At 67.8% G+C, this 56,974-nt stretch carries 55 protein-coding genes (1 of these 55 cut by a window edge); 41 read left to right on the top strand and 14 right to left on the bottom strand.

Features of this window, described 5'->3' with window-relative positions:
• Together ACQY7V_RS09825 and ACQY7V_RS09820 are read left to right on the top strand one after the other, a co-directional pair.
• Window positions 1-332, top strand: partial view of a beta-galactosidase gene (locus ACQY7V_RS09825; RefSeq protein ID WP_320835775.1) — the end only. 1,783 nt of this gene lie to the left of the window's left edge; only the last 332 of its 2,115 coding nucleotides appear in the window; the start codon falls outside the window, past its left edge; its stop codon occupies window positions 330-332.
• 56 nt (window positions 333-388) lie between these two features.
• Window positions 389-1,801, top strand: coding sequence for a glycoside hydrolase family 30 protein (locus ACQY7V_RS09820; RefSeq protein ID WP_154477219.1), 1,413 nt, complete (start codon window positions 389-391; stop codon window positions 1,799-1,801).
• 84 nt (window positions 1,802-1,885) lie between these two features.
• On the opposite strand, the gene ACQY7V_RS09815 is transcribed toward ACQY7V_RS09820, so the two are convergent.
• Both ACQY7V_RS09815 and ACQY7V_RS09810 read right to left on the bottom strand, forming a co-directional pair.
• Entirely contained in the window at window positions 1,886-2,530 is a 645-nt protein-coding gene (locus ACQY7V_RS09815; RefSeq protein WP_428640061.1) for a TetR/AcrR family transcriptional regulator, read from the bottom strand.
• A 45-nt stretch (window positions 2,531-2,575) separates the two neighbouring features.
• Window positions 2,576-3,892, bottom strand: coding sequence for an MFS transporter (locus tag ACQY7V_RS09810; RefSeq protein ID WP_320835777.1), 1,317 nt, complete (start codon window positions 3,890-3,892; stop codon window positions 2,576-2,578).
• 222 nt (window positions 3,893-4,114) lie between these two features.
• Here ACQY7V_RS09810 and holA point away from each other — a divergent pair, with 222 nt between their 5' ends.
• Complete coding sequence (holA, locus tag ACQY7V_RS09805) at window positions 4,115-5,095, top strand: DNA polymerase III subunit delta (protein ID WP_320835778.1); 981 nt, start codon at window positions 4,115-4,117, stop codon at window positions 5,093-5,095.
• 135 nt (window positions 5,096-5,230) lie between these two features.
• Here holA and rpsT read toward each other — a convergent pair whose 3' ends face one another.
• Together rpsT and ACQY7V_RS09795 are read right to left on the bottom strand one after the other, a co-directional pair.
• Window positions 5,231-5,494, bottom strand: coding sequence for a 30S ribosomal protein S20 (rpsT, locus tag ACQY7V_RS09800; protein WP_235361136.1), 264 nt, complete (start codon window positions 5,492-5,494; stop codon window positions 5,231-5,233).
• Between the two features lie 216 nt (window positions 5,495-5,710).
• Window positions 5,711-6,277, bottom strand: a complete 567-nt coding sequence (locus tag ACQY7V_RS09795) for a type II toxin-antitoxin system PemK/MazF family toxin (protein ID WP_428640058.1) — start codon at window positions 6,275-6,277, stop codon at window positions 5,711-5,713.
• Between the two features lie 301 nt (window positions 6,278-6,578).
• On the opposite strand from ACQY7V_RS09795, the gene ACQY7V_RS09790 reads away from it, so the two are divergent.
• The 10 genes from ACQY7V_RS09790 (at window position 6,579) to ACQY7V_RS09745 (ending at window position 18,276) form a co-directional block, all read left to right on the top strand.
• The gene (locus tag ACQY7V_RS09790) at window positions 6,579-7,499 is read left to right on the top strand and encodes a hypothetical protein (protein WP_428640056.1); all 921 of its coding nucleotides are present in this window, start codon (window positions 6,579-6,581) and stop codon (window positions 7,497-7,499) included.
• Window positions 7,500-7,593: 94 nt separating this feature from the next.
• Window positions 7,594-9,450 (top strand): translation elongation factor 4, encoded by a 1,857-nt coding sequence (lepA, locus tag ACQY7V_RS09785; RefSeq protein WP_428640054.1) that lies wholly within the window; start codon window positions 7,594-7,596, stop codon window positions 9,448-9,450.
• Entirely contained in the window at window positions 9,447-10,298 is an 852-nt protein-coding gene (gene trmB / locus ACQY7V_RS09780; protein WP_320835781.1) for a tRNA (guanosine(46)-N7)-methyltransferase TrmB, read from the top strand. Before lepA ends, trmB begins: the two co-directional genes overlap by 4 nt.
• Complete coding sequence (hemW, locus tag ACQY7V_RS09775; protein ID WP_320835782.1) at window positions 10,295-11,548, top strand: radical SAM family heme chaperone HemW; 1,254 nt, start codon at window positions 10,295-10,297, stop codon at window positions 11,546-11,548. Before trmB ends, hemW begins: the two co-directional genes overlap by 4 nt.
• A gap of 157 nt (window positions 11,549-11,705) precedes the next feature.
• Window positions 11,706-12,122: a cupin domain-containing protein gene (locus ACQY7V_RS09770; RefSeq protein WP_154477237.1), complete on the top strand. Its 417-nt coding sequence runs from the start codon at window positions 11,706-11,708 to the stop codon at window positions 12,120-12,122.
• Window positions 12,123-12,283: 161 nt separating this feature from the next.
• Complete coding sequence (locus ACQY7V_RS09765) at window positions 12,284-14,251, top strand: OPT family oligopeptide transporter (protein WP_428640051.1); 1,968 nt, start codon at window positions 12,284-12,286, stop codon at window positions 14,249-14,251.
• 85 nt (window positions 14,252-14,336) lie between these two features.
• On the top strand, window positions 14,337-15,245 hold the full coding sequence (locus ACQY7V_RS09760) for a DUF3097 family protein (protein WP_235361132.1): 909 nt from the start codon (window positions 14,337-14,339) through the stop codon (window positions 15,243-15,245).
• An 85-nt stretch (window positions 15,246-15,330) separates the two neighbouring features.
• Complete coding sequence (gene hrcA, locus ACQY7V_RS09755) at window positions 15,331-16,350, top strand: heat-inducible transcriptional repressor HrcA (protein ID WP_303772751.1); 1,020 nt, start codon at window positions 15,331-15,333, stop codon at window positions 16,348-16,350.
• A gap of 40 nt (window positions 16,351-16,390) precedes the next feature.
• Window positions 16,391-17,506 (top strand): molecular chaperone DnaJ, encoded by a 1,116-nt coding sequence (dnaJ, locus tag ACQY7V_RS09750; protein ID WP_303772750.1) that lies wholly within the window; start codon window positions 16,391-16,393, stop codon window positions 17,504-17,506.
• Complete coding sequence (locus tag ACQY7V_RS09745) at window positions 17,503-18,276, top strand: 16S rRNA (uracil(1498)-N(3))-methyltransferase (protein ID WP_235361129.1); 774 nt, start codon at window positions 17,503-17,505, stop codon at window positions 18,274-18,276. Before dnaJ ends, ACQY7V_RS09745 begins: the two co-directional genes overlap by 4 nt.
• Before the next feature lie 32 nt (window positions 18,277-18,308).
• Here ACQY7V_RS09745 and ACQY7V_RS09740 read toward each other — a convergent pair whose 3' ends face one another.
• The gene (locus ACQY7V_RS09740) at window positions 18,309-19,208 is read right to left on the bottom strand and encodes an aldose-1-epimerase (RefSeq protein ID WP_154477240.1); all 900 of its coding nucleotides are present in this window, start codon (window positions 19,206-19,208) and stop codon (window positions 18,309-18,311) included.
• A gap of 133 nt (window positions 19,209-19,341) precedes the next feature.
• Here ACQY7V_RS09740 and ACQY7V_RS09735 point away from each other — a divergent pair, with 133 nt between their 5' ends.
• Together ACQY7V_RS09735 and ACQY7V_RS09730 are read left to right on the top strand one after the other, a co-directional pair.
• Complete coding sequence (locus tag ACQY7V_RS09735; protein ID WP_428640048.1) at window positions 19,342-20,688, top strand: aminopeptidase C; 1,347 nt, start codon at window positions 19,342-19,344, stop codon at window positions 20,686-20,688.
• A gap of 94 nt (window positions 20,689-20,782) precedes the next feature.
• Entirely contained in the window at window positions 20,783-21,394 is a 612-nt protein-coding gene (locus ACQY7V_RS09730) for a peptide deformylase (RefSeq protein ID WP_321057025.1), read from the top strand.
• 83 nt (window positions 21,395-21,477) lie between these two features.
• Here the strand turns inward: ACQY7V_RS09730 and ACQY7V_RS09725 are convergent, their stop codons facing one another.
• The 9 genes from ACQY7V_RS09725 to pflB form a co-directional block, all read right to left on the bottom strand.
• Window positions 21,478-23,715: a bifunctional metallophosphatase/5'-nucleotidase gene (locus ACQY7V_RS09725; protein ID WP_428640046.1), complete on the bottom strand. Its 2,238-nt coding sequence runs from the start codon at window positions 23,713-23,715 to the stop codon at window positions 21,478-21,480.
• Window positions 23,716-23,947: 232 nt separating this feature from the next.
• Window positions 23,948-24,133, bottom strand: coding sequence for a hypothetical protein (locus ACQY7V_RS09720; protein WP_154477245.1), 186 nt, complete (start codon window positions 24,131-24,133; stop codon window positions 23,948-23,950).
• 17 nt (window positions 24,134-24,150) lie between these two features.
• Entirely contained in the window at window positions 24,151-25,608 is a 1,458-nt protein-coding gene (locus ACQY7V_RS09715; protein WP_154477247.1) for an NAD(P)/FAD-dependent oxidoreductase, read from the bottom strand.
• A 392-nt stretch (window positions 25,609-26,000) separates the two neighbouring features.
• Window positions 26,001-27,314, bottom strand: coding sequence for a hypothetical protein (locus tag ACQY7V_RS09710; protein WP_428640043.1), 1,314 nt, complete (start codon window positions 27,312-27,314; stop codon window positions 26,001-26,003).
• A gap of 10 nt (window positions 27,315-27,324) precedes the next feature.
• Complete coding sequence (locus ACQY7V_RS09705) at window positions 27,325-28,116, bottom strand: hypothetical protein (protein WP_428640041.1); 792 nt, start codon at window positions 28,114-28,116, stop codon at window positions 27,325-27,327.
• 123 nt (window positions 28,117-28,239) lie between these two features.
• Complete coding sequence (locus tag ACQY7V_RS09700) at window positions 28,240-28,626, bottom strand: hypothetical protein (RefSeq protein ID WP_428640039.1); 387 nt, start codon at window positions 28,624-28,626, stop codon at window positions 28,240-28,242.
• Between the two features lie 128 nt (window positions 28,627-28,754).
• On the bottom strand, window positions 28,755-29,684 hold the full coding sequence (gene pflA / locus ACQY7V_RS09695; RefSeq protein WP_428640037.1) for a pyruvate formate-lyase-activating protein: 930 nt from the start codon (window positions 29,682-29,684) through the stop codon (window positions 28,755-28,757).
• A 100-nt stretch (window positions 29,685-29,784) separates the two neighbouring features.
• Window positions 29,785-30,036, bottom strand: coding sequence for an autonomous glycyl radical cofactor GrcA2 (grcA2, locus tag ACQY7V_RS09690; protein ID WP_154477258.1), 252 nt, complete (start codon window positions 30,034-30,036; stop codon window positions 29,785-29,787).
• A 73-nt stretch (window positions 30,037-30,109) separates the two neighbouring features.
• Window positions 30,110-32,230, bottom strand: coding sequence for a formate C-acetyltransferase (gene pflB, locus ACQY7V_RS09685; protein WP_154477260.1), 2,121 nt, complete (start codon window positions 32,228-32,230; stop codon window positions 30,110-30,112).
• A 354-nt stretch (window positions 32,231-32,584) separates the two neighbouring features.
• On the opposite strand from pflB, the gene ACQY7V_RS09680 reads away from it, so the two are divergent.
• The 26 genes from ACQY7V_RS09680 to ACQY7V_RS09555 all read left to right on the top strand — a co-directional run bounded on the left by ACQY7V_RS09680 (window position 32,585) and on the right by ACQY7V_RS09555 (window position 56,916).
• Complete coding sequence (locus ACQY7V_RS09680) at window positions 32,585-33,892, top strand: homoserine dehydrogenase (protein WP_235361123.1); 1,308 nt, start codon at window positions 32,585-32,587, stop codon at window positions 33,890-33,892.
• 4 nt (window positions 33,893-33,896) lie between these two features.
• Entirely contained in the window at window positions 33,897-34,844 is a 948-nt protein-coding gene (gene thrB / locus ACQY7V_RS09675) for a homoserine kinase (protein WP_303773318.1), read from the top strand.
• 285 nt (window positions 34,845-35,129) lie between these two features.
• The gene (rho, locus tag ACQY7V_RS09670; RefSeq protein WP_428640034.1) at window positions 35,130-36,875 is read left to right on the top strand and encodes a transcription termination factor Rho; all 1,746 of its coding nucleotides are present in this window, start codon (window positions 35,130-35,132) and stop codon (window positions 36,873-36,875) included.
• Window positions 36,876-36,912: 37 nt separating this feature from the next.
• The gene (locus ACQY7V_RS09665; protein WP_154477264.1) at window positions 36,913-37,782 is read left to right on the top strand and encodes an inositol monophosphatase family protein; all 870 of its coding nucleotides are present in this window, start codon (window positions 36,913-36,915) and stop codon (window positions 37,780-37,782) included.
• Between the two features lie 263 nt (window positions 37,783-38,045).
• Entirely contained in the window at window positions 38,046-38,267 is a 222-nt protein-coding gene (gene rpmE / locus ACQY7V_RS09660; RefSeq protein ID WP_154477266.1) for a 50S ribosomal protein L31, read from the top strand.
• A gap of 86 nt (window positions 38,268-38,353) precedes the next feature.
• A complete protein-coding gene (gene prfA / locus ACQY7V_RS09655; RefSeq protein ID WP_154477268.1) occupies window positions 38,354-39,460 on the top strand; it encodes a peptide chain release factor 1 in 1,107 nt (368 codons plus the stop codon).
• Entirely contained in the window at window positions 39,457-40,362 is a 906-nt protein-coding gene (gene prmC / locus ACQY7V_RS09650) for a peptide chain release factor N(5)-glutamine methyltransferase (protein ID WP_428640032.1), read from the top strand. Before prfA ends, prmC begins: the two co-directional genes overlap by 4 nt.
• The gene (locus tag ACQY7V_RS09645) at window positions 40,359-41,006 is read left to right on the top strand and encodes an L-threonylcarbamoyladenylate synthase (RefSeq protein ID WP_428640030.1); all 648 of its coding nucleotides are present in this window, start codon (window positions 40,359-40,361) and stop codon (window positions 41,004-41,006) included. The genes prmC and ACQY7V_RS09645 overlap by 4 nt, the downstream gene beginning before the upstream one ends.
• 24 nt (window positions 41,007-41,030) lie before the next feature.
• Window positions 41,031-42,158 carry an MraY family glycosyltransferase gene (locus ACQY7V_RS09640; RefSeq protein ID WP_320785483.1) on the top strand — a complete coding sequence of 376 codons (1,128 nt, stop codon included), beginning with the start codon at window positions 41,031-41,033 and terminating at the stop codon, window positions 42,156-42,158.
• Window positions 42,151-42,576 (top strand): hypothetical protein, encoded by a 426-nt coding sequence (locus tag ACQY7V_RS09635; protein ID WP_428640028.1) that lies wholly within the window; start codon window positions 42,151-42,153, stop codon window positions 42,574-42,576. The genes ACQY7V_RS09640 and ACQY7V_RS09635 overlap by 8 nt, the downstream gene beginning before the upstream one ends.
• A gap of 138 nt (window positions 42,577-42,714) precedes the next feature.
• Entirely contained in the window at window positions 42,715-43,572 is an 858-nt protein-coding gene (gene atpB / locus ACQY7V_RS09630; protein ID WP_235361115.1) for a F0F1 ATP synthase subunit A, read from the top strand.
• Between the two features lie 54 nt (window positions 43,573-43,626).
• Window positions 43,627-43,836, top strand: coding sequence for an ATP synthase F0 subunit C (gene atpE, locus ACQY7V_RS09625; RefSeq protein WP_154477276.1), 210 nt, complete (start codon window positions 43,627-43,629; stop codon window positions 43,834-43,836).
• Between the two features lie 5 nt (window positions 43,837-43,841).
• Complete coding sequence (gene atpF / locus ACQY7V_RS09620; protein ID WP_277298213.1) at window positions 43,842-44,405, top strand: F0F1 ATP synthase subunit B; 564 nt, start codon at window positions 43,842-43,844, stop codon at window positions 44,403-44,405.
• Window positions 44,402-45,220: a F0F1 ATP synthase subunit delta gene (locus ACQY7V_RS09615; RefSeq protein ID WP_277298151.1), complete on the top strand. Its 819-nt coding sequence runs from the start codon at window positions 44,402-44,404 to the stop codon at window positions 45,218-45,220. Before atpF ends, ACQY7V_RS09615 begins: the two co-directional genes overlap by 4 nt.
• 42 nt (window positions 45,221-45,262) lie before the next feature.
• Window positions 45,263-46,900, top strand: coding sequence for a F0F1 ATP synthase subunit alpha (gene atpA / locus ACQY7V_RS09610; protein WP_277298150.1), 1,638 nt, complete (start codon window positions 45,263-45,265; stop codon window positions 46,898-46,900).
• Window positions 46,901-46,903: 3 nt separating this feature from the next.
• Entirely contained in the window at window positions 46,904-47,833 is a 930-nt protein-coding gene (locus tag ACQY7V_RS09605; RefSeq protein ID WP_235361113.1) for a F0F1 ATP synthase subunit gamma, read from the top strand.
• 23 nt (window positions 47,834-47,856) lie between these two features.
• Window positions 47,857-49,305 (top strand): F0F1 ATP synthase subunit beta, encoded by a 1,449-nt coding sequence (gene atpD / locus ACQY7V_RS09600; protein ID WP_184453009.1) that lies wholly within the window; start codon window positions 47,857-47,859, stop codon window positions 49,303-49,305.
• Complete coding sequence (locus ACQY7V_RS09595; RefSeq protein WP_303774705.1) at window positions 49,305-49,568, top strand: F0F1 ATP synthase subunit epsilon; 264 nt, start codon at window positions 49,305-49,307, stop codon at window positions 49,566-49,568. Before atpD ends, ACQY7V_RS09595 begins: the two co-directional genes overlap by 1 nt.
• Before the next feature lie 78 nt (window positions 49,569-49,646).
• Window positions 49,647-50,057, top strand: coding sequence for a DUF2550 family protein (locus tag ACQY7V_RS09590; protein ID WP_184453005.1), 411 nt, complete (start codon window positions 49,647-49,649; stop codon window positions 50,055-50,057).
• A 21-nt stretch (window positions 50,058-50,078) separates the two neighbouring features.
• A complete protein-coding gene (gene nucS, locus ACQY7V_RS09585) occupies window positions 50,079-50,777 on the top strand; it encodes an endonuclease NucS (protein ID WP_277298149.1) in 699 nt (232 codons plus the stop codon).
• Window positions 50,777-51,991 (top strand): DNA glycosylase AlkZ-like family protein, encoded by a 1,215-nt coding sequence (locus tag ACQY7V_RS09580; protein ID WP_277298148.1) that lies wholly within the window; start codon window positions 50,777-50,779, stop codon window positions 51,989-51,991. Before nucS ends, ACQY7V_RS09580 begins: the two co-directional genes overlap by 1 nt.
• A gap of 34 nt (window positions 51,992-52,025) precedes the next feature.
• Window positions 52,026-53,237 (top strand): N-acetylglucosamine-6-phosphate deacetylase, encoded by a 1,212-nt coding sequence (locus ACQY7V_RS09575; protein WP_277298147.1) that lies wholly within the window; start codon window positions 52,026-52,028, stop codon window positions 53,235-53,237.
• Complete coding sequence (locus ACQY7V_RS09570; protein WP_277298146.1) at window positions 53,234-53,533, top strand: hypothetical protein; 300 nt, start codon at window positions 53,234-53,236, stop codon at window positions 53,531-53,533. Before ACQY7V_RS09575 ends, ACQY7V_RS09570 begins: the two co-directional genes overlap by 4 nt.
• A gap of 136 nt (window positions 53,534-53,669) precedes the next feature.
• Window positions 53,670-54,998 (top strand): hypothetical protein, encoded by a 1,329-nt coding sequence (locus ACQY7V_RS09565; RefSeq protein WP_428640022.1) that lies wholly within the window; start codon window positions 53,670-53,672, stop codon window positions 54,996-54,998.
• Entirely contained in the window at window positions 54,995-55,999 is a 1,005-nt protein-coding gene (locus tag ACQY7V_RS09560) for a hypothetical protein (protein WP_428640020.1), read from the top strand. The genes ACQY7V_RS09565 and ACQY7V_RS09560 overlap by 4 nt, the downstream gene beginning before the upstream one ends.
• A 56-nt stretch (window positions 56,000-56,055) precedes the next feature.
• A complete protein-coding gene (locus tag ACQY7V_RS09555; RefSeq protein WP_303775676.1) occupies window positions 56,056-56,916 on the top strand; it encodes a tetratricopeptide repeat protein in 861 nt (286 codons plus the stop codon).
• The last annotated feature ends 58 nt before the right edge of the window (window positions 56,917-56,974 follow it).

Here is a 56,974-nt window from a genome sequence, read left to right as displayed (position 1 = left end):
TCGGCGAAGGCTCGATCACGCACATCGGAGCCTGGGCCTCGCCCGAAGTGCTCCGTCAGGTCCTGCTCCTCGTCGCCCGACGGGCGGGCGTCACCGACTGGGCCCAGGATCTCGCCGGCGCCGTCACGGTCAAGCGGGGGGTCAACGGGGCCGGACGGGGGCTCACCTACTTCCTGCGCTATGCCAAGGACCCGGTCGAGATCGTCTCGCCCGTCGCGGGAAGGGACGTCCTGGGAGTCCTCGGCGCCCCCGGCGAGCGCATCGCCGAAGGGGAGACGATCCGCATCCCCGCCTGGGGCGTCCTCGTCCTCGAGGGCGACGCCCCCGCCTGATCCGCCCGAATCTCATTCGTCCACCGACCACGACACCCAATGAGGAGCACCCGACGATGAGTGACATCCGCTTCTGCGCAACGACCCGGGACGAGCACTGGTTCACTCCCGAACAGGCCCCCGTCCTCGAGGACATGACGGCCTTCCCCGGGGCCTTCCTGCGCCTGGATCAGCCCCGCCAGAGGGTCGACGGCTTCGGCATCTGCTTCAACGAGCTCGGCTGGGTGGCCCTGTCCAAGCTGCCCGAGGAGCGCCGCCAGGAGTTCCTCCGCGAGGTCTTCGCCCCCGGCGTCGGAGCGAACCTGTCCGTATGCCGCATGCCCGTCGGCGCGAACGACTTCTCGACCGATTGGTACTCCTACGACGAGGTCGAGGGCGACCGCGCGCTCGAGCACTTCTCCCTCGCCCACGACGACGCCACCCTCGTTCCCTTCATCCGCGCCGCCAAGGCCCACCGGCCGGACCTGTCCCTGTGGGCGTCGCCGTGGTGCCCGCCCACCTGGATGAAGAAGAACAAGCACTACGCCTGCTCGGCGCCGAACCCCCTGAGCGAGCAGACGAAGTACGACAACGGTCTCGATCCCGACAATCAGATCGCCGAGGGGACGGACGGCTTCATCCTCTCCGAGGACAACCTCGACGCCTACGCGCGCTATTTCGGGCGCTTCATCGACGAGTACCGGGCCCGCGGCATCGAGATCTCGATGGTCATGCCCCAGAACGAGTTCAATTCCGCCCAGGTGTTCCCGGCCTGCACGTGGACGCCCGAGGGCCTGATCGCCTTCCTCAAGCGGCTCATCCCCGAGATGGAGGCGCGCGGAGTCGAGGTCTTCTTCGGCACCGTCGAACGCGCCGATGACGCCCTGGTGGAGAAGGTCCTCGCCGATCCGGAGGTCGGCCCCAAGATCGGCGGAGTCGGCTTCCAATGGGACGGCAAGAACGCGGTGCCCTTCGTCCATCACGCCCACCCCGGGCTCAAGATCTACCAGTCCGAGCAGGAATGCGGCGACGGCCTCAACGACTGGCGCTACGCCCGCTACGCCTGGTCGATGATGCGGCACTACTTCACCAACGGCGCCTCGGTCTACGACTACTGGAACCTCGCCCTCGAGGAGGGCGGCGTCTCGCGCTGGGGCTGGAGCCAGAACTCGCTCATCGTCGTCGACCCCGAGACCGGTGAGGGGCGCTTCAGTCACGAGTACTACGTCCTCAAGCACCTGTCCGGCTTCGTGGAGCCGGGGGCGAGCTTCGTCTCGTCCCTGTCCTACTCGGGTTTCGAGAACATCCTGTCCTTCCTCAATCCCGACGGATCGGTCGTCATCGCCGCGCAGAACGACATGACCGAGCCCCAGGAGTTCGTCGTGGGCGTGGGTGCGAAGAACCTGCGCTTCACGGCTCCGGCGGATTCGATCGTCACGCTCGTCGTGCCGGCCGATGAGGTGGAGGTCATCGCCAAGCCGCTCGCCTGAGCTGCGGGACGGGCCGGAGGGCCCGGGGAGCCGTCATGCTCCTCCGGGCCCTCCGGCCTCTCAGCCGACCGTGCCGACGGGGGATCAGCGGTAGTCGTCCCACAGGGGCGAGGGGAACAGGAGGGCCTCCCATCGGGCCCATTCCTCGACGAGTGAGATGGCGGGTTCGCGGAAGAAGCGGATCTGCGCGCCGTCCATCGCCTCGATCGCCATCTCGATGAGGGGGCGCATCGTCGCCCACCCGCCCTCGGCCTCGATCTCGGGCGGCAGTCTCCACGTGAATCCGGAGTAGTAGTCCCACACCGCATCGGGGCGGGTTCGGAAGTAGTCGTGAACGGGGTGATCGGGATCGGTGGCCTCGGCCCCGAGGGTCATGTAGAGCTCCATGAGGGAGGGCCTGGCCTCGTTGAAGGCCGTGAGGAAGCGGAAGTAGGCGGGAAGGCTCATGCCTTCGGGGTGGATCGCCCCGGGCGCCCCGGAATCGAGGAAGTCCTGAGGGGTGCCCTGCTTGTCGTAGCGGTCGAAGAGGAGCAGTCGGAGCAGACCGTTCTTATTGCCGATGTAGTGGAGGAGTCCGGCCTGGGTGATGCCGACGGCGTCGGCCACGTCCTGGAGCGACAGCCCGGTGAATCCGTATCGTGCGACGAGTCCCGTGGCGACCTCGACGATCTGCTCACGGCGCTGCTCGGCGGACATGCGGACGCGAGGGCGCGAAGACGAGGGGGGCATGCCACCAGTGTAGTGGCATGCCCCCGGGGTTTGAAGAAGCGCTGCTCAGCGCACCTTCTTGATCGCGAGGATCGAGAAGCAGCCGATGACGGCGCAGGTGATCGACACCGGGAAGACCAGGGCGTAGTTGCCGGTCGAGGTGACGATGAAGGAGGTGATGAGCGGGCCGCACATCTGACCGAAGGTCGTCGACATGTTGAGGATGCCGAGGTCCTTGCCGGCCGTCTCCGGATCGGGCAGGACGTCGACGTTGAGGGCTTGGTCGACCGAGGAGTAGACCGCGTATCCGAAGCCCGCGATCGCGGCGAAGAGGTACATGCCGAGGGTGGAGGGGAAGATCCAGGGCATCGCCACGCCGATCGCGAAGCAGAGGGAGGCGAGGACGACGGGCACCTTGCGGCGGCGGAGGAGGTCGGAGATCGGGCCGCCGAGGAAACCGCCGAGCAGTGAGGTGACGAGGATGATCGAGTTGGTCACGGCGACCGTGGCGGCGACCTCGCCCGCGGACAGGTGCAGGTAGTCCTGAATGATGTAGAGCTGGTAGGCGTTGATCATCTGGTAGGAGATGAGCATCGTGAAGCGGCCGAAGAAGGCCTTGTAGAAGTCCGAGGCGCCCTTGGTCGGCGGGGTGAAGGAGCGGAGCATGTCGGAGAGGCCGCCGGTGGCGGCGCTTCCGCTCGAGGCGGCCTCGCGCGGCCAGACCGCGACGGCGACGATGCCGGAGACGCCCATGAGGACGCCGCCGAGGACGAAGCCGGAGATCTCGGCCGAACCGCCGGTGATGAAGGAGGATCCGATGATCGCGCCGAGGGGGTATCCGATGGAGGCGCCGACGCCCCAGAAGGTCGACATGGTGCCGCGGATCGATTCGGGGACGCGGTCGGACAGGACCGCGACCGCGGGGGCGAGCATCATGTTGAGGCCGACCATGCACAGGCAGTAGTCGAGGGTCAGGAGAGTCAGGTCGCCGAGCACGCCGACGCCGAAGAGGGTGATGCCGCCGAGGATGCCGCCCAGGACGATCCAGGGGGTGCGCTTGCCGAAGCGCGAGCGCGTGCGATCGGAGAAATTGCCGAAGAGGAGGTTGGAGACGAGCGAGACGATCGCCGTGATCGCATTGATCGAGCCGAGGAGCGCATCGGGGTTGGCGACTCCGAGGTCCTTGAGGCGCTGGGGGAGCAGTACTGAGGCGATGATCGACAGGCCGATCGCCCACAGGAGGGAGATGAGGAAGAATCCCGTGCCGAATCGGAACATCGTTCCCTTCGCCATCGGCTGATGGGTGTCGGGAGCCAGGGTGGAGGGGGCAGCGGCCTGCGGGCTCTGCTCCCCGTTCGCAACTGCCTCTTCGAGCTTCTCCATGGGGTGCCCTTTCGTCGAACAGCGGTGTCCGTCATGAATGATATGAACTACCTAGTAGGTAGTAAATAAAGCGTAGGTCGCCGCCGCGCCGCTCGTCAAGGGCGTCCGTCCGCATGAGCAGCGCCGAGTCGCCCGCTCGGGTGAGCCCGTGCCCGTAATGACTCCTCCTCGTGACACACTGGGAGGGCACGGCGGTGATCAGCGGACGGATCGGGAGGATTCATGGCGGCAGGTGGGCGCAGGAGCGCCAAATCCGAAGGGATTGAACTCGCGCCCGTCATCCTCATCAAGGGCAAAGAAGGGCTCCTCATCGATCGGGCGCTCTCCGCGATCCGCGCCCTGGCGCTCCGGACCGACCCGCGGCTCGAGCGCTCCGAGATCTCAGCGGCCGGCTACGCCCTCGGCAATCTCGACATCCTCACCTCGCCCTCGCTCTTCGGCGAATCGCGACTCGTCCTCGTGCGCGATGCCGAATCGATGAACGACGACTTCGTCAAGGACTTCCTCGCCTACATCGAGGCCCCGGCTCCCGAGGTGTGGATCGTCATCTGCCATCCGGGCGGGAACGCGCGCGGCAAGAAAGTCCTCGACGCGATCGCGAAGGCCGGCTTCCCGGTGATCCCCGCCGATGAGATCAAGAAGGATCAGGACAAGTTCGAGCTCGTGCGCGCCGATGTGCGGGCCGCCGGACGAAGCATGGACGTCGACGCGATGCGCGCCATCGTCGATGCCCTGGGATCCGACCTTCGCGCGATGGCGGCCGCCGTCGCCCAGCTCCTCGTCGACGTCGAGGGGACCGTCCGCATCGAGGACGTCCACCGCTACTACGCCGGGCGGATCGAGGCGACGGGCTTCACCATCGCCGATGCGGCGATCGCGGGGGAGACCGCCCGTGCGCTCACCCTGCTCAGACACGCTCTCGTCACGGGCGTCGATCCGCTCGCGATCGTGAGCGCACTCGCGATGAAGTTCCGCACCCTCACGAAGGTCTCCTCAGGATCGAGGGCCGTGATCGCGAAGATGCCCTCCTGGCAGGTCGATCGGGCGCGGCGCGAACTCCGGGGCTGGCACGATCATGCGCTCGCCGATGCGATCAGCGCGATCGCCCTCGCCGATGAAGAGGCGAAGGGCCTGTCCAAGGACCGCGAACGGGCGATCGAGAAGGCCGTCATCACGATCTGCCGCCTGCGCGCTCGTCGCTAGGGCCGGGCGGATCGGCCCGGGCCCGGTCGAGGCGCATCCGGGGCGGGGTGAGCGGCGCTGCGTCGAGGGCGAAACTTGCAAGAATACGGATCGGGGGCCGCCTTCCGGCGACCCCCGAACGCGATGAAGATCGAATCAGCCGAGCTTCGACACGCGACGCGCGAGCTTCGACTTGCGGTTCGCGGCCTGGTTCTTGTGGATGACACCCTTGGAAACGGCCTTGTCGAGCTTGCGGGAGGCGAGCTGAAGGGCGGCGAGGGCCGCTTCCTTATCGCCGGCGTCCACGGCCTCGCGGGTCTTGCGAACGAGCGTCTTGAGCTCGGACTTCACAGACTGGTTGCGCAGGCGGCGCTTCTCGTTGGTGCGGATCCGCTTGATCTGGGACTTAATGTTCGCCACAGTGGGAAAACTCCTTGAAAGATTGTCGTGCAGGGTCGGTGAGGGCTGTGTCTGAACCGGGACTGGGACGTGGGGACATCCTCGAACGGCTCCGACCAGACCCCCTGCCCGACCAGGCTGGGAGTCCGAAGGACAAGAATACCAGCGAGGCTCGGCTCAATGCCAATGGCATGGGCCCGTTGATTCCGTGAAGACGCTCACGTCCGCGCGGCCTCTCTAGGCGTGCTCCCTCATGGCCGCGAGGATCTCCCGGAAGATCCGCTCGGGCAGGCTCGACCCCTCCCGCCGGATCTCGGACAGGGGAGCCCACAAGGCGCGGTCGAGCCGCACCTCCGAGGGCCGTCGCTTGGGATCCCAGGGGCCGGTTCCGATGTCGAGCCAGTAGCGGCCCCAACGCGCCTCCTGCGCCGCATCGCGGTCGTGATCCTTCGAGGTGAGCTGCGCGAGGTAGACGCCCCCTCGCGCACGGCCGAGGACGACCACCGGACGGTCCTTGCCCCTCGTCGCATCCTCCTCGAAGGGGACCCAGGTCCAGACGACCTCCCCGGGATCGGCCTCGCCATCGGGATCGGGGCTGTAGGAGGCCGCTGCGAGGGCTTCGCGCAGCCCCGCCTCGCGGATTGCGCCGCGCGCCTCGGATCCCGGGCGGCTCTGCGCCGAGGAGGGGTCCTTGCGGCCTCGGGGCGTCGCGGGCCTTCCGGGGGATCCCGCGGAGGGGGCCTTGTCGGAGAGCACCTCCACCAGGAGGCCTCCCAGGGAGCCGAGCAGGGACAGGAGGGACATCGCCGATCTCCGTTCGCATCGATTCAAAAGGGGCCCGGTGTTCCCGGGAACGGTTTCGAGTCGGGCCCTTGGACGCCGACGAGCCGAGCCTATTGCCTGACGGGGCGAGAACCCAGCCGAAGCGCGGCGCAGTCACAGGCCCGCCGCCGCCTCCCTTATCCACAGCTTCGCGCGCTCCCCTGTACCGGAATCGGGCGGATCCGTGACAGTGGACCCGTCCGCGGATCGCCGAGGACTTCGATGTGGAAGGGGGTGCGCCATGAAGGGGCGCGAAGGAGGACTTCGATGTGGAAGGGGCCGCATGGAGCAGGCGCTCTCGGCTGCGGCGCGAGGCAGCTTCGCCGAGGCCGTCGATGCGGCCGCTCCGCTTATCGATTCGGATCGGCTGGGCGTGGAGGAGCGCCTCGACCTCATTCGCCTGATCATCGAATGGAACGGCCTGAACGGATCATTCATGGAGTGCCGACGGCTCGCCGGGAGGGCGGTCGAATTGGGCACGAACGCATTCGGGGCCCGGGATCCCCGGGTTCTCATCGCGCGCTCGTCGGAGCTGTACTGGATGTGCGAAGTCGGCTACGACGTCCTCGCGGAGCATCGCTTCGCGCCGCTCATCGACGATGTGAGGCAGGTGCTGGGCACCGAGCACGACCTGTGGTGGGCGGTGCGCACCAACTCGGCGATGCCCGCCAAGGCTCAGGGGCGCTTCAAGGACGCCGCCGACATCTACCGGGGGATCATCGTCGACATCGCCGAGTGCCTTCCGGAGAACGACCTTCGCGTCCTGACCGTCCGGGACAACTACGCGGAGGTGCTCTTCCTCGACGGTCAGTACGACGAGGCGATCGTCGTCTACTCCTCGATCCTCGATGCCCTCAAGGAGGAATGGGGGGTGAAGGACCGGCGCGCCCTCAGGGTGCGCTACGAGATCGCGAGGTGCCGCTTCGCCTCAGGCGATCACGGGCGGGCCCTCGAGGACTGGACCCGCCTGGTCGCCGACATGGAGCGCGCCCTGGGAACCCACGATGACCTCACGGTCTCATGCCGTTCCCTCCTCATCGCCGCAGCCCTGGAGGCCGATCGGAACGAGGTTGCGGCCGAGCAGTGCCGAAGGCTCGTCGAGGACCCTCCGGTCTCTTTCGAACCCCGCGAATGCGAGGCATTCGAGGAGATCCTCAGGGACTGCGAGAGGAGAATCTCCGCCGAGGAGTCCCCGGCGGAGTGAAACCGGCGACTGCGCGCCCCCTTTCCGCGCGTGCGGTTGGCGCGAGCGGCGCCGGGAATGGGACGATGGGGGAGTAATCGAGACGGAGGTAGACGTGCCGATCCCCACTGCCGCGCAAGAAGCGATGATCCGACCGGCTCACACCGAGCAGTCGCGCATCCGCAACTTCTGCATCATCGCGCATATCGACCATGGCAAGTCGACGCTCGCGGACCGGATGCTGCAGCTCACGGGGATCGTCGGGCAGCGCGATATGCGCGACCAGTACCTCGATCGCATGGACATCGAACGCGAGCGGGGCATCACGATCAAGTCCCAGGCCGTGCGCATGCCCTGGGCGGTCGCCGATGAGGCCTACGCGCTCAACATGATCGACACGCCCGGGCACGTCGACTTCACCTACGAGGTCTCCCGATCGCTCGCCGCCTGCGAAGGCGCGGTCCTCCTCATCGACGCGGCTCAGGGCATCGAGGCCCAGACCCTCGCCAATCTGTACCTCGCGCTCGAGAACGACCTCGCGATCATCCCGGTGCTCAACAAGATCGACCTGCCGGGCGCCCAGCCCGAGAAGTACGCCCACGAGGTCGCCCAGCTCATCGGTTGCGATGAGGACGAGGTCCTGCGCGTCTCCGGCAAGACGGGCGAGGGCGTGACCGGGCTCCTCGATCGGATCGTCGAGGTCGTGCCCGCGCCGGCCGGAGACCCCGAGGGCGCGACGAGGGCGATGATCTTCGATTCCGTGTACGACACCTACAGGGGCGTCGTCACCTACGTGCGCGTCGTCGACGGGCGGCTGGGCACGCGTCAGCGCGTGAAGATGATGTCGACGGGCGCGACTCACGAGCTCCTCGAGATCGGCGTGATCTCCCCGGAGCCGACTCCCTCGGAGGGCATCGCCGCGGGCGAGGTCGGGTACCTCATCACGGGCGTGAAGGACGTGCGCCAGTCCCGCGTGGGCGACACCGTGACCTCGAACGTCCGGGGCGCCGATCAACCCCTGGCCGGTTACCGCGATCCGAAGCCGATGGTGTTCTCCGGGATCTACCCCGTTGACGGCACCGACTTCCCCGATCTGCGCGACGCCCTCGAGCGCCTCCAGCTCAACGACGCGGCGCTCACCTACGAGCCCGAGTCCTCCGCGGCCCTCGGCTTCGGCTTCCGCTGCGGCTTCCTCGGGCTCCTCCACCTCGAGATCATCCGCGAGCGCCTCGAGCGCGAGTTCGGCCTCGATCTCATCGCGACCGCACCGAACGTCGTCTACACGGTGATCGCCGAGGACGGGAGCGAGATCCGCGTCGAGAACCCCTCGGCCTTCCCCGAGGGGAAGATCTCCGAGGTCCGCGAGCCCCTCGTCGAGGCGACCATCCTCACTCCGACCGACTTCACGGGAACGGTGATGGAGCTGTGCCAGGAGCGCCGCGGCGCGATGAAGGGCATGGATTACCTGAGCGAGGAGCGGGTCGAACTCCACTACACGATCCCCATGGCCGAGATCGTCTTCGACTTCTTCGACCAGTTGAAGTCCCGGACCCGCGGCTACGCCTCCCTCGACTACCAGGAGAAGGGGGAGCAGGTCGCCGACCTCGTCAAGGTCGACATCCTCTTGAACGGCGATCGCGTGGACGCCTTCAGCGCGATCGTCCACAAGGACGCCGCCTACGCCTACGGGCAGCGGATGACGAAGCGCCTCAAGGAGCTCATCCCGCGCCAGCAGTTCGAGATCCCCGTCCAGGCGGCGGTCGGCGCGCGGGTCATCGCCCGCGAGACGATCAAGGCCCTGCGCAAGGACATGCTCGCGAAGTGCTACGGCGGCGACATCACCCGTAAGCGCAAGCTCTTGGAGAAGCAGAAGGAGGGCAAGAAGCGGATGAAGTCGATCGGCCGGGTCGACGTCCCGCAGGAGGCCTTCATCGCGGCCCTCACCTCCGACGTGCCGACGGGCAAGAAGTGAACGGCGCTTCGCGGCGGACCCTGGAGGAGGGCGCCGCCGAGGGCGTCTTCCTCGCGCGGACGAAGTCCTTCACGCGCCGAACGCGCGAGCTCCCTCCCAACCTCCAGCGGACCTGGGACGAGCACGCCTCCCGCTATTTCATCGAGGTCGAGCGCGATCTCGGCCATACGACCGTCGCCGCCGGTGTGCGCTTCGATCCTCTCGAGCTCTTCGGCCGCAGGGCGCCTCTCACGATCGAGATCGGTTCGGGCACCGGCGAGCAGATCGTCGCCGCGGCCGCCTCCCATCCCGAGCGCGACTACCTCGCCTTCGAGGTGTGGGTCCCCGGGATAGCGAAGCTCATCTCGAAGGCGGCGGCCGCGGGGGTCGGCAACATCAGGGTCGTCGAGGCCGACGCCCAGCTCGCGCTCCCGATCGTCTTCGACGACGCGATCGCCGATGAAGTGTGGACCTTCTTCCCCGACCCCTGGCGCAAGGCCCGGCATCGCAAGCGCAGGCTCGTCTCCGACTCCTTCGCCCCGGAGGTCGCCCGCGTCCTCGTCGACGGGGGAGCGTGGAGGCTCGCGACCGACTGGGACGACTACGCGTGGCAGATGCGCGACGTCATCGAGGCCTGCGAGCTCTTCGCGAACCCCTATGAGGGCGAGCGCCCCGATCCTTCCGACCCGGAGCCCGGGCGCGGCGGTTTCGCCCCGCGTTTCGCCGGGCGCGTGGTGACTCATTTCGAGACGCGCGGCATCGACGCCGGGCGGATCGCCCACGACCTCGTCGCCGTCCGTCTTCCCCGTGGTGACGAGGGCGGGGCCGCGGAGCCTGCGAGCGATGGGGACGGAAGCGCGGGCCGATGAGCCCCGCCCAGCCGGATGGCATCGCCTGGCCGAAGGACGGGCGTCTCGAGGCCGAGCTCGCCGAAGCGGACTCCGGCAGGCCGCTCAGCCTCTACGTCCACGTCCCCTTCTGCTCGGTGCGCTGCGGCTACTGCGACTTCAACACCTACACGGTCGGCTTCGGTCCGGGAGCGGAGCCCGGATCCTATGCGCGGAGCGTGCGCGCGGAGGCCGAGCTCGCCGACCGCGTCCTGGCCGAGGCCGGATGGGCCCGGCGCGATGCGAGCACGGTCTTCATCGGAGGCGGTACTCCCACGCTCCTCGAGGCGACTGAACTCGCGCGGATCCTCGACGATCTGCGCGACGTCGTCGGCATCGCGCAGGGCGCGGAGGTGACGATCGAGGCCAATCCCGATTCCGTCGATGCGCAGGCGCTCGCGCGCCTCGCCTCGGCGGGGGTGACGCGCGTGTCATTCGGCATGCAGTCCGCAGTGCCCTCCGTTCTGGCCGTCCTCGATCGGACCCACGATCCGGCGCGCGTCCCCGAGGTCGTCGCCGCCGCGAAGGGCGCGGGACTCGATGTCTCCCTGGATCTCATCTACGGGACGCCGGGGGAGGGGCTCGACGATTGGCGCCGCTCCCTCGATGCCGCGATCGCGATGGAGCCCGGTCATGTCTCCGCCTACGCCCTCGTCATCGAAGAGGGGACGAAGATGGGGGCGATGCTCGCCCGCGGCGAACTCCCCGAGCCCGATCCGGACGACGAGGCGGCGAAGTACGAGCTCGCCGATGAACTCCTCGGAAGCGCCGGCTACCGCTGGTACGAGATCTCGAACTTCGCACGCCCCCGTGAGACGGAGGCCGCCACTGCGGCCTCGGCGCTCAGCCGCGCCTCGAAGCACAATCTCGCCTACTGGCGCGATCACGATTGGTGGGGATTCGGCCCGGGCGCGCATTCGCACATCGGGCGCTACCGCTGGTGGAACGTCAAGCATCCGGGAGCGCACGCCGCCAGGCTCGTCGCGGGCGCGAGTCCGGCCGCCGCGGGCGAGATCCTCGACGAGGAATCGCGGCGGCTCGAGAAGGTCATGCTCGCCGTGCGGATCGCGGAGGGGATCGGAACGGGGGAGGTCCCGGTGCCCGGGGCCGTCCCGGCGCTCATCGCCGAGGGGCTCATCGACGGCCGGGCCGCGCTCGAGGGCCGGATCATCCTCACCCTGCGGGGCCGCCTCCTCGCCGATCGGGTGACCGGCGCGCTCATGGGCTTCTGAGGAGCCGCTTCCCGCGGATCGCCTTCGCACCCTTCGACGGGCCCGGGGCGGTGAACGCACCGCCGCCGCCTCGACCTGCGGGGGCGGGTCCCGGGCCCTACCCTGGAGGGGAGGACCCCGGACCCCATCCGGGGACCGTTGAATGGAGGAGGACACCATGACGCAAGATCAGGGGCCCAAGCCCTACGTCGTCGACATCGAACAGGCGACGCTCGAGAACACGAACTACCGGACGACCCTGTGGACCGGGACGAATCTTCAGCTCACGGTCATGTGCATCCAGCCGGGGCACGACATCGGCCTCGAGATCCACGAGGACCACGACCAGTTCCTCCGCATCGAGTCCGGCTCCGGGCTCGTCCAGATGGGGCCGGCGAAGGACGAGCTCAGCTTCGAGGTCGAGGCGCACGACGACGATGCGATCTTCATCCCGGCCGGTACCTGGCACAATGTCACGGCGATCGGGGATGCTCCGATGAAGGTCTATTCGATCTACTCCCCGCCCGAGCACGCGCACGGCACCGTCCACGTCACCTACGAGGAGGCGATGGCCGCCGAGGCCGCCGAGCACTGACGCTCCGATCGGCATGCGCCCCCGGGTGTCCGCAAGGGCCCGGGGGCGCATGAGCGTCCACGGGGTGCGAGCACCACGATTCGTCCTTCAACGCCGGATCGTCAGGGGCGAGGCCGGTGATAGGCTCACCTGTGCTGAACTCGATACAGAAACGAGCCGAAATGAGTAAGCCCTCAGCCAGTGCCGGCGCGTCTATCAAGGAGCTGACCCTCCGCGGCGTAGCCATCGGCGGCATCATCACCTTGATCTTCACCGCCGCGAACGTGTACCTCGGCCTCAAAGCCGGTCTCACCTTCGCCACCTCGATCCCCGCAGCGGTGATCTCGATGGCGGTCCTGCGCTCCTTCAAGGACCACACGGTCCAGGAGAACAACATCGTCCAGACGATCGCCTCGGCGGCGGGGACCCTTTCCGCGATCATCTTCGTCCTGCCCGGACTCGTGATGATCGGCTGGTGGCAGGGCTTCCCCTACTGGCAGTCCGTGCTCGTCATCGGCCTCGGCGGCATCCTCGGCGTCATGTACTCGATTCCCCTGCGCCGCGCCCTCGTCACCCACTCCGACCTGCCCTACCCCGAAGGCGTGGCCGGAGCGGAGGTCCTCAAGGTCGGCGACACCTCGGAGGGCGCCGAGGAATCCGGACGGGGCCTTCGCGCGATCATCTGGGGCGGCCTCTCCTCGGCGGGCTTCGCCGTCCTCGGCTCCCTCAAGGCCGTCGGCACCGAGATCGGCACGGCCTTCCGCGTCGGCGCGGGCGGCTCGATGGCCTCCGCATCCCTGTCCCTCGCCCTCATCGGCGTCGGCCATCTCGTGGGCCTGGGCGTCGGCGTGGCGATGATCGTCGGCGTCCTCATCTCCTACGGAGTGATCCTCCCGATCCTCTCCTCCGGTCAGATCGCCGATCCCGCCGGCCTCGCCGACACCGTCGCGAGCGTCTTCCGCTCCGACGTGCGCCTCATCGGCGCCGGTACGATCGCCGTCGCCGCGATCTGGACGCTCATCAAGCTCCTCGCCCCGATCATCGGGGGCATCAGGGACTCCCTCGCCTCCACGGCCAAGCGCGCAGCGGGCGAGCAGCTCCCCCTGACCGAACAGGATCTGTCCGGCAAGGTCGTCATCGGAGTCACCGTCGCCTCGATGCTCCCGATCGGGGCCCTCCTGTGGCTCTTCCTCAAGGACACCCCGGTCGGGCACAACGCCCTCGGCCTCATCCTCGTGTCCATCCTCTTCATCCTCCTCACCGGCCTCGCCGTCGCATCCGTCTGCGGATACATGGCTGGCCTCATCGGCTCCTCGAACTCGCCGATCTCAGGAGTCGGCATCATCGTGGCGATCGCGGCGGCGCTCGTCGTCAAGGCCGTGCACGGCACGGTCCAGGGCGACGAGCTCTCCGCACTCGTCGCCTACACCCTCTTCACCGCGGCGATCGTCTTCGGCATCGCGACGATCTCGAACGACAACCTCCAGGACCTCAAGACGGGCCAGCTCGTGGGCGCCACGCCCTGGAAGCAGCAGCTCGCCCTCGTCATCGGCGTGGGCTTCGGCGCGGTCATCATTCCGCCCGTCCTCAACCTCATGTCGAACGCCTTCGGCTTCCAGGGCGCGGCAAACGCCGGCCCCAACGCCCTGGCCGCCCCGCAGGCCTCCCTCATCACCGACCTCATCACCGGGGTCTTCGGCGGGGACCTCAACTGGAGGCTCCTCGGCATCGGCGCCCTCATCGGCGTCGGCGTCATCATCATCGACGAGGTCCTGAAGAAGACGACGAAGCGCTACTCGCTCCCGGGTCTGGCCGTGGGCATGGGCATGTACCTCCCGATGGCCATCACGATCATGATCCCGATCGGCGCCCTCCTCGGCGCGATCCACGACCGTTGGGCCCGCACGACGAAGAACCCCGAGTCGGCCAAGCGCCTCGGCACCCTCGTCGCCACCGGCCTCATCGTCGGCGAATCCCTCTGGGGCGTCGTCTACGCCGGAATCGTCGGCTTCTCCGGGAACGACTCACCGCTGGCGCTCATGCCGGATTCCTTCGCAGGGGCGGCGCCCTGGATCGGCGCGATCGTCTTCGCCGCGATCGTGGCTCTCCTCTACCGCCGCGCCCGCCAGGGCGCTGAAACCGTCGCCTGACGGATCTGAACACGGACCCGGCCCCGAGGCCGGGTCCGTGGCGTTTCGCGAGCCTGGAGCCCCCGGGAGCCTCTAGGGTGGGCGGGTGAGCCTACCGAACCCCTACGATCCCTACGGCACCGATGTCTTGAGCGTCGACCCCCACCGGGAGGGGCCGGGCGCCCGTCGGCCCCGCTCAACCGAGGTCCGCATCGAAATGGGAATGGTCCTCGAGGACGTGACGACCGGCTGGGTCGGCGCCGTCGTCGGCGTCGAGAAATCCGGCGGCATCCATCTCGTCGAGCTGGAGGACCGCCACGGGCGCAGGCGCTCCTTCCCTCTGGGAGCGGGCTTCTGGCTCGAGGGCAGGCCGGTCATCGCCCTGCCGCCGCTGCCCTCTTCGGCGCGTCAGGCGCCTTCGCTCGCGACGCCGGCGGGCAGGAGGCTGACGAACTCCGGGTCGATCGCCGCGCCGAAATCGCGGGCGCGCGTGGCCAGGGCCTCGCGCATCTGGGTCGAGGGCAAGCACGATGCGGAACTCGTCCAGCACGTGTGGGGCGATGACCTCGCAGAAGCGGGAGTCGCAGTCCAACTGCTCGAAGGCGTCGACAACCTGGAGGAGATCCTCGAAGTCTTCTCGCCCTCGGATGACGTGCGCGCGGGCATCCTCGTCGATCATCTCGTCGCGGGTTCGAAGGAGTCGCGCATCGCAGAGCGGGTGATGAAGCGCTGGGGGAGTTGCGTCCTCGTCCTCGGCCACCCCTACGTGGACGTCTGGCAGGCGGTCAAACCGGCGCGACTCGGCCTCGAGAAGTGGCCCGAGGTGCCGCGCGGGACCGACATCAAGGCGGGGACTCTGCGGGCGCTGGGCTGGCCGGCGCGCACGCAGGCGGATATCGCGATGGGCTGGAAGCGGATCCTCGCGGCCGTGGGCGACTACCGCGACCTCGAACCCGCACTGCTCGGCCGCGTGGAGGCCCTCATCGATTTCGTCACGGAGCCGGGCACCCGTTAGGCGCGGTGCGCCATCGCGGGAAAAGCGGAGTAGGCTTGGCACTCAGGAATGACGAGTGCCAGATCGAGATCCCGGGGGAGGTGCCATGAGCGAGGACCGCAGGCTCGACGTCCTCCGTGCGATCGTCACCGAGTACGTCCACACCCGCGAACCGGTCGCCTCCAAGGCCATCGCCCAATCCCACGATCTGGGCGTCTCCTCGGCCACGATCCGCAACGACATGGCCCTCCTCGAAGAGGCGGGCCTCATCTACCAGCCCCACACGAGCGCGGGGCGCGTCCCCACGGACAAGGGCTACCGGGTCTTCGTCGATTCGCTCGCGGCCCTCAAACCGATGAGCGCACCGGAGAAGCACGCCGTCGAAACCTTCCTCGGCGACTCGGTCGACCTCGACGACGTGGTCGCCAAGACCGTGCGCCTGCTCGCGCAGGTCACCCATCAGGTCGCCGTCGTCGAGTACCCGAGCCTGTCGCGCCAGGCCCTGCGCCGCGTCGAAGTCCTGGACCTCGGGCCGAGCAGGCTCCTCGTCATCGTCATCACGAGGCTCGGCAGGGTGGACGAGCGCACCCTGGATCTCGCCCGGCCCGTCGCCCCCGCGACGATCCGGGCGCTGAGGGAGAAGCTCAATGAGATCGGCGAGGGGCGGAGCGCCGACGAACTGCTCCTCCTGGTCGACGACCTCGCCGAATCCTTCCCGCCCGAAGAACGCCCGGCCGTCGACGCGGTCGCCGACGCCCTCGTCGATCTGCTCCGCCCGACCGGTGAATCGAAGATCGTGATCTCGGGGATCTCCAACCTCGCGCGGGGGGCCCTCGACTTCCACGACCTCGCCCCCGTCCTCGACGCCCTGGAGGAGCAGGTCGTCCTCCTGCGCCTCTTCTCCGAGTTCAAGGACGACGACATCCACGTGCGCATCGGGGCGGAGAACGCCCACGACGCCCTCGCGCAGACCTCCGTCGTCGCGGGCACCTACCGCGCGGCGATGCCCGCCGGCGACTCCTTCGCGCACCTGGGAGTGGTCGGCCCCACGCGCATGGACTACGTCCGCACGATGTCGACGGTGCGAGCCGTCGCCGCCTACCTGTCACGATTCCTCGACCGATGACACGGACTCCACCCCGGATCCCCACGAGAAACGAACGAGAGTGAACGATTACTACGAGGTCCTCGGCGTCGCCCGCACTGCGAGCCAGGACGAGATCAAGAAGGCCTACCGGAAGAAGGCCCGGCAGCTGCACCCCGACTACGCCGGTCCCGAATCCGAAGAGGCCTTCAAAGAACTCTCGGTGGCGTACGAAACGCTCTCGGACCCCGAGAAACGGCAGATGTACGACATCGGGGGCCCGGACGCCCTGCGCGGAGGCGGCGGGGCCCCCTTCACGGGCGGCGGCTTCTCAGACTTCTTCGACGCGATGTTCTCCGGCTTCTCGGGCGCCTCTCAGGGGCCCGCGTCCAGGACCCGGCGCGGCGCCGATCAGCTCATCGGACTCGACATCACCCTCGAGGAGGCGACCTTCGGCGCGAAGAAGTCCGTCTCCTTCGGGACCTACGCCGTCTGCTCGACATGCTCGGGGTCGATGTGCGAGCCGGGCACCCGCCCGCTCGTCTGCCAGACCTGTTCGGGAACGGGGTCGGTGACCCGCATCCAGAACACCATGTTCGGGCGCATGAAGTCGCAAGGGCCCTGCCAGACCTGTCAGGGTTACGGGACTCTCATCGAGAATCCCTGCCACGAGTGCTCGGGCCAGGGGCGCGTGAGAACGCGGCGCACTCTGTCGATCGACGTGCCGGTCGGCGTCGACGAGGGCGCGCGCATCCGCGTCATGGGCGAGGCCGAGGTCGGACCCGGCGGCGGTCCGCAGGGCGACCTCTACCTCGAGGTCCACGAACTCCGGCACGAGGTCTTCGACCGGCGCGGAGACGATCTGCACGCGTGGATCACCATCCCGATGACGACCGCCGCCCTCGGCACCGAATTCGAACTCGCCACCCTCGACGGCCCCAAGGCGGTGAGGATCGAGGCGGGCACGCAGCCGAACGCCGACATCGTCTTGAGGGGGCTCGGAGTCGGACGCCTGCAGCGCCCCGGGCGCGGCGACCTCCATGTCCACATCGACGTGGCGATCCCGACGAAGCTCGATGAACGGTCGCGCGAACTGCTCGAAGAGCTCGCCTCGCTCCGCAAGGAGACGCGCGTGGAGCCCAAGCGCCGCGAGCAGGGCGTCTTCGGCAAGCTCAAAGAGAAACTCACGGGTCAGTGACTCGCCCGGTCTTCTTCTTCGAGGATCGCGGCCTGGTCGAGGCCGCTCCCGGCGACACCCTGAGCCTCGACGGGGATGAGGGGCGGCACGCGGGCGCCGTGAAGCGGATCGGGGCCGGCGAGGAGATCGACCTCGTCGACGGCCGCGGAACCCGCGCGGTGTGCGAGGTGCTCGCCGCAGACCCCAAGGGTCTGTCCCTGCGCGTGCTCCGCGTCGACAGGGAGCCCGGGGCGGAGCCGCGCCTCCTCCTCGTTCAGGCCCTCGCCAAGGGCGGACGGGATGAGCAGGCGATCGAGACCTGCACGGAGATCGGCATCGATGAAGTGATTCCGTGGCAATCGGATCGCGCGATCGTCAGGTGGGCGGGTCCCAAGGCCGTCAAGGGCCGGGCGAAGTGGGTCTCGGTCGTGCGGGCCGCTGCGAAGCAGGCCCGCAGGGCCTTCATCCCCGAAGTCGCTGAAGTCCTCGACACCAAGGCGCTGCTCGCCTTCGTCCGGGACGCGACGGATTCGGGCTCCCTGGTCCTCCTGTGCCACGAGGAGGCCCGCGCGCCCCTGACCGGCCTCATCGCCTCGGACCCCGACCGATTCCGCGACGCCCCCTCCCTCGTGGTCCTCGTCGGACCGGAAGGGGGAGTATCGCCGAGGGAGACCGCCGACCTCGTCGAGGCCGGCGCGATCCTCATCGGACTGGGCCGCAACGTCCTGCGCTCCTCGACGGCCGGCGCGGTTTGCGCGACGCTCCTCGCGGCGGCCGCCTCGCGGATCTGAGCCACCGGCGCCCCAGTGGGCCCTGGCTCCCCTCAGCCCAGATCGCCCGAGATCGTGAAGGTCATCGAATGCGACTGGCCGGGCGCGAGGACGATCACGCCCTCGTGCGAATTGAAAGCATCGGGCGGGCAGGTCATCGGCTCGACGGCGACCGATCGACGGCCGAGGTGATCGGCGGTGAAGACCTGCACCCAGGGGGCCTCGGCGGCCAGGGACACGGACTTCCCGCTCGACGGATCGCGGAGCGTCACGGCCCAGCCGCCCTCGGGCAGGCCCGTGAAGGCGTGATCGACCGACTGATCTCCCAGGAGGCGCCCCGTCCGGAAATCGCGATCGAGTTCGCCGACCGGGCGCAGGGCCACCGGGGCGAGACGCTCGTCGACCTCGAGGATCGAAGACGCCGGAACGCTCAGCTCGTAGCCGGCGTTCGGGGCGTTGTCGAGCGTGAGGTAGGGGTGGGAGGAGACGCCGTAGGGCGCGGGCTCATCCCCGATGTTCGTGGCGTGGAGCGTCACCGAGAGGCCGCGCTCCTCGCTCAGGGCGTAGGTGACCCAGGCCTCCAGGGCCCAGGGGTATCCGTAACGCGGGGCGATGAAGGCCCCGAGGGTCGCCGAATCGGAATCCGCGTGGACGATGTCCCAATCGACCCAGGTCATCAGCCCGTGAAGGGCCGCTCCGGTGGCGGGCTCATTCACGGGCACGCGGTATTCGACGCCCTCCCAGGTGTAGGCGCCCCCGGCGATGCGATTCGGCCAGGGCATGAGGGTCTTGCCGAGATAGCCGTCGGGGAGTTCGTCCGCCGCATGGGGCATGACGAGGTCGGCGCCGTCCAAGGTCAGTCCTGCGATGCCCGCGCCGACGGAGACGATTCGCGCCTCGTAGGCCCCCGAGCTCAAGCGGATCTCGGTGCCTGAAGCGTGTCGCGTTTTCATGGAGCCTCCTCATCGATGGATCTTCGCAACATCCTAGGACCAATCCTCCCTCCTCAAGGCCGACATGGGATGCGAGTACGATCGGGAGGGTCTTGGCCGCCAGGCATGCCGCTTCAGGAGGAAGGATTCTAAGATGACTGCTCTCACCGGCGATTGCGCCCTCGCCCCGGAATCGATCGACGCCCTGCGCGCCTCGAGCGCCGATCCCGCGGCGCGTCTCGCCCGCAACGCGGTGACCGTGAGCGGGATCGACAAGGCGAGCGTGGATCGCGAGCGCGTCATCGCCACACCGAGCGTGGTCTCCCACAAACTCGACACCTGGAAGGTCACCGCGCAGAAGAAGTCGGGCCGGTGCTGGTTGTTCTCCTCCCTCAATCTTCTGCGCGCGAACGCGCGGGTGAAGCTCGGGGTCAAGGACTTCGAGTTCTCGCAGAACTACGTGTTCTTCTGGGACAAGCTCGAGCGGGCCAACTGGTTCCTCACCGACGTCATCGCGACCGCGGATGAGCCCCTCGACGGGCGCCTCCTCCAGTTCCTGCTCGCCGATGTCCTCGGCGACGGCGGCCAATGGGACATGGCGGTCTCCCTCTACCTCAAGCACGGACTCGTCCCCAAGGAGGCGATGCCCGAGACGGAGGCCTCCTCGAATTCGCACCGGATGAACACCCAGCTCCAGGTCCTCCTGCGTCGGTCCGCCCTCGAGCTCCGCGGGCTCGTCGCGTCGGGCGCAGCCGAGGACGAGGTCGGGGCCGCGAAGGCGGAGGTCTTGAAGAAGGTCTGGCGGATCCTCGTCATCAGCCTCGGCGAACCGCCCCGATCCTTCGACTGGGAGTGGCGCGACGACGAGGGCGCCTTCCACCGCGAGGGCGAGCTCACGCCGCTCGAGTTCGCTGAGAAGTACGCGGGGATCGACCTCGCCGATTACGTGTGCCTCGTCGACGATCCGCGCCCCGAGCATCCCAAGGGCGCGGCCCTGACGGTCGATCATCTCGGCAATGTCGTCGGCGGCCGCCAGATCCGCTACATCAACGCCGACATCGCCGAGATCAAGCGGCTCGCCGCCCGCGCGATCGCCGAGGGCGAGCCCGTCTGGTTCGGCGCCGACGTCCTCCAGCAGTCCGAGCGCGATGCGGGCCTCCTCGTCGCGGGCGTCCACGACTATTCGGGGCTCTTCGGGGTCGATCTGGCCACCACGAAGGAGCAGCGCCTGCGCACGGGTGAATCCGCGATGAACCACGCGATGCTCTTCACCGGCGTCGACATCGCCGAGGACGGGTCGACGCGCCGCTGGCGCGTCGAGAACTCCTGGGGGGAGGATGCGGGCGAGAAGGGCTACTTCACGATGGATGACGCGTGGTTCGACGACTACGTCTTCGAGGTCGTCGTGCGCGCTTCGGCCCTGCCCGAGGATCTGAGGCCGGCGTTGGACGCCGAGCCGATCCATCTGCCCGCCTGGGATCCGATGGGCACTCTCGCCTGATCCTTCTCGCCGGGGCCGCGCGCCCCTTCGGCGGGGTCATGCCCGTCGAGGGCGTGCGGGGGGTTTTGATCTCACGGGCGACGAAGGAGGCCGCATGACCGTTCGACCGATCGTGGTGATGGGGGAGGAGGTCCTCCACCGTCCGGCCGCGCCCGTGACCGCCTTCGACGGGGCTCTTCGCGGACTCGTCCGCGACATGTTCGACACGATGCGGGCCGCCCCGGGAGTCGGTTTGGCGGCGCCCCAGATCGGCGTCGACGCCCGGGTCTTCGTCTGGAGTTACGGCGGGCTCCACCCCTTCGACAGGGAATACGGTCCCGCCCTGGGGATGACGATCCCCTCGCCGTCGAGCGGGGCGGTCATCAATCCGCACCTCGAACTCGACTGGAAGGGGGCGGAGCTTCTGCCCGAGCGGCTCGATCTCGAGCGCGAGCACGAGGGATGCCTGTCCTTCCCGGGGTACCAGTATCCGATCAGGCGCGCGCCCCGGGCCGTCCTTGAAGGATTCGATATCGATGGCGGGCCGATCCGCATCGAGGCCGTCGCGTGGCTTGCGCGGATCTTCCAGCACGAGTACGGCCATCTCCTCGGGGAGCTCTACGTCGATCGTCTGGCGGGGCCGTGGGCGGACGAGGTCGCAGCGCAGGCCCGCATCCGGGGGTGGGGGCGCCCGGGCGTCTCATGGATGCCCGGATCTGAGGGATGAGACGCGCTCCGGCCCGTCGTCCGAATGCTCGCGCATCCGAATGACGGGCCGGAGCCTGGCGCTCAAGGGCCGGGATCTGGATCTCAGCCGACGCGGCGGCGCAGCGCCACGGCTCCCAGGCCGGCCAGGAGGCCCGCAGCGAGGATCAGGCCCATCGCGTCGCTACCGGTGTTCGCCAGCGCCGCGCCCTTGCCGGGCGTGACGGCTCCGGGGGCCGGTGCGGGCGCCGGCGCCTTGACCGTCAGCGCCACTTCGGCTGCGGCGCCCGTCGAGGCGTCGGTGAGGATCACCTTGTGCGCGCCCGGTGCGGTTTCTTTCGGGACCGTGAAGGTGAAGACCACGGTGCCCTTGGCGTCGGCCTTCGTCTTGCCGATCGTGAAGGGATCGGAGTGGAGGACGGCTTCGATCTCGTGATCGGCTTCGAAACCGGTGCCCGTGACGGTGACGGTGGCGCCCGCGACGACCTCGGGCGCATCGATGACCGCAGTCGGTCCGTCCTGAGGTCCGGGCTCGGGTTCGGGAAGCGGGCCGGGCGTGAGCGACCAGTTGGCGACGAAGAAGTCCTTCGGATCGATCGTGCCGGAGGCCTGAGCCGAATCGATGAGGAGCTGGCGGATTTCGACGAGCTCGTTGTAGACGATCGGAGCAGCCGTCACGTGCGGGTATCCGCCGCCGCCGGACTGGCGGTAGTTGTTGATCGCCATGACGAACCGCTGGTCGGCCGTCACGGGGGCGCCGTTCCAGGCGAGGTCGACGATGCGTTCGCCCACGGGCTTCGTCACGTCGATCGTGTAGGTGACGCCGGTCAGGGCGTCGTAGTTGTAATCGGGAACGGGCTTGCCCTCGAACACGGCGTTGAGATCCGTGTCCGGATTCAGCGTCGCTCCGGGCTCGAGCTGCTTGAAGTACTTCGCGGAGTACTCCAGGTAGTCCTTGATCTGGGAGCCGGTGACCTCGACGCCCAGGAGGGTGTTGTCGTAGATGTACAGGCCCGCGATGTCCTTGATCGAGACCGGGCCCTTCGGGAACACGGCGTCCTTGGAGAAGGGGGAGACCTGGGCGATCACCGGGAGGCCTTCAGCGGCGGTGCCCTTGATGCCCGCGCGGACCGCGTCCTCCATGTTCTTGCCGATGAAGTCGAGGATGGCGGTGTCCTCGTAGCGGGCGGTGCCTGCGGGCATCTGCTCCGTCGCGTTGGCGACGATCGTCTTGACGTAGCCCACGGTGTCGGCGTGATCGGTGCTGAGCACCGGGTCCTTCATGAGGGCGTCGCAGGCGGTGCCGCTCGCGGCATGGCGCGTGACCCAGGAGGCGACCGTCGTGTCGACGTCAGTCGTCGGCCAGGCGACGGAGGCCCTGTCCTTAGCATCGAAGACGAGGGGCAGTGAGATCTCGGGCAGGGAGGAGGAGAAGTACTTCGGCTGCGTGACGATGAGGGGCTCGCCGTTCGGCGTGTGGGTCACCTTCACCGGTTCGTCCTTGTGGGTGTGCCCGATGACGAGGAGGTCGATGTCATCGACCTGAGTCGAGAGGAACTGGGCCGTGTCCTCGTCGAGTGCGGAGGCATCCCAGGCGGTCGACTGGCCCATGCCGGTGTGCGCGAGGACGACGATGATATCGGCGCCGGCCTCCTTCATCTGCGGGACGTACTCGCGGGCGACCTCCGTCGGGTCGCGGAACTCGAGGGTCCCCTCGACGTTCGCCTTGTCCCAGATCCTCACTCCCGGGGTGACCAGGCCGAGGACGCCGATCGTGACCGGTTTGCCCGCAACGGTCTTCTCGATGAGCTCGTAGGGCTCGAAGTAGGGCTCCGTCGTCCCGGGCGCCACGGCATTGGCGTTCAGGGCGGGGGAGTCGAGGTCGCGCATGTACTTCGCGAGGGTGTCGAGGCCGTAGTTGAATTCGTGATTGCCGAGGGCGTTGGCGTCGTAGCCCAGGAGGTTGAAGGCCTGCGCCATGGGGTGGATCGGATCCCCGGTGAGCTTCGCGGGCTGCTTCGCCGCGAGGTAGGTCAGGGGCGAGCCCTGAATCGCGTCGCCGTTGTCGACGAGGAGCACGGACTCGGCCCCCTGCTTCGCGCGGACATCCTCGATCGCGGAGCAGACGTTCGCGAGGCCGACTTCCTTGCCCGCCGCGGGAGCCGAATCCTTGAAGTAGTCCCAGTTGTAGACCCGGCCGTGGACGTCCGTGGTCGCGAGGACCGTGAGGGTCCCGGTGTCCCCCTCGGCCGCGTGAGCTGGTGCGGATACCGGCAGTACGGTGAGTGCGAGGGCCGACGCGAGTGCGAGCGGCAGCACTGAGCGTTTCTGCAAAGAAGTCATCCTTGATCCTTTACATGTTGATGGTCCCGGAGTGAAGAACCGGGATTGGGAAGGATATCGCTCCCGGGGCTCACTTCGAAATCGTTTCGCAGAATCCGTTCTGTGGGGCGCGTCACCAAAGGTCGTGAGTCCTCAACCCTCTCACCGCGCAAGAGGGGGAGCGCCGCCCTCGAAAAGCACGAGAATGCGGGGCGGACGCCGACGCGCCCGCCCCGCCTCACGCATTCCGCGTTCAGGACGCGATCTTCTCCCGGATCACGATGTCCATGATCCGCAGGTTCATGACGATGAACTTGCCGAGCTGATAGATCTTGTTCCTGCGATGCCGCAGCGTCGAGGGCATGGGCAGGGGCGCCCGCCCGATCCGCTCCTGCTGCTCGGGGTCGAGCTCCTCGATCGAGACTCTCTTGTCGCTCATGATTCCTCCTTCGATGATCACTCGGGGATCAGGGTCCACCCCGGCCGGGCCTTCGCCTTGTAGATGAACAGGTGATGGAGCATGTACTTGATCCAGTGCCCGAACAGGCCGATCTCGCCGCGCGTGTGATAGGGGTGCCGCCCGGTGAGCGGGTACTTCTCAGGGTTCGGCACGATCGGGTACATGATCATGGCCGCAGCCGAACCGTTCAGGAGGTTCGCGCCGGTGGAGGCGACGCAGGAGGCGCCCATTTCGGTCATCGAGGCCCGGCGGGGCGGGCGCTTCTTGCCCTTGATGCGGTCCGCGATCGTCTCGGCGACGGCGCGGGCGATCGTCCCCGAGGGCTGGCCGGTGCGCGGGGGAGCGGGGGCGATCGGCGTGCCCTTCGCGCTCTTGCGCGGCTTGGAGATCTGATGCGGCGGGGCGAAGGCGATGCCCGCGGCGAACATGTTCGGGTAGCTCGGGTTCTGGTAGGTCTCCGGCCAGTCCTCCGGCGCCCAATCCTCGTAGGAGGTCTTGGAGTAATCCGCATCGACTTTCATGAAGCCCGAGGGGGCGAAGACCGTCGAGGTGATGTCGGAGCCGTCCTTCGCGTACGCCTTGATGTCGTGCCCGGAGAAGGGCGGGAGGAGCATGGCGAAGTCGAAGTCGAGTTCGTGCTCGCTCCCGTCGAGGACCTCGTAGAACAGCCGCCCTTCTTCCACCCGCTTCACGGCGGCGCCCGAAATGGCCTTGACGCCGCGTTCGCGGAAGAGGGATTCGGTCCACAGCTGGGAGGTGGTCATGAAGCCGTTCTGCTTGAAGCGCATGCCGCCGACGCCGAAGTCGCCGAGCTCGTTCTCGTTGGTGATGTAGACGACCTCGCACATGTCGCGGACGCCCGCTTCGCGGAGTTCGAACTCGACGTTGAAGGCGTATTCGAAGGCCGCGCCCTGACAGGTGCAGGTTCCGTTGCCCGTCCCGATCACGAGGCGCTGGCGTTCACCGGCGCGGGCGGCCTCGACGATCTTGAGGAACTCCTTCGCGGTCTGGTCGGCGTGGGGGGCCGTGCAGACCGACAGGGAGTAGCCGTTATCGGGGCCGAGGCCCGGAGTGGCGTCGAACTTCAGCTTCGGCCCGGTCGCGTTGATGAGGTAGTCGAAGGGGATGAAGTCCTTGCGGCCGGCTTCTCCCGGAGCGGTGAACTCGATCTCCACCTGGGGGCTCGCGGCGTCGCCCCGTCCCTCGGGGTAGAGGGCGACGGCCTTCGCCTGGTGGAAGATGATGCCCTTCTTCTTGTAGACCGGTGCGAGCGGGAAGAGCACTGACTCCTTCTTCATGCGCCCGGTTCCGACCCAGATGTTGGAGGGGATCCAGTTCCACTGGGAGTTCGGACTCACGACGACGACGTCATGGGTCTTCGGGAGCATTCGGCGCAGGTGGAGGGCCGCTGTATGGCCTGCGACACCGGCGCCGAGTACAACGACACGTGCCATGGTTGATGAACCTCGGTTCTTGGGGACTTGCGTCGGCTTCGTTACCGCCGCGCCTGCGAGTATAGACAGAAAAGTCGTTCATTTGGGACCAATGGCCCATTTTCGCCTTCGTGAATCGCGAGAATCGCACGACTCCGCGCATTCGGGCGGGCGCGTGTCCGCGACGTAAGTCCTGGTCGCGCCTTCTTCGATCCCGCCTCCTGAGGAGGCCCCTGCCCCGGGAGCACAGGCGGGCGCGATTCCGCCGAGTGGCATTGCGCTCAGTTCCGAAAGCGCCCCGCCTGCCCGAGTCTCGATCTGCGAGGCCGGAGTCCCGAGCGAATCAGCGGCGGACCCATCGCGCCGCGGGGATGAAGCGGGATGCGGCGGCGAACATGCGAGAATCGAAGGACTCAGTCCTCAATCGTGCTCAGCCACGACGGGTTCACAGCGATTCCTTCAACGACGGATTCTTTCCGATACGGGCCGAGGGAGTCGATGGTGAGAAGGCTCTCCTTGCGTCCGTTCGCCCAGTCGTAGCGGGCGAGTTCCAGAACCTGACCGGGATCCTCCCCGTAGTCGAGGGCGTAGGCGTAGTTCCTCGTCACGTGGAAGCTCTGCGGCCAGAAGTCAGGGCCGCTGTTCGTCGCCGTGAAGGCCTGGCGGGCGACGGCGCTGTCCAGGTCGACGACGAATCCTCTGCCGTCGAAGAGGACGACATAGGCGGTATTGCCGTCTTGGAGGAATTCGGGATTCGTGAGGTCGTCGGCTCGCAGGCTGAGGGGGATCCCATCCGCATCAACCCACGGCACGACGGAGCGCGTTCCGTCGGCGAGGTCCCAGATGATGAATGCGGGGGAGCCCTGTTTGCGCTTGTCCCGCTCCTCGGGTGCCGGATGCGCCTCGAGGCGCCGGAAACCGGGGAAGTAGACCCGATCCCCCCGGCAGGCGATGTGCTTCGAGCCGCTGAAGCTCTGCTCGTCCAGGGGCGCGCTCGCGAGCACCTTCACGGGCTCATCGGGGTCTGAGGGGAGGAGCTCGGCGAGGAACTGGTAGTGGGTCCCCTCTTCGGCGGTGATGTCAGGAGGCAGGTGCGCGATCGCTTCATCCCTGAGGGAGGGCGCCCACGACGTTTCCCCGATCATGAAGAAGCGGTCGTCGCAGTAGCCGAAGTTGGTGAACACTCCGGGCGCCTCGACCCCGATGAATCCTTTTGAGTCGCCGTGGACGAGATATTGGATGAAGTCGGTGCCGTTGCCGCCCTCGTTGTAGAAGGCCGTGTAGCCGCCGTCGTCCGGGTGGGGGTAGCGATCGAGTTCACGGTACTGGTGGCGTCGTTCTTCGAGATGGAGTCCCGAACCGTCGACGAACCCCTCGTGATCGGGCGTGCCGAAGTACAGGCCGTCCTCGGTCCACAGGGGAGTCGCGTACTCCATGATCCCCGTTTCGCTCACGCGCGCCTCGCCCTTCTCATTCACGAGGGCGAGGTACCCCTTCGTCCCCTCGCCGTAAAGGGGAGCGACCCTGCCGCTGAGCTGGATCGCGAGAACCGCATCGTCGAGGGCGAAGTCCTTGTCGGAAACGCCGATCAGTGCACCGGCTTCGATTGTCGAGGAGCTTTGAGGGGCGTTCGGATCGCTCGCGGAAAGCAGGGGCACACAGGCAGCCGTGAGGCCGAGGGCGCTCAGGATGAGAAGGGGGAGAAGGGCGCGTGCGTTCCTTGTCATCTAGCAGCCTCTATCGCACTTCCCAGTTCTTTTTCGTATAGGGGGAGTTTTCGATGTCGTAGGGAAGGATTAATCCCGGAGGAAGCTCGCCCCCATCGAGATCGACTCCGGTGGTTCGCAGATAGGCGAGCCAGACGAGTTGCGAGCATGTGAGTGAGTTCGGATTGGTGTCTCTCGGGCTGACCATGTTTGGAACAGTGTCGAGTAGTTTCAGTGAAGGATAACGGTATCCTCGGAGATTCGTGTAGGCGTAGTCGGCGGCGAGGTTCTGAGCGTGCTGGCTCAATGTTGTTTCAAAGAGCTTCGTGCCGGATGGACCTGCGATTTCGTTCGTGTAGTGCCAATTGCTGAGGGTGCCGGGCCCGCTCGCCTCGACGACCCAGTAGGTGTCGCCGTAGATCCCGGTATGCCCGTGATTGAAGATGTGAGTCGCAGGGCTGATATAGATGTCGCCCTTGTAATAGGAATCCGGAAGTTTGGGGTATGCTGCGCGTGTCTGGATGCCGCCTGAATCGCTGGGCGCTTGTCCGTCGATGGATTGGTGCATCGCTTCATCGTTGAGGCGAGTTTCCTCAATGATCTGTTCAAGGTATTCATCGGGCGCGTAACCGAATTTCTCGGCCTGCTTCGCGAATGCGTCGATAAGAAACTCTCTTGATGCCTGCTTCATCTCGGGATAAAGCTCGATCAATTCCTGATACAAATCGCGATCTTCGGCGCTCGTTGGCGGAGTGATGCCGGTAATGCTGAGAAGGGAAAGGGCTGCCACTGTTATTGTTTTGAAGAGAATGCGGTTCATCATTGAGCCTCTCAATCAATGGAGGGGGAGCTGACATTCAATACCGGGGAGTTTTCTGAAGGTGTCGAAGATATTTGGAAAAGTGCGAGTCCGGGAGTTCGCGGGGGTGTTGATCGTGAAGATTCTTTAGCGTGATTGCGCGGGTGCGTTGCCGGTCGCTTCTTCTACGGCCCTCCGCATCGCCTCGTCGTTCTCGCGAGTCTCCCTGATCACGGCTTGCAGATAGTCCTCGGTCGTCATCCCCACTTTCGCAGCATATTCCGAGAATGCCGCGACTAGCCTCTCTCGTGGCATCTCCGTCATTTCGGGGTAGAGCTCGATCAGCTCGTCGATGGTGCTCTGAGCGACACCGTCGATAGTGCTCTGGGGAGTGTCGGCGGAACTCTGAGCAGAACTTTGAACGGCGTCATCCTTCGGAGTCAAGGGGGAACAGGCACCGAGCGTCAGGGTGATGGAGGCGAGGCCGAAAGCAAGGAGGAGCACCGGCCTGGGCGCTGAAGAACGGGACATCATCGTCTCCTTGACTCTTCAATGGAAGGGCGTCCCCAGCAGGCTATCAGAAAGTTCCAATGCTCGGAAGAGCCCGCAAGGGCGCTGCGCGCACTCTGCTTCGCATGGGACCGCATCCTCGGGTGACGAAATCAGTGCACTTCGAAGCCCAGGGAACGGAAGTACTCGCGCGCCTTGTCGGTCGCCTCCGGCGTCGGGGGCTTCGTCTCCTCCAACTCGTACTTCAGTCCCAAGGAGTGCCACTTGTCGCGGCCCATCTGGTGGAAGGGGAGCACTTCGACTCGGTCGATCACGTTCTTCCACGCGGAGATGATCCGGCCGATCGCCTCGATGTTCTCCTTCGCGTCGGTGAGCCCGGGGACCAGGACGAAACGGATCCACACGCGCGTCGTTCCGCGAGCCGCGAGACGATCGCCGAAATCGATCGTCGGTTGGAGCCTGCCGGAGGTGACGCGGTGATAGGTCTCGGGAAGCCCGGACTTCACGTCGAGGAGGACGAGGTCGAGATCGTCGAGCATCGCGTCGTCGCAGTTCGCGCCCAGGAACCCGGAGGTGTCGAGGCAGGTGTGGACGCCCATCTCCTTCGCGCCCCGCAGGATCTTGCGCACGAACTCGGGCTGCATCATGGCCTCGCCGCCCGACAGGGTCAGGCCTCCGCCCGTCGCCTTGAAGATGCGGCGGTAGCGCTTGATGCGCGAGAGGATCTCCCCCGTCTCGACAGGCGTTCCGTCCTTCATGAGGAAGGTGTCAGGATTGTGGCAGTACAGGCAGCGCAGGCCGCAGCCGTTGAGGAAGACCGTCAGACGCGTTCCGGGGCCGTCGACAGCGGTGACGAGCTCCCAGGAGTGGACCGAGCCGAGGTCGCCCTCGTGCATCTTGCGGAGCCGCTCGGAGCGCTCGACATCGGTGAGCTCGGCGAGCCCTGCGACGCCCTGGCCCGAGGTGCGGCCGACGGGTGCGTCGAAATCCTGATCCCGCCGTTGAGGCGCATTCGGATCGAGGGGCAGCGGAACGATGCTCGACCCGTCGCCGAGGGGGATGGCGGTCGATGCGGTGCTCATGGGGTCCTTAGGGGGAGAAGAGGGGAGGCGCAGCGCGCGGGGCGCAGGAGGATCCTGCGCCCCGCGGCGATGAGTGCCGACCGGGGCCGGCGCCCTCGGCTCAGGCCGAGTGGTGGAAGGTGCGCGAGAGCACGTCGAGCTGCTGCTCGCGGGTGAGCTTGACGAAGTTCACCGCGTAGCCGGAAACGCGGACCGTGAGGTTCGGGTACTTCTCGGGGTGCTCGATGGCGTCCTCGAGGGTGGAACGGTCGAGGACGTTGATGTTCGCGTGGTAGAGGCCGTCGGTGACGCCGCGCTCGGTGCGCGCAGCGCGCATATCGGCGAGTCGCTCTTCGTAGGTCTTGGTTGCCATTTTTCGGATACTCCTTTGCGAGGTGGGGCGGATTCGGCGGGGGAGGGTCCGTCCGTCCCCCGCCTGGGATCGATCAGAGGGAGGCGCTGACGGAGCAGGATTCGTCGGGGACGAAGCCCGCGTCGAGGATGCCGACGAGGTTGGTGATCTGCTCCTCCTTCGTGCGGCCCAGGCCGGACGGAGTGATCGTATTCGTCAGCGAAATGCCGTCGAGCGCGTCGTTGTAGTCGAGCTTGCCGACCGAGAGCATGGAGGCGACCATGCCGTGCGTGTCGATGCCGTTCTCCGGGTTCGCGCCGGGGGCGAAGGGCGTTCCCGCCTTGTGGCCCGAGGGGAAGGCACCGGTGGCCTTGCCGTAGACGACGTTCGAGGTGATCGTGAGGACCGACTGGGTCGGGATCGCATCGCGGTACATCGGGATGGCGCGGATCTTCGACATGATCGTGTGGACGATCGTCGCGGCGATGTCGTCGGCGCGGTCGTCGTCATTGCCGTAGGTCGGGAACTCGCCCTCGGTCACGTAGTCGACGACCAGCCCGGTCTCGTCGCGCACCGGCGTGACCTTCGCGTACTTGATGGCCGCGAGGGAGTCGGCGACGATCGACAGGCCCGCGATGCCGCAGCCCATGGTCCGGATGATCTCCGAATCGTGGAGCGCCATTTCGATCGACTCGTAGGCGTAGCGGTCGTGGCAGTAGTGGATGATGTTGAGGGCCTCGACGTAGGTGCCGACCACCCAGTCGAGCATGTCTTCGTACTTCGCCCAGACCTCGTCGAAATCGAGGGGGCCGTCGCCCGAGATCGGCTCGTAGCCGGTCATGATCTGCTTGCCGCTCATCTCATCGCGCCCGCCGTTGATGGCGTAGAGGAGGGCCTTGGCGGCGTTGACGCGGGCTCCGAAGAACTGCATCTGCTTGCCGACCTTCATCGGGGAGACGCAGCACGCGATCGCCGCGTCGTCGCCCCAGTGCTCGCGGATCTGCGGGTCGGACTCGTACTGGATCGACGAGGTCTCGATCGAGATCGCCGCGCAGAACTCCTTGTAGCCCTTCGGCAGGTTCTCATCCCAGAAGATCGTGATGTTCGGCTCGGGGGCCGGGCCGAGGTTGCGCAGCGTCTGGAGGAGGCGGAAGGAGGTCTTCGTGACGAGGGTGCGGCCGTCGTCGCCGAAGCCGGCGTCCGACCAGGTCGCCCAGTAGGGGTCGCCGGAGAAGATCTGGTCGTAGTCGATCGTGCGGAGGAATCGCGTGATGCGGAGCTTGATGACGAGGGCGTCGATGATCTCCTGGGCGTCGGACTCGGTGATGAGACCGGCGGCGAGGTCGCGCTCGAAGTAGACGTCGAAGAAGGCGGAGAGGCGGCCGATCGACATCGCGGCGCCGTCCTGCGACTTTACGGAGGCGAGGTAGCCGAAGTAGGTCCACTGGACCGCTTCCTTCGCGGTCTTCGCGGGCCCGGAGATGTCGAAGCCGTAGTCGGCGGCCATCTTCTTGAGCTTCTTGAGGGCCTTGATCTGCTCGGAGTGCTCCTCGCGGTAGCGCGCCCAGTGCTCGGAGAAGGGCTGGTCCGCGTAGCGGTCCTTGTCCTGCTGCTTCCACTCGATGAGCTGATCGACGCCGTAGAGGGCGACGCGACGGTAGTCGCCGATGATGCGCCCGCGGCCGTAGGCGTCGGGCAGGCCGGTGATGATGTGGGAGGAGCGGGCGGCGCGGATGCGCGGCGTGTAGATGTCGAAGACCGCGTCGTTGTGGGTCTTGCGGTACTGGGTGAAGATCTTCTTGACCTCGGGGTCGACCTCCTTGCCGGCCTCCTTGATCGCGGTCTCGACCATGCGCCATCCGCCGTTGGGCATCATGGCGCGCTTGAGGGGCGCATCGGTCTGGAGGCCCACGATGACGTCGTCGTCGGCGCAGATGTAGCCGGGCTTGAAGGCGTCGATGTCGGCGGGGGTGTGGGTGTCGACGTCGAGGATGCGGACCTTGCGCTCTTCGGCGAGGAACTCCTTCTCGAGGGTGTCCCAGACGCGCAGCGTCTTGTCGGTGGGGCCGGCGAGGAAGGCCGCGTCGCCTTCATAGGGGGTGTAGTTGCGCTGGATGAAGTCGCGGACGTCGACCTCCTTCGCCCAGTTTCCGGTTGCGAAGCCCTCCCAGGCCTCGGGTGCGGGGACGGAAGGAGCGGTCTGCTCTGTCGTCATCATTCCTTCTCTCGATTGTTCCGAATTCCCGGTGTACGGGTCCGGTCCTGGATGATTCTCCAACTCATGCCGGTGGGCACCTGCTTCGATTCTCATACCGTCTTCAAGCAATTGCCATGCTCATCGCCTGAATCGGCCTATGCGGCTTCTCACAGGCGACGAAAGCAGGCGGCCCAGGACTTTAGGGCCAGGACTTTGGTCCCTTCCCATTTTCGTCCGCGCGCCTCCCGCCGAGGATCGCCCAGGGCCGGGCGGCGGATCTGATCCGTGGAAACGCCGGGCCTTCCGGCGCCGCGCCGCCTATGCTCTAAGGCGCTCAACCAATCCGCATGACGACCTCTTCAAGGAGCCCTCGTGACCCAGTCCCTCCCAGAGCTTCAGATCGGGGTGCTCGGCGCCGGAACCGTCGGATCCCAGGTCATCCGGATCCTTAGTGAACAGGCGGAGGACTTCGCGGCCCGAGCCGGAGCGCGCATGAGGGTCTCGAGCATCCTCGTGCGCGATCTCGGAGCCGGCCGCGACGAGGCCATCGACCGGGACCTGCTCACCACCGACCCGAACGAGGCGATCCTCGGCAAGGACATCGTCGTCGAACTCATCGGCGGCATCGAACCCGCCCGCACCCTCGTCCTGTCCGCACTCGACAAGGGCATCAGCGTCGTGACGGGGAACAAGGCCCTGCTGGCGGCGCACGGCCCCGAGCTCTACAGCGCGGCGGCGGCCTCCGGAGCGGACCTCTACTACGAGGCGGCGGTGGCCGGCGCCGTCCCCGTCGTCTACGGCCTGCGCGAATCCCTGGCCGGCGACCGCATCACCAAGGTCGTGGGCATCGTCAACGGGACGACCAACTTCATCCTCGACGCCATGGCCACCCGGGGACTCGGCTACGCCGAGGCCCTCGCGCAGGCCCAGGAGCTCGGCTTCGCCGAAGCGGACCCCTCAGCCGACGTCGAAGGCCTCGACGCCGCGGCGAAATGCGCGATCCTCGCCTCCCTCGCCTTCCACACGCGAGTCGGCATCGACGACGTCGACGTCGAGGGCATCACGAGGATCACCCCCGCGGACATGTCCGAGGCCGCCTACTTCAACCGCGCGATCAAACTCCTCGCCATCGCCGAAAGGCGGATCGGCGAGGACGGGGTCGAAGGCGTCGCCATGCGCGTCCACCCCGCCCTCGTCCCCGTGGACTCCCCCCTGGCGAGCGTCGACGGCGCCTTCAACGCCATCGTCGTCGAAGGCGAATACGCCGGGCGGCTCATGTTCTACGGGCAGGGGGCCGGCGGCGCCCCGACCGCCTCCGCCGTCCTGTCCGACCTCGTCGCCGCCGCGCACCACCGGGTCTACGGCGGGCACGCGCCGCGCGAGTCCGTGTACGCCCACCTGCCGATCCTCGACCCGGGGACCACCAGGACCCGCTACCAGATCAGGATGGCCGTTGAGGACCGTCTCGGAGTCCTCTCCGATGTGGCCGGGATCTTCGCGCGGCACGGCGTCTCGATCCAATCGGTCCATCAGCGCGACGACGAGATCCCCGGCACCTGCATCATCGTCGCCACCACGCATCTGGCGCGCGAAGCGGACCTCAAGGCCGTCGTGAAGGCCCTGGCCCACTCCGAGGCGGTCCGCGAGGTCACCAGCGCGATCCGCGTCGAAGAGGAGTGACGCCGTGCAGCTCCGCGATGACTTCGTCGCCGTCGCCGTCCCCGCGACGAGCGCCAACCTCGGCCCGGGATTCGACTCGATGGGCCTGGCCCTGGACCTCTGGGACGAGATCTCCGTTCACGCCACCGCCGGCGGCCCCACCTCCGTCGTCGTCGAGGGCGAGGGCGCGGGCGGCGTGGGGGAGGGGGAGGACAATCTCGTCGTCCAGGCGCTCCGCCTCGCCCTCGACCGCGTCGGGGCCCCCCAAGTGGGCATTCGGATGCACTGCCGGAATCGGATCCCGCACTCGCGGGGCCTGGGATCCTCCGCTTCGGCGATCGTCGCGGGCATCGCGCTCGCGCGGGCCCTCATCGGCGATCCCGATGTGCTCGCGCCGCAGGAGATCCTCGAGCTCGGCACCGACATGGAGGGCCACCCGGACAACGTCGCGCCCGCAGTCCTCGGCGGTGCGACCGTCGCATGGCTCGAGGAGGGCCGCCCCGGAGCGCTGCGCCTCGATCCCCCCAACGGCATCTCCCCGGTCGTCTTCGTCCCGGAGTACGAACTGTCGACCTCCACGGCGCGCGCCGCACTGAAGGACGAGGTCGCGCGCGCGGACGCGATTTACAACCTCTCCCGCGCGGCGCTCCTCGCGGCCCTCATGACGGGCGCGCGAACGGCGGCGGACGGCGCCTCCTTCCACGAGCTCCTCATGAATGCGACGCGGGACCGCCTCCACCAGGAGCAGCGTCGGAGCGCGATGGAGCCCTCCCTCGCCCTCGTCGACTGGCTGCGCGCCGGCGGAATGGCCGCAGTCGTCTCCGGCGCGGGCCCCTCGGTGCTCAGCCTGGAGCAGGTGCCCGCGAGCGTGCGGCACGACGCGCAGGCCGCGGGATGGCGGGTTCTCACCCTTCCGGTCGCGACCGAGGGTGTGCGGATCACCCGGGGGCGCCTGGCGCCGCGGAAGGGCTGAAGCCCGCCCGATCGGCGCCGGACGGGCCCCGGCGACCCTGTGACTGAGAGCGCATCCCGGGGAATCCGCCCCATTGCGCCCATCGGGCGATCATCGCGCTATACTCGCCGCAGAGGTCGTTCGACCCCGCCGAATCATGGCACCTTGCGCCACGAGATCTCATCGCCGCGCATCCCCCTCCCCGCGCACCGCGCGTTCCATCGGGAGACCGTATCTCCGCCCCGAGTGGGCGACCCATCCAGTAGAGGATCATTCTTGAGCAACGAACAAGGCGCCCAAGCTTCCATGACGGAGCTTAAGAGCATGAAGCTGGCCGAACTCCACAAACTCGCGTCAAGCCGGGGTCTCAAGGGCACGTCGAAAATGCGCAAGTCCGAGCTCATCGACGCGCTCGCCGCGCAAGGCGGAGCCCCGCGACCGGCCCAGGCCGCCTCCGAGCGCAAGGCCCGCGCCCCCAAGGCCTCCGCCGATGAGAGGGCGGACTCCTCGCTCGGAGCCGAGCCACAGTCCGCGGATTCACCCCGGCGCGAAGAACGATCCGTCGCCGAGGGCGAGCGCGCGGAGGCCCCGCGCAAGTCGCGCAGGCGCCGCGCGGTCATCGAGACCAAGGAGCCCTCGGCCGTCGCGATCGACCTCCCCGAACCGGTGAGCGGCGAGCGCCCGGCGGCGCAGCAGGCCCAGGCTCCCGTCAAGGAACTCGGAGCGATCGAACTGCCCGAGGGCGACGATTCCGAGGATCGCGGCCGCAACCGCCGCGATCGCAACAACCGCAGGCGCAACCGCGATCGACCCGATCGCCAGGACCGCTCCGAGCGCAACGGGCGCAACAACCGTCGTGATCGTTACCGCGACGAGCGCCCGGACCGCGCCGAGCGCGACGATTCCGTCCGCGAGGATGAACAGCTCGCGCCGATCGCGGGCATCCTCGACGTCCAGGACAACCACGCCTTCGTGCGGACTTCGGGCTACCTGCCCGGTCCGAACGACGTCTACGTCACCCTCGGCAACGTGCGCCGGTGGGGCCTGCGCCCGGGCGACGCCGTCGCGGGCGCGGTCCGCCAGCCCCGCGAGGGCGAGCGCCAGCGCCAGAAGTACAACGCGCTCGTGCGCGTCGACTCCGTCAACGGGATGTCGATCGAGGACGCCCAGGCCCGCCGGGAATTCGGCAAGCTCACGCCGATCTACCCGAGCGAGCAGCTGCGCCTGGAGACCTCGGCCAAGGCCTACACGCCCCGCGTCATCGACCTCGTCGCCCCGATCGGCAAGGGGCAGCGCGGTCTCATCGTCTCCCCGCCCAAGGCCGGCAAGACGATGGTGATCCAGCAGATCGCCAAGGCGATCGAGCTCAACAACCCCGAGGTCCACCTCATGGTCGTCCTCGTCGACGAGCGTCCCGAAGAGGTCACCGACATGCGCTCGATCGTCAAGGGCGAGGTCATCGCCTCGACCTTCGACCGCCCGGCCTCGGATCACACCATCGTCGCCGAACTCGCGATCGAGCGCGCCAAGCGCCTCGTCGAACTCGGACAGGACGTCGTCGTGCTCCTCGACTCCCTCACCCGCCTCTCCCGCGCCTACAACCTCGCGGCCCCGGCCTCCGGACGCATCCTCTCGGGCGGCGTCGACGCCTCGGCGCTCTACCCGCCCAAGAAGTTCTTCGGCGGCGCCCGCAACCTCAAGGAGGGCGGCTCCCTCACGATCATCGCCTCGGCGCTCGTCGAGACGGGATCGAAGATGGACGAGGTGATCTTCGAGGAGTTCAAGGGCACCGGCAACATGGAACTGCGCCTGTCCCGCCAACTCGCCGACCGCAGGATCTTCCCCGCGATCGACGTCAACGCCTCGGGCACGCGCCGCGAGGAGATGCTCTTCGGCCCCGAGGAGCTCCGCATCATGTGGAAGCTCCGCCGCGTCCTGGGCACCCTCGACCAGCAGTCGGCCCTCGAGCTCATCCTCGAGAAGCTCAAGGACACCCAGTCGAACGCCGAATTCCTCATGCTCGTCCAGAAGACGACGCCGAGCGTGGACTGATCAGAGGAACGAGGATCGGGTCCCCATCCATTCGCGGATGGGGACCCGGTCTTCGAAACGGAGCGGAGGGCTGCGGATGAGGCGGGTCGCGAGAGCATCGGACGCCGAGATCGCCATTATGGCGGCGAAGGAGGCCTCGCGCGTGCTCCTCGAACGTGAGGGGGCGCCGCACGAGCGGATCTTCAAAGGCGGTGGGGACTTCGCTACCGAGGCCGACATCGCCGCCGAACGCGCCGCGCTGGCCCTGCTCCGTGAATGCAGGCCGGACGACGCGGTGATCGCCGAGGAGTCGGGCTGGAGCGGGCCGAGGGAGGCTGAGCGAGTGTGGATGCTCGATCCCTTGTGCGGAACGTTGAACTATGCCTCGCGGACGGGACCCTATGGCGTCAATGTCGCGCTGACGAAGGGGGACGAGGTTCTGGCGGCTGCTGTCAGTGAGCCCTTGTACGACCGTCTGATTTGGACTGACGGTTCTGCTGTTTTCATCGGATGCGGCGATGAGGACGCCCCCGCCTCGCCCTCGCCCGAGTCGCGGGTGGTGGAGATTCTCATGGACGCCCAGGATCCGGATGCTCGGGGATTCTCTCTCGCTCGATTCTGGAGATCCTCGGCTTTCGACACCCTGAATCCGAGGTACGTGGGGACGGGGATCTCACTGGCGTGGGTGGCCGCGGGCCTTCGCGCCGGCTTCGTCATCGCGGGAGATCGCGCGGCGAGCGTTCACTTCTCCGCGGGCATCGGCCTGTGCCGCGCGGCCGGTTGCATCATGTCGGGGCTGCTGGGAGAGGATCTTCACCTCGCCAACAGCGGGATCGTGTGCGCGGCCGATGAGCGGACCTACGAAGCGCTGATGAGCGGGATCGGCGAGCAGTTCCAATCCGCTCGCCTTGATCCCCCAGTACGGTGACATCGGCTAAGATCCGGCGGCGCCGCCGCTCTCCCTGGGTCGCAATCGGGCTCGTCCGTTGACGCCCCGCCCTGGCAGTCGCGCGTCTCACGCTTTCGCGGGCGCCGCCGCGTGGACCGGCAAGCCCGCGAGGTGGCAGAATGGGCCGGTCGGCTTTCGGTTCACCGGTTCGCCGCCGCAGTCGATGCGGCAGGACGCCCTTCGTCCGATGCGAAGGGGTCTGCGGATCCGGACCCGGGGCACCAACGAACCCAGGAGTTCCCATGAAGAAGGACATCCACCCCACGTACGTGGACACCGTTGTGACCTGCACCTGCGGCAACAGCTTCCACACCCGTTCGACCCTCGCCTCCGGCGAGATGCGCGTCGACGTCTGCTCGGCCTGCCACCCGTTCTACACGGGCAAGCAGAAGATCCTCGACACCGGCGGCCGCGTCGCCAAGTTCGAGGCCCGCTACGGAAAGCGCGTCCGCCCCTCCAAGTGAGGCCGACGCGCACCGAGGCGACAGCGCGGCGCCGGTGACGAAGGTCACCGGCGCCGTCGCACATCACACGCAGGAGGAGGATCCGCATGCCCATCGAATCGGAGATCGAGGTCGATCTTCGCGCGCTCACCCCTCTGCTCGAAGAGTATGAGCAGGTCGAAGCCCTCATGTCGGATCCCGCAGTCCTCGGCGACCAGACGAGGATGCGCAAGGCCGGTCGGCGATTCGCAGAACTCGGAAGGATCCGCCAGGCGGCCGAACGCCTCTCGACCGCCAGAGACGACCTGGGCGCGGCGCGCGAACTCGCCGAGGAGGATCCCTCCTTCCAAGCGGAGATCCCCGCCCTCGAAGACGAAGTGGCCGCAGCGCACGACGAGCTCATGCGCATCCTCGCGCCTCGCGATCCCGAGGACGCCCTCGACGTCATCCTCGAGATCAAAGCGGGGGAGGGGGGCGAGGAATCCGCCCTCTTCGCCTCCGATCTCGCCCGCATGTACGCCAGGTACGCCGAATCGAAGGGCTGGTCGGCGACCGAACTCTCCTCGACGACCACCGAGCTGGGCGGCTTCAAGGACATCTCCCTGGCGATCCGGGCGAAGGGCGCTCCGACCCCTGACGAGGGCGTATGGGCGCACCTCAAATACGAAGGCGGAGTCCACCGCGTTCAACGAGTGCCCGTCACCGAGTCCCAGGGGCGCATCCACACCTCCGCGGTCGGAGTCTTCGTCATGCCGGAGATCGAGGACGACTCCGAGATCGTCATCGATCCGAACGATCTGCGCATCGACGTGTACAGGTCCTCCGGACCGGGCGGGCAATCCGTCAACACGACGGACTCGGCCGTGCGCATCACCCACATCCCCTCCGGCATCGTCGTGTCGATGCAGAACGAGAAGTCCCAGCTCCAGAACAAGGAAGCGGCCCTGAGGGTGCTCGCTTCGCGGCTCGCGGCCGAAGCGAGGGCGAAGCGCGAAGCCGAGGCCTCGGCGCAGCGCCTCTCCCAGGTGCGCACCGTCGACCGCTCCGAGCGCATCCGCACTTACAACTTCCCCGAGAACCGCATCGCGGATCATCGCACCGGCTACAAGGCCCACAATCTCGACCGCGTCCTGGGCGGCGAACTGGCGCCCGTCATCGATTCGCTGCGCAGCGCCGACGAGACGGAGAGACTCGCGAGGGCGGCCGGACAGTGACCGGACAGAGGGACGGAGCGGACCCGGGCGCTTCGACGAGCCTCAACGCGCTGCTCCGCGCAGGGGCGCGCCGTCTTGAGGGGATCGAAGGCGCATCGCCCGCGGGCGACGCGCGTGAACTCGCCGAATGGGCCTTCGGAGCCGAATCCGTGTGGAGCATCCGCGAGCCCCTCGACCCCTCGGGAGTGCGGCGCTTCGAAGAGGGCGTCGCGCGCCGTGAGCGGCGCGAGCCGCTCCAGTGGATCACATCGCGGATGCACTTCGCCGGGCTCGCGCTGAAGGCGGGGCCCGGGGTGTTCCTCGTGCGGCCCGAAACCGAAGTGCTCGTCGAAGAGGCGATCCGCCGGTGCCGCGCGATCGCGGCCGAGCGGGGCGGCGTGAATGCGGTCGACCTGTGCGCGGGCTCAGGGGCGATCGGGATCGCGATCGCCCACCACGTGCCCGGCGCGCGCGTATGGGCCGTCGAGATCGACCGGATCGCTCGGGGCCTCGCGGCCGAGAACATCTCGGCCCTCGTCCCCGGGCGGGTTGCGCTCGTCCCGGGCGATGCGACCGACCCCGCTACCCTCGCCGAACTCGACGGCGCGATCGACATCGTGGTGTCGAACCCCCCTTACGTTCCGCCCTCAGAGGCCCCCACCCAGCCCGAAGCGCTCCGCGATCCCGACCTCGCCCTCTTCGGGGGCGGAGCCGATGGAATGGAGATCCCCACCGGGATCCTCGCCCGAGCGCTCCGCCTCTTGAAGGAGGGGGGCTGCGCCCTCGTCGAGCATTCCGAGAGCCAGGGGGAGGCGATGCGCCGGACGGCCCTCGGCCTCGGCTTCTCGACGGTCCGGACGATGCCGGACCTGACGGGGCGCGACCGCTGCCTCATCGCCGAGCGTGGCAGAATGACGCGGTGACCCCTCGAATCATTCGCTGCACTCCCGCATGGAACCCTAACGACCTCGCCGAGGCCGCGGCTCACGTCCGCAAGGGCGGACTCGCCGTCGTGCCCACCGACACGGTGTACGGGATCGGGACGACCGCGACCGACGCGCGGGCAGTCCAGCGCCTCCTCGATGCCAAGGGGCGCGGCCGTCAGATGCCGCCGCCCGTCCTCGTCGCCCACGCGGGCGCCGTCGATGAACTCGCCGTCGACATCCCCGAAGGCGCGCGCCGCCTCGCCGATTCCCACTGGCCGGGCGCTTTGACCCTCATCCTCCGCGCCCGTCCGGACCTCGGCTGGGACCTGGGCGAGACCGCGGGGACGATCGCACTGCGCATGCCGGATCACGCGCCCCTTCGCGAACTCCTCGAGCGCACGGGGCCGATGGCGGTGACGAGCGCGAACCTGACCGGCGAGCCCCCCGCGACGCGCATCGACGAGGCGCTTGCCTTCTTCGGGGACCGCGTCCTCCACATCGACGGCGGCCCGACGCGGGCTTCGACCCCCTCGACGATCATCGACTTCGCCCACGGCGCTCCCAGGGCTTTGCGACTCGGAGCCGTATCCTTGGAGGACCTGTCCGCATCCGCCCGGATCGACATCCTTCCCACGATCTGACATCCGATAGGGAACGCCTCCCGCATGAAGGTTTATGTCCTGCTCACGCTCATCGCGATGGGCGTCACGCTCCTCATGACGCCCCTCGTCAGATGGGCATGCCTGCGATGGGGGATCGTTCCCGAGCTGAGATCTCGCGACATCCAGAAGGCCCCGATCCCCAGGCTCGGCGGCATCGCGATGACGATCGGCCTGGTCGTGACCCTCCTGATCGCCTCCCGCATCCCCTACATGGCGCCCCTGTACGCGACGAGCGTGCCCTGGGCGGTCATGTGCGCGGCCTCGGCGATGTGCCTGCTCGGCGTGATCGACGACGTCATCGAACTCGACTGGATGACCAAGCTCTCCGGGCAGATCCTCATCGCGGGCGTCATGGCCTATGCGGGCGTCCAGCTGGTCTCCTTCCCGATCTTCGGCGTGACGATCGGCTCCTCGCGCCTGTCGTTGATCGTCACCGTCGTCCTGGTGGTCGGCATCGTCAACGCGGTCAACTTCATCGACGGCCTCGACGGCCTTGCCGCCGGAATGGTCGCCATCGGGGCCGGCGTCTTCTTCGTCTACTCGTACATGCTGTCGAGGCTCATGGGCGCCGCATCCTATGCGACGACAGCCTCGCTCATCGTCGTCGCGCTGGTCGGGGTGTGCGTCGGTTTCCTGTGGTTCAACTTCCACCCCTCATCGATCATGATGGGCGGCGGCGCCGAGACCCTCGGACTGGTTCTCGCCGCCGCGGGCATCATCGTGACGGGCCAGATCGATCCGGCCCTGCTCGGGCGCCAGCAGGTCCTCGTCGGCGTCCTGCCGATCATCCTGCCGCTTTCGGTCATCTTCATGCCGATCCTCGACCTCGTCGTCACCTCGATCCGCCGGATCCGCAAGGGCAAGAGCCCGTTCAAAGCGGATCGTTCGCATTTCCACGACCGTCTGATCCTGCGGGGCCACTCGCATCGGGCGGTCGTCGCGATCCTGTGGATGTGGACGGCGCTGGTGTGCGTGCCCGCGGTCGGGCTGCTCGTCTTCGACTGGACGCGCGTCCTCTGGTTCGCCCTGCCAGCCTACGCGATCGGCGTGACGATCACGGCCTCCGAGTTCCCCGCGGCGCGCCATCGCCCCTCCGCCCGCCCGCAACGAGAAGGAGAAGCGCGTGAGTGAGCCCACCCCGCCCGCACCTCTTCAGAAGGCCGTCGCCTCTTTGAAGGGGCCCCTGCTCGCGATCGGCCTCCTCGCCGTCGTCTCCGCCGCGGGCTACGGGTGGTTCGCGGGCCTCCCCTTCTCCCCGGTATGCGCGGCGGTCGCGATTCCCGGGGCACTGCTCGCGGTGCAGTGGTGGGCCTTGTCGAGGGCGGCGCGGCCCGGCGCGAACGGGCCCGCATGGATCGCCGGCGCCTATCCGCTCCGGATCATGCTGGTGGTCGTCGGGCTGTACGTGCCGAAGTTCTTCGGCATCGAGGTCCGCTTGGCCGCCGCGCTCGCCATCGCGACGATCGCGGTCTCGATGCTCGTGGAGGTGATCGTCTTGTCGAAGGCGCGCATCCCCGCCGTCGATGCGCCTCCGTCGAGCGGCGGATGAAAGATCGCGCGCCTCCGCTGGGTTGGACGGGCACTCTTCCCGCGCCCTGCTAGACTGGCCGGGTCGCCCGGAGGGCGGCTGCCCATCGATGCTGATTCGCACTAGGAGGCTGCGCTGTCTACGTCAACGACCTCGTCCGTGAGACGGGGGAGCAGCTCGAAGCCGCTGTGGTACTGGATCCTCCTGATCCTGCTCCTCGTCGTCATCGCTCTGACCGCAGTCCCCGCTTTCACGCAGCATCCGCATCAACCCGGCATCGGCGACTTCTTCCCCTCCGCCCTCTTCGGCGAGGGAACCTTCTTCGAGTTCAACCGCCTCACCCTGGCGCGCGTCGTCATGGGCGTCCTCGTCTGCGTCATCCTGCTCGCCGTCTCGCGCAAGCCCAAGCTCGTGCCGGGCCGCGGCCAGATGGCCGTCGAGGCGATCGCCGAGTTCATCCGCTCGAACGTCGCTCTCGAGCTCCTCGGCCCGACCAGGGGCCGCAAGTGGGCCGGTTTCGTCGGATTCGCATTCTTCGCCGTCCTCGCGATGAACCTCGCGGGCATCCTCCCGGGCATCAACATCGCCGCCTCCTCGGTCGTCGCGGTTCCGATGACCTTCGCCGCGATCTCGTACATCGCCTTCATCGGCGCGGGCGTCAAGGCCCACGGCGTCGGCGGCTTCCTCAAGTCCCAGCTCATGCCCCCGGGCCTTCCGAAGCCGATGTACATCCTCATCACGCCGATCGAGTTCCTCTCGAACCTCATCGTCCGGCCCGTCACCCTCACCCTGCGACTCCTGTGCAACATGGTCTCGGGCCACCTCCTCCTCGGCATGACCTACTTCGGCACCGCGGCGCTCCTCCAGGGGATGAACGCCCTCTCGACGGCGGGGATCCTCACGGGAGCGGCGATGGTCGTGATGACCGCCTTCGAGGTCTTCGTCGCCTTCCTCCAGGCCTACATCTTCACGATCCTGACGACCGTGTACATCAAGCTGTCCGTCGAGAGTCACTGACACTCGTCGTAAACCCGCGCCCGCAGGGCGTCCGACCCAAAAGGAAAGAACATCATGACCACCGCTGCATTCGCCTACATCGGCTACGGCCTCGCGACCCTCGGCCCGGGCCTGGGCATCGGCCTCCTCGTCGGCAAGACCCAGGAGGCGACCGCCCGTCAGCCCGAGGTTGCGGGCCGCCTCTTCACGAACATGATCATCGGCGCCGGCATGGTCGAGGCCCTCGGCCTCATCGGCTTCGTTCTTCCGCTCATCGTCAAGTGACCGCCATGCACCAGGTTTTCGCAGCCGCGGAGGAGGCCGGGGGCCTCAGCTTCATCCTCCCGCCGCTCTACGAGATCTTCTGGTCGGCGCTCGTCCTCCTCCCCGTCCTCCTCCTCGTCGGCGTCGTCGCCCTTCCCCGCCTCTACGCCACGATGGATGAGCGTCAGGCGAAGATCGCCGACGGGCTCGCCGCGGCCGACAAGGCCAAGGAGGAGCAGGCCCTCGCCGAGCGCGAGCGCGCCGAGGTTCTCAAGGCCGCCAACGCCGAAGCGCACGAGATCCGCGAACGCGCCTCCGAAGAGGCGAAGGGGATCGTCGCCGCCGCGCGTACGGAGGCTCAGGAAGAAGCCTCGCGGATCCTCGAGAACGCCCAGCGCCAGATCCTCGCCGAGAAGCAGGCCGCGGAGATCTCACTGCGCGCCGAGGTCGGACTCCTCGCGACCGAACTCGCGGAGAAGATCGTCGGCGAGCACCTCTCCGACACCGCCCTCACGAGCAGGGTCGTCGACCGCTTCCTCGATGATCTTGAAGCCGATAACGCCCGAGCCGCCCAGGAATCCGCCCGATGAACGCACAGGGAGGACTCGGCGGCGTCGCCTACTCGTCGAATCTCGAGGACGCCCTGGCGGTGCCCGGCGCCCCGGCGATGCGGATCGCCGAGGACTTCTTCGGCCTGTCCGACCTCGTCAAGACCGACGCCCGGCTCCGCCGCGCGCTCACCGATCCCTCGCGCAGCGCCCAGGAGAAGGCCTCGCTCGTCGAAGCGCTCTTCTCGGCGAAGATGAACGAGGGCACCGTGAGGATCGTGAAGGAGATGGCGGCCGGCCACTGGTCCAAGCCCGAGTCCCTCCACGACGCCGCCGAGGTCCTCGGCATCCTCGCGGTCCTCGCCGCGGCCAAGCGCGAGGGCGAGCTCGCGACCGTGGAGGGCGAGCTCTTCGAGCTGCGCCGTTTCCTCGCCTCGCATCGCGAACTCCGGCTCACGCTGTCGGACATGTCGACCGGCGACCCTCACGAAAGAGGGGACCTCGCGACGCGAGTCTTCGCGTCGAAGGTCTCGGTGTGGACGATGCGCCTGCTTCGCAGGGCGGTCGGCCGTTCGCGGCACGGGCGCCTCCTGGCGAATCTTCGCCGCTTCGCCCAGTGGGCCGCCGCGATCGAGTCGAAGCTCCTCGTCACCGTCGAGACCTCCGCCGAGATGACCGCTGAGCAGGTGGCCCGCCTGCGCAGCCTCCTCGAGACCCGTTTCCAGCGCGAGGTCGCGCTCTCCGTCTCCGTCGAGGACGGCGTGGTCGGCGGCTTCAGGCTCCGTGCCGACACCACCGCCATCGATGCGAGCCTCGCGACGAGGATCGCCGACATGAAGCGCGCTCTCGCGAGCTGACGCTCACCCCAGAACTCATACACGCACATAGAAGGAAGACTCATGGCTGACCTGTCAATCAGTCCCGAGGAGATCCGCGGCGCACTGGACGACTTCATGGAGTCCTACCGCCCCTCCGAGGTGGCGACCGAAGAAGTGGGCCACGTGACGGAGACCGCGGACGGCATCGCCCACGTCGAGGGCCTGCCCGGGACGATGGCGAACGAACTCCTCCGCTTCGCCGACGGCACGCTCGGCCTGGCGATGAACCTCGATCAGCGTGAGATCGGCGCGGTCGTCCTCGGCGACTTCGGGGGCATCGAGGAGGGGCAGGTCGTCCATCGCACGGGTGAAGTCCTCTCGGTGCCGGTCGGCGACGGCTACCTCGGCCGGACGGTCGACCCGCTCGGCCGTCCGATCGACGGACTCGGAGAGATCACCGATGTCGCGGGCAGACGCGCCCTCGAACTCCAGGCCCCCGGCGTCATGATGCGCAAGTCGGTCCACGAGCCGCTCCAGACCGGTCTCAAGGCCATCGACTCGATGATCCCGATCGGTCGCGGACAGCGCCAGCTCATCATCGGCGACCGCAAGACCGGCAAGACGGCGATCGCCCTCGACACCATCCTCAACCAGCGCGAGAACTGGAGGAGCGGCGACCCGGACAAGCAGGTCCGCTGCATCTACGTCGCGATCGGCCAGAAGGGCTCGACGATCGCCTCCGTCCGCTCGACCCTCGAGGACGCGGGCGCCATGGAGTACACGACGATCGTCGCCTCCCCGGCCTCCGACCCGGCCGGCTACAAGTACATGGCCCCCTACACGGGCTCGGCGATCGGCCAGCACTGGATGTACGAGGGCAAGCACGTCCTCATCATCTTCGACGACCTGTCCAAGCAGGCCGAGGCCTACCGAGCGGTCTCCCTCCTCCTGCGCCGCCCGCCGGGGCGCGAGGCCTACCCGGGCGACGTCTTCTACCTCCACTCCCGCCTCCTCGAGCGCTGCGCGAAGCTCTCCGACGAGCTCGGCGGCGGTTCGATGACCGGCCTGCCGATCATCGAGACGAAGGCGAACGACGTCTCCGCCTACATCCCGACGAACGTCATCTCGATCACGGACGGTCAGATCTTCCTCCAGTCCGACCTGTTCAATTCGAACCAGCGCCCCGCGGTCGACGTCGGCATCTCGGTGTCCCGAGTCGGCGGCGACGCCCAGGTGAAGGCGATGAAGAAGGTCGCGGGCACCCTCAAGCTCACGCTCGCCCAGTACCGCTCGATGGCCGCCTTCGCGATGTTCGCCTCGGATCTCGATGCGGCGACGCGTCAGCAGCTCACGCGCGGCGAGCGCCTCATGGAGCTCCTCAAGCAGCCCCAGTTCTCCCCGTACACGACCTCCCAGCAGGTCGCCTCGATCTGGACGGGCACGCACGGATACCTCGACGATCTCGAGGTGGCGGACGTGCTCCCCTTCGAGCACGCGCTCCTCGAGCACCTCAAGGCGAACTCGGCGGTCCTCGACGAGATCCAGTCGACCGGCCTGCTCACCGAGGAAACCGAGGCGGAGCTCAAGGCTCAGGTCGAGGCCTTCCACGAGCAGTGGATCCTCGCCGGCCGCGGCGCCGCCCTCGATGATTCGGATGTGGAGGCGGAGCGCACCCGCGAGGAGATCACGCGGAGCCGTCCCTCGGGCGAGAAGGCCTGAGCGATGGGCGGTCAGCAGAGGATCTACAAGCAGCGCATCGCTTCGACGCGCACGCTCGCGAAGGTCTTCCGCGCGATGGAGATGATCGCGGCGTCGAGGATCGGGGCCGCCCGCCGTGCGGCCGTCGGCCTCGGGCCCTACGAGAAGGCGCTCACGCAGGCGGTCGCGGCGGTCGCGGTCCACACGGACCTCGATCATCCGCTCACCCTCGAGCGCTACGACACCCCTCGCGTGGCCGTGCTCGTGATCGCCTCCGATCGCGGCATGGCGGGAGCCTACTCGGCGACGATCCTGAGGGAGTCGGAGCGCCTGGTCGCCCGTCTCAAAGACGAGGGCAAGGAGCCCGTCGTCTACACCTTCGGGCGGCGCGCCAAGTCGTACTTCAACTTCCGGGGCGTCCCGATCGAGCGCTCCTGGGAGGGCGAGTCGGACGCGCCGACCCCGGAGACGACGCGCGAGATCGCACGTGAACTCCTCGAGCGCTTCCTCGACGAGAACCGGATGGGGGGCGTGTCCGAGGTCCACCTCGTCTACACGCGCTTCGTGTCGGTCATGCGCCAGGTCCCGGAGGTTCGGCAGATGCTGCCCCTCCTCGTGGTCGACGCGCCCGAGGGCGATGCCGAGCGCGGGGCCGAAAGGGGATTCCAGGACGATCCTTCAGCGACCTTCCCCGAGTACGAATTCATCCCCTCGGCCGAGGCCGTCCTCGATACGCTCCTCCCGCTCTACGTCGAGAGCCGGATCCACAACGTCCTCCTCCAGTCGGCGGCTTCCGAACTGGCCTCCCGCCAGCGCGCCATGCACACCGCCACCGACAACGCCGAGGAGCTCATCACCAAGTACACGCGCCTGGCGAATTCCGCCCGTCAGGCGGACATCACCCAGGAGATCAGCGAGATCGTGGGCGGGGCCGACGCGCTGGTCGCCGGCTGATCCCAAGGACACGGAGTAAGAACATGAGTCAGGAAACAGCAGTCGCGCAGGGCCGCGTCGCCAGGGTCGTCGGACCCGTCGTCGACGTGGAGTTCCCGCCGGATTCGATCCCGCCCCTGTACAACGCGCTTCACGTCGATGTGAACCTCGCCGGGCAGGGCGAGGGCGAGGCGAGCTTCACGATGACGCTCGAGGTCGCCCAGCACCTCGGCGACAACCTCGTGCGCACGATCGCCCTCAAGCCGACCGACGGCCTGGTCCGCGGGGCCCTCGTCACCGACACGGGAGCGCCGATCTCGGTGCCCGTCGGCGACATCACGAAGGGCCACGTCTTCAACGTCACGGGCGAGCCCCTCAACCTCAAGGAGGGCGAGACCCTCGAGATCACCGAGCGCTGGCCGATCCACCGCCAGCCCCCGGCCTTCGATCAGCTCGAGGCCCGCACGAAGATGTTCGAGACGGGCATCAAGGTCATCGACCTGCTCACCCCCTACGTCCAGGGCGGCAAGATCGGCCTCTTCGGCGGCGCCGGCGTCGGCAAGACGGTCCTCATCCAGGAGATGATCCAGCGCGTCGCCCAGGATCACGGCGGCGTCTCGGTGTTCGCCGGCGTCGGCGAGCGCACCCGTGAGGGCAACGACCTCATCCGCGAGATGGAGGAGGCGGGCGTCTTCGACAAGACCGCCCTCGTCTTCGGTCAGATGGACGAGCCGCCGGGGACGCGTCTTCGCATCGCGCTGACGGGCCTGACGATGGCGGAGTACTTCCGCGACGTCCAGCACCAGGACGTGCTCCTCTTCATCGACAACATCTTCCGCTTCACGCAGGCCGGTTCGGAGGTGTCGACCCTGCTCGGCCGCATGCCCTCGGCCGTGGGCTACCAGCCGAATCTCGCCGATGAAATGGGACAGCTCCAGGAGCGCATCACCTCCGCGGGCGGCCACTCGATCACCTCGCTCCAGGCGATCTACGTCCCGGCGGACGACTACACGGATCCGGCGCCGGCGACGACCTTCGCCCACCTCGATGCGACCACCGAGCTGTCGCGCGAGATCGCCTCGAGGGGCATCTACCCGGCCGTGGACCCGCTCGCCTCGACCTCGAGGATCCTCGATCCTCAGCTCGTGGGCCGCGAGCACTACGACACGGCGACGCACGTGAAGGCGATCCTCCAGAAGAACAAGGAGCTTCAGGACATCATCGCGATCCTCGGCGTCGACGAGCTCTCCGAAGAGGACAAGGTCACGGTGTCCAGGGCGCGCAGGATCGAGCAGTTCCTCTCGCAGAACACCTACATGGCCGAGAAGTTCACCGGCGTCCCGGGCTCGACCGTGCCCCTGTCGGAGACCATCGAGGCCTTCAAGCGCATCGCCGAGGGCTACTACGACAAGGTCCCCGAGCAGGCCTTCTACAACATCGGCGGCATCGAGGACCTCGAGCGCAAGTGGCATGAGCTCGAGAAGGACGCCTGATGGCGAATCGCGTTCTTCAGGTCGAGATCGTCTCCCACGAGGGCAGGCTCTGGCACGGCACCGGCAGCGCCGTGCGGATCCCCCTGGTCGACGGTCAGCTCGGCATCCTGCCGGGCCGTCAGCCCCTGCTCGCCCAGCTCGATTCCGGTTCGGTGGCCGTGACGACCGGTGAAGGAGTCAAGACCTTCGACATCGAAGGCGGATTCGCGTCTGTCGACTCCGATTTCGTGACCGTCGTCGCCGATCACGGTACAGTTTCCTGAAAGAGGAGCCCCCGTCCGGAGCACCCGGACGGGGGCTCTCCTCATCGACATCACCATCTTCGCGATCGGAGGGGAATCATGGACGGAGTACTGCTGCCGCTCGCGGTTGTGCTGATCGCCCTCGTCGTCATCGCCCTTGCGGTCCTCGCGTACATCAATATCCGTGCGCGCCGGTTGGACGGCAGACTCGGCGCCTTCAGATGCTGGTCGCGTCCCGATACCCAGTCGGGGTGGACATCCGGGATCGGCTTGTACGGCTCCGAGGAGCTCTCCTGGTACCGCCTCGTGGGCTTCTCGAACAAGCCCGTCTACACGGTCGCACGACGCAATCTCGAACTGTCCTCCCCGGTCCAGCACTCCCAGGACGGCTCGATGCTCGAGATCCGCCTCCGTTCGGGGGACAAGCGCTACGAAGTCGCGGTCGCATCGCACACCTACAACGCCCTCGTCTCCTGGATCGAATCGGGGCCGCCTCGGCCCAGGGCGTGATCCGCTGCTAGGCTCGCCCCCGTGCGAGTTCTCATTGCGACGTGCACTGTCGACTACTCCGGTCGGCTGAGCGCCCATCTCGATCCCGCAAAACGGGTCATCATGTTCAAAGCGGACGGGTCGGTCCTCATCCATTCCGATGGGGGCTCCTACAAGCCTCTCAACTGGATGAATGCGCCGTGCACCGTCACCTGCGAGACGGTGGACGAGGCCGAGGAGGCCGACGGCGTGACGGAGGTGTGGACGGTCCAGGCCGATAAGACGGATGATCGTCTCGTCATCCGCATCCACGAGATCGTCTCCGATGTCGTGGAGGACCTCGGAGTCGATCCGGGGCTGGTCAAGGACGGGGTCGAGACCCACCTTCAGGAGCTGCTCGCCGAACAGGTCCCCCAGATACTCGGCGAGGGCTTCTCCCTCGTGCGCCGCGAGTATCCGACCCCCATCGGACCGGTCGACCTCATGGTGCGCGATGCGGGCGGCGCCTATTACGCGATCGAGGTGAAGCGGCGCGGCGGCATCGACGGGGTCGAGCAGTTGACGCGCTACCTCGAGCTGCTGTCCCGGGATCCGCTGCTTCCGGAGCTGTCCGGGATCTTCGCCGCTCAGGAGATCACGAAGCAGGCGCGCACCCTTGCACAGGATCGCGGAATCCGATGCCTCGTCCTGGATTACGACGCGATGCGCGGCTTCGACGACCCCGAGTCGAGACTCTTCTGATGAGGGCCCTGCCCGCGCGCCTGTCCCTGCTGCGCATCGTGGCCCAGGGGCTGGTGCCCGCGACGGGCGGCGCTTCGCCCGCCGCCGCGGTGGCTCGCATGCTGGCGATCCAGGGCCAGCAAGTGTCCGCGGTTCCTCACGCGATCCTCTCGCGCGCCCCGCATTCGTCGCGCGCCGAAGTGAAAGAGGCCTTCGACTCCTCGCGCCTCGTGCGCTCCTGGCCGATGCGCGGCACCGTTCACATCACGACCGCCCAGGATCATCACTGGCTCCGAGCGGCCCTGAAGCACCGTTACGGCGCCTCGCAGTCCGCGGCGCTTCGAGGCGTCGATGACGCCCTCGTGACGAGGGCGGGCGAGCTCGCCCTGAGCGCCATCGGCGAGCGCGGCCCGTTGACGAGGGCGGAGCTCGTCGAGGCGTGGGAGGAAGCGGGACTGCGCCCCGAGGGCGAGGTCTTCCACGGCGCCCACCCGATGAGCGAGTCCTTCGCGAAGAGCTGGTGGAGGCGGCACATGCTGCTCCGCCTCCACGTCGAGGGCGTCCTCGCCCAAGCCCCGCTGGGCTCGAATGAGCATCTCCTCATCGACGCCTCCCGCCTGCCCGATGAGGACCACGGACCCGTAGGAGCGGGGGTGTCCCGCACGGGGCCGCGCCATCGCGAGGCGCTCGCCGAAATCGCGAGGCGCTACGCGATGGGGCACGGGCCGATCGGCGTTCACGACCTGGCGCGCTGGACGACGCTGCCCGTCGGGGAGTCCCTGCGCGCCCTTGAGGACGCCTGCGAGGCCGGCGAAGACGACGAGGGGAGGGCGCTGAAGCGGATCCGCGTCGAAAGGGGCGCGCGCGGCGGCTGGACGCCCGATCCCCGGCGGCCTTCGCGCTCGGATCCTGACGTCTACTACATGCCTTCGGACCTCGAGGATCGTGCGAGGGAGTCGCTGGACGCGGCCAGGGCGACGATGCTCCTCGCCTCCTTCGATGAACTCCACGTCGGCTACAAGGACCGTTCCTGCCTCACCGACGAGTCGGGGGAGGCGCTCATCTGCCCGGCGAGGAACGGCATGTTCAGGCCGATCGTCGTGGACGCGGGGCGCCTCGTCGCGGTCCGTCCGGTCAAAGAGGGGCTGATCTTCCTCAAGGGGGCGCCCTCCGCGGCACTGCGCGGCCGCGTCGAGCGGGCGGTGTCGGCGACTCTGAGCAGGCTCGGGGGCTGAGCGCCGCCCTTGGCACCGGTGGCACAATGGAGCCATGAGTTCAATGGTGAAGATTCGCGGAAGAATCGTGACGGCTGATCGGATCATCGAAGACGGTGTCATCGTCGCCGAGGACGGCGTCATCACTGGGGTCATCGACGCCTCTGGGCCGAAGAGCGCCCGTGAGGAGGAGGCCCTTAGATCGACCCCCTCCCAGGGGACGACGATCCTCCCCGGCCTCGTCGACGTCCACTGCCACGGCGGGGGCGGGGCCTCCTTCCCGAATGCCGGGACGCGCGAGGAGGCGATGACCGCCGTCCTCGAGCACCGCAGGCACGGGACCACCTCCCTGGTCGCCTCGCTCGTCACAGCCTCCCGCGATGTCCTCCGGGAGCGTTCGGCGCTTCTCGCCGAGCTCGCCGATGAGGGCGAACTCGCGGGAATCCACTTCGAAGGCCCCTTCATCTCCTTCGAGCGCTGCGGCGCCCAGGACCCCGCCTACATCATCGATCCCGATCCGGAGTTCACCCGGGAGCTGCTCGGCATCTGCCGCGGGCACGCGCTCACCATGACGCTCGCCCCCGAGAAGCAGGGGGCGTACGGCCCGGGCTCGGTCGCCGAGGCCCTGGTCGAGGGCGGGGCCCTGCCCTCATGGGGCCACACCGATTCGGGCTCGCTCCACGCGCGCGAAGCGCTGGAGTACTCGCGTGAGGTTCTGGACCGCACCAAGGGGCGGCGTAGCGCGAATGCGACGATCACGCATCTCTTCAACGGCATGCGCCCCCTGCATCACAGGGACACGGGTCCGATCGCCGAGTTCCTGTCCGACGCCACCAGGGGAGGGACCATCGCGGAGATGATCTGCGACGGCGTCCACCTCGATCCTTCGCTCGTCCGGGACGTCGTGGAGATCCTCGGCCGTGACGCCTGCGTCCTGGTCACCGATGCGATGGAGGCCGCCGGAATGCCCGATGGCGAGTACGTGCTGGGCTCGCAGAAGGTGTCGGTCGAGGACGGGCGCGCCCTCATCTCGGGGCAGGGGACGCTCGCCGGCGGCACCGCCCACCTCCTCGATTGCGTGCGCACGGCGGTCGGGGCCGGGATCGGCCTCGTCAACGCCGTGTACATGTCCTCCGTCCAGGGCGCGAGAATCCTCGGCCGCGCGGACATCGGGTGCATCGAGGCGGGCAGGCGCGCGGACCTCCTGGAGGTCGATGAGGGGCTGCGCCCGATCCGGGTGTACAAAGACGGCGCCTTGATCCGATGAGGGGACGGCGTTCGCGCAAGCGCCCGTGGAACGCCCAGCACCGTGATCTCGACATGGGATCCCTGGCCTCGATGCCGCGCACTCAGAGGGGGCCGGACGGTTGCGAATACCGGGTGCAGCGCCTGAACTCCTCGGCGAAGGCCTACACCTGCCCCGCCTGCGCCCGTCCGATCCCCGTGGGAACGGCCCACGTCGTGGCATGGCCCCTTGAAGCCCCCTACGGGCTCCCCGAAGGGGTGGATGCGCGTCGGCACTGGCATTCGGAGTGCTGGAGGCGCGGTCTCCGTCCGCTGTGAGGCTCATTCGCGGGCTGAGCAGCGTGATGGTTGTCATGCAATTCATCACTGGATGCGAATATGCACTGTCTTGCGCAGGGCGGGACGCCTATCGTTGGACAGATAGGGACTTCCGAACGACCTAGGAGTAATTCGAGTGAAGCGCCTCAAGCAGTACGCATCGGCTGCGATCGCCGCAGCCGTGGCACTTGTCTTCCTCATCGTGGGCGCGCTCGCGCTCACCGTGCTCAAGCCTTCCCAGGAGCTCGCCTCGTCGGTGGTCGCTTCGAACGCGCTCGTGATGACCCGGGACGGTGTTTTGCCGCTGGTCGCGAAGGATGTCCGCATCGACGCCCGTTCGATCAGCGGAGCGCCGGTCGCCCTCGGTGTCGGCACTCCCGGTGACGTCATCGGCTGGATCGGCGATGACGCGTACACCGAGGTCGTGGGCATCACCTCCGATCGTTCGGTGCTCAAGGTCGAGGAGCATCCGGGCGCCCAGCAGGCCGAATCGTCCCAGTCGGGGAATGCGGCGCAATCCGGCGCCGGGCAGGCGGCCTCGGCGCCCGAGGCCTCCCAGTCGGCGGATTCGTCCCAATCCGCATCGCTTCCCGCCAAGGCCCTGGAGACGGATCTCGAGGGCTCGGACATGTGGCTGGACAAGACCGCCGGACAGGGCAGCGCGACGCTGGCCCTCAGCGATATCCCCGTCGGCCGTTCGCTCATCGCCGTCTCGGCTGCGGGCAAGGGCGACCTGGAGCTCACCCTCACCTGGAGCATGCGGCGGGTCAACACCCTCGCGATCATCGCCTTCCTCGGCGCGGGGCTCTTCGCCCTCATCTCGGGCGTCCTCGTCCTGTCGCGTCGGCATCTGCTCCAACGGCGCCGCGAACGCGCTCAGGTCCTCACCGAGCGCGCGGGCGCCGACACGACTCAGACTCAGATGATCGACACCGCGCAGCTCGCCGAGCTCATCGACGCCGGGCGCAGTGATGACGCCCCCTCGGAGGCGGCGAAGGCCGAGTCCCCCTCCGGAATCGAGGATCCCGGCGAGGCGCAGGACGCCGCGGACGCGAGCCCTGACGGGAGCGACGCCCCCGTCGGCGCCGATCACGCTGAAGAACCCGGCACGGCGGGCACTGCCGACACGGACGCCGACGCGGAGGCGGCTCACGGCCGTCACGCCCTGGCGGAGGGGACGATCGATGCCGATCCGCCCGAGAAGGTGCCCACGGACACGGGCATCATCGACCTGTCCGCGATCCGCCCCGGCGTCGCCCTCCCCAGCCGTCGCGCGCTGCGCGAAGCGAGGGAGAAGGGCGAGGAGAAGATCGTCATCGAGGGCCGCGAATTCGACACGGGCCTGATCCCGGTCGTCGCGAAGGAAGAGCCCGCCTCCGCGTCGGATGATCCGGCTGAAGGGGCCGATGCGACGAGCTCCTGGAAATCGTTGATGTCCGGCTGGCTGAAGAAGGACGAATCATGACGAGGCGCGTTGCGATCGCCGGAGTCGCGGTCATCGCCGCCCTGGCACTCGGGGCGTGCTCGGCGGGTGAACTCGTCGCGAAGGAGACGGCCCAGTCGGCTCAGCAGGCTCCGAACCTCGATGCGGGTCGAGTCGACGAGGTCCTCGAAGAAGTGGCGCTCACACTCGACAAGGCGGACTCCGCCCTCGACAAGGAGGCCTTCGAGGAGCGCATCACCGCCGGGGCCGCCCGGACGCGCGCTGCGCAGTACGCCTACGCCCAGGCCTCCGGCGACACGATCCCCTCCCTGGACCTGACTCCGCAGAATCTCGCCGTCACGAATTCCGCGCAATGGCCGAGGGCGATCCTCAACATCCGCCAAGCGGACGCCTCGCAGCTGCCTGTGGTCCAGGTCTTCGTCCAGTCCGATGCACGCTCCTCCTACGCGCTGACCGCGTGGTGCCGGATGCTCGGCGGGACCTCGGTGACGATGCCGGCGATCGAGCAGGGGTCGGCCTTCGTGACGAACGACTCGACCGGATTCGTCTCCACGCCCGAAGAAGCCCTCACGGCCTACGTGGACATGCTGAACGCGGGGCAGACCTCCTCGGAGGCCTTCGCGGGGGACGAGTTCACCGCTCAGTACCTCGACACCGTGAAGACGCTCGCATCGAGTCTCGAGGCCGCGGGCACCGTCACCGCGAACGCCGCTGCGACCTCCGATCCGATCGCCGGCGTCGTCCTGCAGGACGGTTCGGCCCTCGTCGCCGCGAATTTCACGTACACGCTCAACTACTCGCGCACGATCGCGAAGTCGACGATGCGCTTGGGCGGGCAGACCGCCACGATGAACTCCGGAGACGACGACACGGTCAAGGGCACGGCGACCGTCACCTATGTGGCGACCGTCCTCATCAACATCCCCTCGTCGAGCCAGGGCGGGGTCTCGCGCATCGTCGGCGCCGACAGGGTGATCGAGTCGGTGGCGATGGACGACTCGACGAATCCCGACAACGCCTGAGCCCGTGCGACAAGGACATGCCGAGGGAAGAAGGAACGACTGTGAGCACTGACGATATGCGCGCTGCGGACTCGCACGGCGCGGTTGACCTCTCCGCGACGCCGGCGCCGGCTGACTCCGCCGCGGCCCCCGATGCCGTGGCGGCCCTTGAGGCGCCGCTCATCGTGGTGGGGGATGAGGCGAATTTCAACGAGGTCATGTCGGTCTCTCAGACCGTCCCGGTCGTCATCGCGATGTGGTCGGGGCGCTCGCTGGAATCCAAACCGGTCCTCGCCGCATTGGAGGAGCTGGCCCGGGACTTCGCGGGCGCCTTCCAGTTCGTGAAGATCGACGTCGAGGCGGCCCCGCAGATCGCCCGGGCTTTCCAGGTCCAGGCCCTTCCCTCGGTGGTTGCCCTGATCGGGGGGCGTCCGATCCCGCTGTTCCAGGGATCGGCATCGAAGGAGCAGATGAGGCCCCTCATCGACGAGGTCACCAAGGCCGCCGCCCAGATGGGCGTCACGGGCCGGATCGCGGTGTCCGCCGAGCAGACGGCCGCTCCGACGCCGAACGAGCACCTGGCGCCCCTCGCCCTCGAGGCGGACGGCGATCTTGAGGGCGCGATGCGCGCCTGGGAGCGGGTCGTCGAATTGAATCCGCGCGACGGCGCGGCGAAGACCCATCTCGCACGCCTTCGCCTCGAAGCGCGCACGGCGTCCCTCGACGGCGCGGATCCGATGGCGAAGGCGGATCTGCTTTTCTCCAAGGGGGATGCCGAGGCCGCATTTTCGCTCCTGCTCGACCTCGTGGCGCAGGGGGAGACTCCGGAGGAGAAGGACGGCGCGCGCCTGCGCCTCCTCGATCTCTTCGCCGTCGCGGGCAACACGCCCGAGGTGATGAGGGCGCGGATGCGATTGTCGACCCTCGTCTTGATCTGAGGCCCGCGCACCGCGGGCGGTGTGAGAAACGGGCGTCCTCGGGCCGATCGGCCAGAGA

Source organism: Schaalia sp. (genome assembly GCF_050312375.1).
Classification (GTDB): domain Bacteria; phylum Actinomycetota; class Actinomycetes; order Actinomycetales; family Actinomycetaceae; genus Pauljensenia; species Pauljensenia hyovaginalis.
Note: the sequence above shows the minus strand (reverse complement) of the source record. Positions and strands in the feature narration are given on the sequence as shown.

Coding starts and splice junctions, on each gene's coding strand:
- ACQY7V_RS09820 (WP_154477219.1), top strand. CDS start 389: ATGAGTGACATCCGCTTCTGCGCAACGACCCGGGACGAGCACTGGTTC.
- ACQY7V_RS09815 (WP_428640061.1), bottom strand. CDS start 2,530: ATGCCCCCCTCGTCTTCGCGCCCTCGCGTCCGCATGTCCGCCGAGCAG.
- ACQY7V_RS09810 (WP_320835777.1), bottom strand. CDS start 3,892: ATGGAGAAGCTCGAAGAGGCAGTTGCGAACGGGGAGCAGAGCCCGCAG.
- holA (WP_320835778.1), top strand. CDS start 4,115: ATGGCGGCAGGTGGGCGCAGGAGCGCCAAATCCGAAGGGATTGAACTC.
- ACQY7V_RS09795 (WP_428640058.1), bottom strand. CDS start 6,277: ATGTCCCTCCTGTCCCTGCTCGGCTCCCTGGGAGGCCTCCTGGTGGAG.
- ACQY7V_RS09790 (WP_428640056.1), top strand. CDS start 6,579: ATGGAGCAGGCGCTCTCGGCTGCGGCGCGAGGCAGCTTCGCCGAGGCC.
- hemW (WP_320835782.1), top strand. CDS start 10,295: ATGAGCCCCGCCCAGCCGGATGGCATCGCCTGGCCGAAGGACGGGCGT.
- ACQY7V_RS09770 (WP_154477237.1), top strand. CDS start 11,706: ATGACGCAAGATCAGGGGCCCAAGCCCTACGTCGTCGACATCGAACAG.
- ACQY7V_RS09765 (WP_428640051.1), top strand. CDS start 12,284: ATGAGTAAGCCCTCAGCCAGTGCCGGCGCGTCTATCAAGGAGCTGACC.
- hrcA (WP_303772751.1), top strand. CDS start 15,331: ATGAGCGAGGACCGCAGGCTCGACGTCCTCCGTGCGATCGTCACCGAG.
- ACQY7V_RS09740 (WP_154477240.1), bottom strand. CDS start 19,208: ATGAAAACGCGACACGCTTCAGGCACCGAGATCCGCTTGAGCTCGGGG.
- ACQY7V_RS09735 (WP_428640048.1), top strand. CDS start 19,342: ATGACTGCTCTCACCGGCGATTGCGCCCTCGCCCCGGAATCGATCGAC.
- ACQY7V_RS09730 (WP_321057025.1), top strand. CDS start 20,783: ATGACCGTTCGACCGATCGTGGTGATGGGGGAGGAGGTCCTCCACCGT.
- ACQY7V_RS09725 (WP_428640046.1), bottom strand. CDS start 23,715: ATGACTTCTTTGCAGAAACGCTCAGTGCTGCCGCTCGCACTCGCGTCG.
- ACQY7V_RS09720 (WP_154477245.1), bottom strand. CDS start 24,133: ATGAGCGACAAGAGAGTCTCGATCGAGGAGCTCGACCCCGAGCAGCAG.
- ACQY7V_RS09715 (WP_154477247.1), bottom strand. CDS start 25,608: ATGGCACGTGTCGTTGTACTCGGCGCCGGTGTCGCAGGCCATACAGCG.
- ACQY7V_RS09710 (WP_428640043.1), bottom strand. CDS start 27,314: ATGACAAGGAACGCACGCGCCCTTCTCCCCCTTCTCATCCTGAGCGCC.
- ACQY7V_RS09705 (WP_428640041.1), bottom strand. CDS start 28,116: ATGATGAACCGCATTCTCTTCAAAACAATAACAGTGGCAGCCCTTTCC.
- ACQY7V_RS09700 (WP_428640039.1), bottom strand. CDS start 28,626: ATGATGTCCCGTTCTTCAGCGCCCAGGCCGGTGCTCCTCCTTGCTTTC.
- pflA (WP_428640037.1), bottom strand. CDS start 29,684: ATGAGCACCGCATCGACCGCCATCCCCCTCGGCGACGGGTCGAGCATC.
- grcA2 (WP_154477258.1), bottom strand. CDS start 30,036: ATGGCAACCAAGACCTACGAAGAGCGACTCGCCGATATGCGCGCTGCG.
- pflB (WP_154477260.1), bottom strand. CDS start 32,230: ATGACGACAGAGCAGACCGCTCCTTCCGTCCCCGCACCCGAGGCCTGG.
- rho (WP_428640034.1), top strand. CDS start 35,130: ATGACGGAGCTTAAGAGCATGAAGCTGGCCGAACTCCACAAACTCGCG.
- ACQY7V_RS09665 (WP_154477264.1), top strand. CDS start 36,913: ATGGGGACCCGGTCTTCGAAACGGAGCGGAGGGCTGCGGATGAGGCGG.
- rpmE (WP_154477266.1), top strand. CDS start 38,046: ATGAAGAAGGACATCCACCCCACGTACGTGGACACCGTTGTGACCTGC.
- prfA (WP_154477268.1), top strand. CDS start 38,354: ATGCCCATCGAATCGGAGATCGAGGTCGATCTTCGCGCGCTCACCCCT.
- ACQY7V_RS09640 (WP_320785483.1), top strand. CDS start 41,031: ATGAAGGTTTATGTCCTGCTCACGCTCATCGCGATGGGCGTCACGCTC.
- atpE (WP_154477276.1), top strand. CDS start 43,627: ATGACCACCGCTGCATTCGCCTACATCGGCTACGGCCTCGCGACCCTC.
- atpF (WP_277298213.1), top strand. CDS start 43,842: ATGCACCAGGTTTTCGCAGCCGCGGAGGAGGCCGGGGGCCTCAGCTTC.
- ACQY7V_RS09615 (WP_277298151.1), top strand. CDS start 44,402: ATGAACGCACAGGGAGGACTCGGCGGCGTCGCCTACTCGTCGAATCTC.
- atpA (WP_277298150.1), top strand. CDS start 45,263: ATGGCTGACCTGTCAATCAGTCCCGAGGAGATCCGCGGCGCACTGGAC.
- ACQY7V_RS09605 (WP_235361113.1), top strand. CDS start 46,904: ATGGGCGGTCAGCAGAGGATCTACAAGCAGCGCATCGCTTCGACGCGC.
- atpD (WP_184453009.1), top strand. CDS start 47,857: ATGAGTCAGGAAACAGCAGTCGCGCAGGGCCGCGTCGCCAGGGTCGTC.
- ACQY7V_RS09595 (WP_303774705.1), top strand. CDS start 49,305: ATGGCGAATCGCGTTCTTCAGGTCGAGATCGTCTCCCACGAGGGCAGG.
- ACQY7V_RS09590 (WP_184453005.1), top strand. CDS start 49,647: ATGGACGGAGTACTGCTGCCGCTCGCGGTTGTGCTGATCGCCCTCGTC.
- ACQY7V_RS09580 (WP_277298148.1), top strand. CDS start 50,777: ATGAGGGCCCTGCCCGCGCGCCTGTCCCTGCTGCGCATCGTGGCCCAG.
- ACQY7V_RS09575 (WP_277298147.1), top strand. CDS start 52,026: ATGAGTTCAATGGTGAAGATTCGCGGAAGAATCGTGACGGCTGATCGG.
- ACQY7V_RS09570 (WP_277298146.1), top strand. CDS start 53,234: ATGAGGGGACGGCGTTCGCGCAAGCGCCCGTGGAACGCCCAGCACCGT.
- ACQY7V_RS09560 (WP_428640020.1), top strand. CDS start 54,995: ATGACGAGGCGCGTTGCGATCGCCGGAGTCGCGGTCATCGCCGCCCTG.
- ACQY7V_RS09555 (WP_303775676.1), top strand. CDS start 56,056: ATGCGCGCTGCGGACTCGCACGGCGCGGTTGACCTCTCCGCGACGCCG.